This window comes from Pseudomonas sp. RGB, from assembly GCF_007713445.1.
Classification (GTDB): Bacteria; Pseudomonadota; Gammaproteobacteria; order Pseudomonadales; family Pseudomonadaceae; genus Aquipseudomonas.
Genome location: NZ_VMSH01000015.1, coordinates 56420 through 114090, shown reverse-complemented (window position 1 = coordinate 114090; position 57671 = coordinate 56420). Strand labels below are relative to the sequence as shown.

The window sequence follows — 57671 nt, the reverse complement described above, 5'->3', positions numbered from 1 at the left end:
ATCTGGCTGGCCAGTTGTGCGGTTTCACGCGCTTCAATCAGCTTGGGTGCATAGATGAACAGCGGGATCTGGTAGTTGGCGACAGGCAGGTCCTCTTTGCCTGCGCTGCCGGCGGTATGGTCGGCGACAAACACGAAGATTGTGTTATCGAACCAGGGTTTCTGGCGTGCCGCATTGAGGAACTCGCCGATGGCGTGGTCGGTGTATTTCACCGCGCCGTCACGGCCATTGCCGGACTTGATATCAATGCGCCCTTCCGGATAGGTGTAGGGGCGATGATTGGAGGTGGTCATCAGTTGCAGCAAAAAGGGTTGCTGTTTGGCGTAATCGGCGTCGGCCAGCTTCAGGGTTTGCCGGTAGAGGTCTTCGTCGGCCATGCCCCACGCGTTTTTGAACGAGATTTCTGATTCGGCCACGCTGCTCTGGTCCACCACCCGGTAACCGTTGCCGCTGAAAAACGCGTTCATATTGTCGAAATAGCCGCGCCCGCCGTAGACGAATACGCTGTCGTAGCCGATGGCACTGAGGTGTTGGCCGAGGCTGGCGAAACCGCTTTCACGCCCGATACGTTTGACAATCGAGCGGCCTGGCGTAGGGGGAATCGCCAGCGTGATCGCCTCCAGGCCACGGTCTGTACGGGTGCCGGTGGCATAAAAGTTACCGAAGTACAGGCTTCGTTTGCGCAAGGCGTCCAGATTGGGCGTGAGGTTGCGCCCATCGCCGTTGCTGCCCATGTACTTGGCGCTGAAGCTTTCGATGGTCACCAGCACGATGTTGGGTTTGCGCAATGTGCCGGGGTTGGTGATTGCCCTGCGTATGTCCAGCGGGTCAGTGCCGACGAAGCGCGCATTGGGCTCACTGAGTTCAGCGCGCAATTGCCTGGCGACGACGTCGTCAGGCAGGCTTTTGTAGAACTGTGTGTAATCGAGCTCGTTGTTTCGGAACGCGGCGAAAAACTGATACGGGCCATTGCTGGCCAATTCATTGTTGTAAGCGTTACCGCCCTGGGCGCGTGGGCTGTCCTGGCTGATCAATTGCAGGCTGAGCCCGGCGGCGATCAATAAGCCCAAGGCATTCAGCAGCCGCCCACGCATGGGCGGCAGAGGCGCGCGCATCGCCGCGTTGAAGGGTTTGCGCAGGGCCAGGCTCAACACAATCGCCAACATCGCCAGCAAACTGAGCAGCTTGCCGATCGGGTAGGACTCCAACAGGTTGTTCAATACCTCATTGGAGTACACCAGGTAATCGACGGCGATAAAGTTGAAACGCACGCCAAACTCATCCCAGAACAGCCACTCCGCAACCGAGGTGAACAGCATCGCGAACAGGCTGACTGTCAGCACGGCCTGCAGGAACCAGCGATGGCCGCGGCGACGCCACAGCGCGGGCGGGCACAGCAGCAAGTACAGGCCCAGCGGCAGGGCGGCGTAGGTGAGAAAGCCCAGGTCGTACAGCAAGCCGACGCCAAACACCGGCAGCAGGTTGCCACCGACTTCGTCCAGGTGCGTGAAGAGCAGCACACCGCGGGTGATCAGGAAAATAACCAGCCAGGTGCCGGTGACGAGCAGCAGAAAGCGCATAGGCGCTGTTTTGAGAAACCCCATGTCTATGTTCCTTATATCGATGGGCGGTGATCTTCGGCCTGACACTGTAGTCAGTTTGTGAAGCTATAGTGAAAAACTTGTTGGTTTATCTTATTGGTTGAAAACCTTTATCGACACGGCTCTGAGGTCTATCCCTGAGCCACACTTGGCCTTAAGCTGCGCGAGCCAACACGGCCGTTACCGCGTACGGAGACACTGCCCATGCGAATTTTATTGGTTGAAGACAACCGCGATATTCTGGCCAACCTGGCCGATTACCTGGGGCTAAAGGGCTACACCGTGGACTGTGCGCAGGACGGTTTGTCGGGCCTGCACCTGGCCGCTACCGAGCATTACGACTTGATCGTGCTCGACATCATGCTGCCTGGCATCGATGGCTACACCTTGTGCAAACGCCTGCGTGAAGACGCCCGTCGCGACACGCCGGTGATCATGCTCACCGCCCGCGACCAGTTGGATGACCGGCTGCAGGGCTTCAAGTCCGGCGCCGATGATTACTTGCTCAAGCCGTTCGCCCTGTCGGAGTTGGCCGCCCGCATTGAAGCCGTGCTGCGCCGTGCCCAGGGTGGCGGCCGCCGCGCCCTGCAAGTTGGCGACTTGAACTACGACCTCGATACCCTGGAAGTCACCCGCGAGGGGCGCCTGCTCAAACTCAACCCCGTGGGCCTGAAGTTGCTCGCGGTGTTGATGCAAAAAAGCCCGCATGTGCTGCGTCGCGAAATTCTCGAGGAAGCCTTGTGGGGCGATGACTGCCCGGACAGCGACAGCCTGCGCAGCCACGTCCACCAATTGCGCCAAGTGATCGATAAACCCTTCGCCAAACCGCTGCTGCAAACCGTGCACGGTGTGGGTTATCGCCTGGCCGAGGGTCGTGATGGAGTTTAAGCAAAGCCTTGCCCAGCGGATCATCATCGCCTTTGCCTTGATGAGTGCGTTGGTGGCAGGGGCGTTCGCCATGGGCATCGTTGCGACCGTGCACCTGGTAGAAGAAAAACTGATTTCGGCGGGCTTGGGCGGCGACCTGCAACGGCTGTTGTTGATGGACAGCGTCGAGGACTGGAGCCACCGTCCGGAGCCCGATCAGCTGTTCTATTTCAGTGGCGGGCGCGGGGATTTCGAGCTGCCCAAGGATTTGCGGCACCTGGAACCCGGCTTTCATGAGGTGTTCCGCGAGGCGCTGTCTTACCACGCCATGGTCGAAGTGGTGGATGGCCGTCGGTATGTCCTGCTGCAGGACCAGAGCGACTTCGAGGAGCGCGAGCGGGTTTTATTTGCCGTGGTGCTGGTGGGCTTCGTGCTCAGCCTGGCGCTGGCGGTGTTCCTTGGTTGGGTGTTGGCGCGCAAAGTGATGGCGCCGGTGGTTCGGCTCGCTCGCCAGGTGCGTCATCGCGACCAGTTGCTGGGCCTGGCGCCACCGCTGGCACCCGATTATGCGGCGGATGAAGTCGGCGAACTGGCCGTGGCCTTCGATGCCACGCTGGGGCGTCTGCGTCAGGCGTTATCACGCGAGCAATTGTTCACCAGTGACGTCAGCCATGAATTGCGCACGCCTTTGATGGTGCTGGCCAGCTCCTGCGAACTGTTGCTGGAAAACCCGGCGATCGATCAGCGCGGCCGCAATCAGGTTGAGCGCATCGCGCGCGCCTGCGAAGAAATGCGCGAGCTGGTGCAGACCTTCCTGATGCTGGCCCGTGCCGAACACGATGAAGCGGCCATGTCGCCGCAGGTCACGCTGGCGCAGGTGGCGGACGATTTGCTCGGCATCTGGCGCGAGCCGATCGAGCGCAAAGGCCTGGCGTTGATCTACCAGCCAGGTAACCCTTCGGACGCGCGCTACAACACCACTTTTCTCCACGCCGTTATGGGCAACCTGTTGCGCAATGCCCTGCATTACACCGAGCAGGGCTTCATCCGCCTGACCCTCGAACCCAGCGGTTTTGTGGTAGAGGACACTGGCGTGGGGATTCCAGAAGACAAGCGTGAGGCGATGTTCGAGCCGTTCGTGCGTGGCAGCGAAAAGCGTGGCGAAGGGCTTGGCCTGGGTTTGTCGCTGGTGCAGCGTATCTGTGAGAACCAGGGGTGGACGGTCAGCCTCAGCACGATGGAACCCAACGGCTGTCGTTTTCACGTGCAGTTGAGTCAGGTCAAGCCCTGACACTTGCCCCTGCCGTTATCCTGCCAGACATCCCCGTAAATCGGCGAAGATGGCCCCATGCTATTGCTTGTATCTGTAAAGTCTTGAAATGTATGAGATTGGACAGGACAAGTTTTTCACAACGGGTTGACCTGTTGATCACAGTTCGCTGCATAAGGTTGTAGGCATCAGTTACCGGAGATCCGTTGATGTCTACCCCGATCAAGCTCGATTTTTCTGAAAAGTACGACGATCAGCACGCGCAAAATTATTTGCTCAAGCATCAGGACAATCTGGCTCGCCGGTTGTCCCACAAGCGCGACGAGCAATTGGCGCGGGGTGCGCTGGCCATGGCCGGCGAACCTGGCCTGGTGCTGGACCTGCCGTGCGGCGCCGGGCGCTTCTGGCCGCTGTTGGCTGAGAAACCCAACCGTGTGATTATCGGGGCCGATAATTCAGCGTCGATGCTCAAGGTCGCGACCGTTGCTCAGCCAGCGGACGTGGTGAAACGGGTACGACCCTTGCAGACGTCTGCCTTTGATATCGATTTACCGGATAACTCGGTCGACAGTATTTTCTGCATGCGCTTGCTGCACCACATTGGTGATCCGGCGCACAGGATGACAATACTGCGAGAATTTCAGCGGGTTACCCGCGACAGCGTGATTATTTCGCTGTGGGTGGATGGCAATTTCAAGGCCTGGAAACGCAAACGCGCCGAAGTGAAACGTCGCAACAAAGGTGAGCAAGAAGGTTACCAAAACCGGTTTGTGTTACCGGCTGCTACTGTCGAGGCAGAGTTTGAGCAGGCCGGTTTCCGTGTTCAGGAATCCCTGGACTTCATACCGCTCTACGCCATGTGGCGAGTATATGTATTGCGTAAGAGGTAACAGGATGGCAGTTGAGTGCGTAGTAGGCAGTCATGTAGCTCCCGAGGAACGATTCGATTTTTTCTGGCGCCTGCAGGGCGAGTGGGTTGAAGAACCCAATCGCCGACGTGGCGGTGAAAGTGGTGTGCAACGCGTGATGAGCCCCAACGGCCGCTTGCTTTACAGCAAACGCCAGACCGGTCACATCTATCGCAGCTGGCTTCACCCGTTTGGGCGCCCGACCGTACTGCGTGAGCGTGATGCCCTCAGGGGTTTGCGTTCATTGAATGTACGCGTGCCGGAGCTGGTGTTCTGCGAGGCACGTCGCGACCCTGAGCATCAATGGAAAGCGTTGTTGGTGACTGCGTCGCTCGACGGTTTCGACGAAATCGAAAACTGGTACGCCGCCGGTGGTCGTGAGCAATACGGTGAGGCGGTGCATGAGCGCTTGCTCAAGGAATTGGCGGGCACCCTGGCACGTATGCACAAAGGCCGCTGGCAGCATGGCTGCCTGTACATCAAGCATGTGTTCGTACGCGTAACCGGCGAAGGCGACTCGGCCAAAGTAGAAGTGGCGTTGCTGGATTTTGAAAAATGCCGGCAGCGTTTGACCGCTTATCGGGCGGCGTCCCATGACATGCTGCAACTGCGGCGCCATTCGTCGTGGAACGATACCGACTGGAAAAAACTCAGCTACTTTTACGAGACGGCGTTTGGCAGCGCTATCAAGGGTTTAACCAGATGAAGCTAGAAATAGCACGAGGTTTGTTCCTGGTCGGCGCGTTGGGCATTTCAGCCCTGGCGCTGGCTGCGTGGGAGCTGCCTCGGACACAAGTGCTCAGTGCTGTGCAAGGGGGCGGGCAGTGTCCGTTACCGCGCATCGCCAAGGCGAATGTGGCGGTCAAGCCTGATCATGAGTTGTTGTTGTTCATGTTCGGGATGTCTCAGGGCATGAGGCCGCAGAGCTGAATACAGCGTTGAATAGATTCAACCCCCCAAAAAAGGCCTTGCGATGCGAGGCCTTTTTTTTGGCTGTTGATTTGGGGCCCGGCACCTGTCCGTTACGCAGTCACGGACAGATGCCGATTTCAAATCACGTGCAGATGGTTATCCCAAAACCCGGACGGCAGCTCCAACGGCTTAGCCACCAACTGCTTTTGGCGGCAGTCGTAGAAGCGGCAGCGTCCCTGGCCTGAAGTCACCACAAACCCGTCCGCTACCGCACCCACGCCGGCGCAGTCGGGCAAAGGCCCATCCAGGCGCAGTTCGCCGCTGTCCATGTCCCAGATAAAAAAGCGATTGCCCCGTGGCGCCGTCAGCGCGACCAGGCGTAACTCACTGTGCACTGCGACGCTGGCGGTGTAATGCCCCATTGCCTGCAGCTGCTCATCCGCCACCGGGAACGTCACAAACGGCTGCCCCGGTCGCTTGATCGCCAGCAACTCGGACCTTTCCTGAGACGGCCCCATGAACTGCTGCCCCGTGAGAATTGTGCCGTCGCCGGCAATCCCCATATGACGCACGCTGTTCATCTGCTGGGCCAGGGTTTCCTTGCTGATCAACCGGCCATCGCGGTGCATCAATACCAGGCTCGGCTCCATTGCATTGAGGTTCATCTCAACCCGGCTTTCCGCCTCGGTGCGAATCCCGCCGTTGGCCACCACCAGGGTTTCTCCGTCGGGCATCCACGAGACCTGGTGCGGCCCGATACCGTGGGTGGACATCTCGCCGCTGTGCACCAGCCGTTCGCCTTCGAACTTATACACACCCAGCAACCCACGGCCCGGGTCGGACGTGTCGTTCTCGGTGGCATACAACCAGTCGCCGCTCTTGTGGATCACCGCATGCCCATAGAAATGGCGATTGGCATTCGACGTGATGGTCTGCAGCAACGCGCCATCACGCAGGTTGATCAAGTAACTCTCAGTGCCCGGGCGACGGGCCACAAACAGTGCAATTGGCAGCGTCGGGTGGTTGATGATGTCGTGGCAACGCTGGCCAACCTGGGTGGCAAACACCTGCTTGCCGTCCAGGTGATAACCCACGGCGTAGTGCTTGCCGTCCGCATCATCCCGTGCGGACAGCAGCAGTGGGCTGTTCGAGCCCTTCTGCTTGAACAGCGTCCAACCGCCCAACGTGAGTGCGCTGAGCAGCACGCTGCCCACCGCCAAAGCCTGTCGCCTGAGCATCATCAGTCACCGTCGTTGGCGTTAAAGCCCAGTTGGATGCCCAGCGCTTTGGCCAGCTCACCTTCGTGCAGGCGGTGGACCACGTTGAGGCTGTCGTAAATGTCGTTGAGCTGCTGGCGGCCGGCGTCGTCGGCCAACATTTCATTGAGCGTGCGCTGATTGCTGGCGAACAGCTTCAAAGACGCGGCGTAGGCGGCGTCGATCTTGTCGGCCAACGGCTTCTGCTCCGACGGCAACAAGCCACGCAGGCCTTTGTTGTCGACGCCGGCCCACACGGTCTGGGCCGCAGCCAGGCTGGCTTCCAGGCTTTGCAGGGAAGACTGGCTGCGCCATGCATCGGCCTGGAACGGTTGCGGGATGCCCTTGGTCTGGCGACCCATCGGCGTGCCGAGTTTTTTCTTCAGCGTGTCCAGCGCAGTGACTTGCACGCGCAGCAGGTCAGCGATGGCTTCGTGGGAATCGGCGTAGCGCTGGTTGGGGAACTTGGTCATCTGCGCGAGCATGCCGTCGGTGCTGTTCCAGCTCGCCAGGATCTCTTCAGCCAAGGCTTTCTGGCGCTCGCCGATGGCGACCAGCAGCGGGCAATAACGAGCTTTCTGGGCTTCGTCGGCGACGTCGGTCTTGGCGTCGTAGAGGATGTATTCGTAGGCCGAAAGGCCTTGTACCACCACGCTGGACTTGGCAAGGGCCGCGCCGTCGATCTGCGGCTGGGCGGTGACCAGTTGTTCGACTTGGCGGCCGACCAGGTTTTTCTTGTCCGGCCAGAACTGCACTTGCCACGAACGGTTGCCCTCGGCCAGCGGGCCGATCAGCAGCGGTTGCAGCTCGGCCCAGGCTTTTTGCGCGTGGAGGAAGTCGGCGCGGGCGGTCTCCAGGCTTTCTTTGCCCTGGCAGTAGGCGAGGGCGCTGACGGCCAGTTGGCGGTCGGCTTCAACCCAACGGCTGTAGGTCGGCAGGATCACTTGCTTGGCGATGGCCGCCGAGGTCACCGCTTGCGGGTCCTGCGGCGAGCAGGCGCCGAGGGCGAGGGCGGCCAGGCTTGTGAACAACAACTTGGGACGAAACATGTCGAGCTCCCTTCTGTAAGTGCGGCAAAGCTTATAAAGAATTCAGGAACGCCAGCAACGCGGCACGCTGCTCGGCATTAAAGGACAGCACATGCTGCTGCGCCGCGTGTGCTTCACCGCCATGCCACAGCACGGCTTCGAGCAGGTTGCGGGCGCGGCCATCATGTAAAAACTGGGTGTGGCCACTGACGGTCTGTGTCAGGCCAATGCCCCACAACGGCGGCGTGCGCCAGTCGCGGCCACCGGCCTTGAATTCGCTGCGGTTGTCGGCAAGGCCTTCGCCCATGTCGTGCAATAGCAGGTCGCTGTAGGGGCGAATCACTTGGTTGGCCAGTTCGGGTTCGGCGGCGCCTGCGGCCGTGGTGAACGTGGGTTTGTGGCAGCCCTGGCAACCGGCCTGGTAGAACAGGTTTTTCCCGGCCAGCACCTGCGGCGTGTTGACGCCACGGCGCACCGGCACGGCGAGGTTGCGGGTGTAGAACAGCACCAGGCGCAGGATGTTATCGCTGACTTCCGGCTCGCCATCGGGGCCATTGCCGTTGGGGGCCTGTTTGCAGGCGACCTGGGCGTCGGTGCAGTCATCAAAGGGTCTCAGGGACGTGGTGAGGCCCATATCACCAGAAAACGCGTGAACATTTTGTTGATTGAGGTTGGGTTGCCCGGCTTTCCAGCCAAAGCGCCCGAGCACGGTTTTCTGCCGGGCGTCATCCCAGACCCAATTGGCGCGGCCGACGAGGGCTTCTTTGTCGGCCGTTTTCGGGTCGGTGTTGCGCAACACATCGGCGTCGCTGATGGCTTCGAGCAAGCCCAGACCGATCATGGGCGGGGCGACGCGCGCCGAGAAAAGTGTATCCGGATGCATCGGGCCGTAGCCGAGCTGGGTGATGTGCAGGTCGGGCTTGCGCAGCTCGACCACGGTGCCGTCCTTGAACGTCACGTTGACCGGTGTGTAATCCACGCGCACCTTGCCTTCCGGCGCCACGCCCGGCACGGCCATGTCCTGCAATTGCCCGCCGTAGACCGGCTCGGGCACTACGCCGAGCTGCTCGATGATTTTGGCGTAGGGCGCAGGCTCTGTCATCGGCACGGGAATCGACAGGCGCACCAGCATCGACACCGCATTGGGCGCGTCGGGCAGTGGTGGGTGACCCCGGCCGTCCTTGATGTGGCAGTTCTGGCAGGCGTTGGTATTGAACAGCGGGCCCAGGCCGTCGCGCGCGGTGGTGGTGGACGGCGCGATCACCCACGGGCTGCGAAAGAAGCTGTTGCCGACGCTGAAGTCCAGGCGGCGGGTCGGCGCCAGGTTGGCCGAGGGCAGGGAAAAGGCGTTCTGGTCGCGCTTGTTCACCGTCGTCGCGCCGCCGGCTCGCGCTTCACCAGGTTCGGCCTTGGTGAAACGTGGGGCGTCATCGCAGGCGGTCAGGCTCAAGGCCATCAACGCTGCGGACAGGCGAAAAAGCGAACCGAACATCAAGTTTCCTGAAGCAATGGCCAAAATTAGGCCGCAAAGTCTAACAGGGCGGGGCTCAATGAATAAGAGCAATTATCGTTTGGTCGAATCCGATTCATTCCCGCTAGAATGGCCGCACATTTTTCTCTGGAGGTGGCCAATGCAGGCTCTCGACGCTTTGCTCAACCGTGTTTCCGTGCCGCGTTTGCTGGAACCGGCACCGACCCAGGAGCAGCGCGATGTGCTGTTCGCCGCCGCCATGCGTGCGCCGGACCACGGCCAGTTGCGCCCATGGCGTTTTCTCACCGTCGAAGGCGCGGCCCGCGAGCAGATGGGCACGCTGTTGGCCGAAGCGGCGCGCCTGCAGGACGCCGACGCGCCGCAAGCCGCCATCGACAAAGCCCAGAACGGCCCACTGCGCGCGCCGTTGGTGGTGGTGGTGATTGCCCGCCTGCAAGAACACTTCAAGGTGCCAAAATCCGAGCAACTGCTGGCGGCTGCGTGTGCGGCCCACGGTATTCTGCTGGCGGCTTATGCACAGGGCATTGGTGCCGTGTGGCGCACCGGTGAGTTGTCTTACTCGCCTCACGTCGCCAAAGGCCTGGGGCTGACGGCGGATGAGGAAGTGATTGGCTTCCTTTATCTGGGCACGCCGCAGAACCCGCCGCGTGTTGCGCCCAAGGAAGATGTGGCGGCGTTTGTTCAGGCGTGGACTGGCCTTTAAACCTCTGCAGTTCTGCTCTTTGTGGGAGCTGGCTTGCCTGCGATAGCGGTGTGTCAGCCATAAAGGTATGGACTGACCCACCGCCATCGCGGGCAAGCCCGGCTCCCACAGAGACCTCTATCGGTTTCAGCAGTGGTGTTACACCTTGAACTGATCCATCAACTTCATCTGCTGGCTGGCCAAGGCATTCAGTTGACTGCTGATGGCCGCCGACTCGGTGGCCTGGCCAGTGAGGGTTTCGGTCACGGTGCGAATTGCCGAGACATTGCGATTGACCTCTTCGGCCACGGCGCTCTGCTGCTCGGCGGCGCTGGCGATTTGCAGGTTCATGTCGCTGATGACTGTGACCGCGTCGCTGATCTTGCCTAACGCTTGCACGGCCTGATGGATCTGCCCGGCATTGCTCTGGGCCTGATGCTGGCTGGAATGCATGGTTGCCACCACGCCACGGGTGCCGCTCTGGATGCGCTCGATCACCAGGCGAATTTCTTCCACCGAATCCTGTGTGCGTTTGGCCAGATTGCGCACTTCGTCGGCCACCACCGCAAACCCACGCCCGCTTTCCCCGGCGCGCGCCGCTTCGATGGCGGCGTTGAGGGCCAGCAGGTTGGTCTGCTCGGCAATGCTGCGGATCACTTCCAGCACCGAACCGATCTGCTCGCTGTTCACCGCCAAGGCCTCGACCTCGCTCACCGCCTTGCTGACTTCTTCGGCGAGGGTGGTGATGTCGCGGGTGCTTTGCTCAATGATCGACATGCCCTCGCGTGCTGACTGGTCCGCGCCGCGTGCCGCGCTGGCAGCGTTGGACGCGCTGTTGGCCACGTCGTGGGCGGTGGCGCTCATTTCATTGGACGCCGTGGCAACCTGGTCGATTTCGCGGAACTGCACCTGCATGCCTTCGCTGGTCTGGCGCGCGATGGCTGACGACTGATCAGCCGTGCCGCGTGCTTCGGTGATGCTTTGTTTGATCTGCGCGATGGTTGGTTGCAGCTTGTCGAGAAAGCGGTTGAACCAGTTCGCCAACTCGCCCAGTTCATCTTTTTTAGCGTAAGTCAGGCGCTGGGTAAGATCGCCTTCGCCGCTGGCGATGTTCTTGAGCATTGCGGCCACGGTGTTGATCGGGCGGGTCACGCCGGTGGCGGTCAGCCAGATCAGCACCAGGCCCAGCAATGCGGCGGCGGCGCCGACCAGCAAGGCCTTGAGCGTGCCGGCTTCCTGGGCGTTGTCGAGGACGCCTTGCAGTTTCAAGGTGTCAGCCAGCATCACGTTCTTGGGCAGTTTGATCACGATGCCCCAGGACTTGGCGTCGGCAATCGGCTTGACCGGGTACACGGCGCGGATCGTGTCGTCTTGCTCGCGGATCGTGCGCGTGTCGTTGGCCAGCAATTGCACAATCTCTTTGCCCTCGGCGCCCAGGATGTCGATCAGGTTTTTGCCGACCCGCGCCGGCTCGCCGCTGTAGGCCGCGATCAAGCCGGTGCTGGAGAGAATCTCCAGGTGCGCGGCGCCGTCGAAGAGTTCTTTTTGTGCTGCGTCGGTCACCGCCTGCAGGGTGTTGAGGGCCAGGTCCACGCCCACTACGCCGATGACCTTGCCGTCGACGATCAACGGCAGCGAGAGGGTGGTCATCAGCACTTGCTTGCCGGCCACGTCGTCGGAGTACGGGTCAAGCAGGCAAACAGTGCGCGTGTCCCGTGGGCAGGTGTACCAAATGTTGTAGGGCGTGCCGCTGAGATTGAGGGTGGTTTTGGTCAGGTCTTCCTCGACCATCACCGTGTTCAGGCCTTCACCGGCGGCGCGGCTCCAGTAGCTGGAAAAGCGGCCTTTTTCATTCGAGACGCGGGCCTTGTCGTTGACAAATTCGCTGTCCTTGCCATCCAGGCCATTGGGTTCGAACGACAGCCAGATTCCCAGCACCTTGGTGTTGCGCTCAAAGGCGGTCTTGAGGCTCTGGTTGAGTTCTTCACGCAGTGCACCCGCTTCCAGCCCGCGCTTGGCGGCGGTGGTGCGCAGGCCCTTGATCTGGTCGGCCAGTGCGGTGACCACCACCAGGCTTTCGCCAAAGGTTTTCTGCAGCTGTACCGCCTGTTCGCCGGCCTTGGCTTGCAACAGGTTCTGCACACTGTTGGTGAGCATTCGCGAGCTTGAATCGCTGACCAGTCGGTTGTTCTGATCGGCTTCGTAGAGGTTGACGCCGACGACCAGTGCAATCACCCCCAACAGGCAGAGGCCGGACAGCAGCACGATTTTCAAGCGGATAGAGAGGGTGTCGAACATGGGTTCACTCGCGATTGGACTTGTTGACCTGCAAGCAGGGCGAGCCAAGTCCATTCGGCGCTATGTCCGGAACATCGGCGTAACGAGATGTTTCATGAGGGAAAGGCGATGAGCGGTAGGAAAAAGACTACACGCTGCGCTATACGGGGGCTGCAAGCCGTTCCGGGCGTGACCATATCCACAGGTTGCCCAGGCTCATGCCGGCGATTGCCAGGTAGATCGGCCAGCCGTGATCGAGCATCACCAGCATCAAACCCGCGCACAGCAGCATGCTGACGGTGGCGCTGACTTTGGCACGGCGCGCGATGATCTTGCCGTTGCGCCAATTGAACAGGATCGGCCCGAACAACCGGTGGTTTTCCAGCCAGGCACTCAGGCGCGGCGAACTTTTGGTCGCGGCCCAGGCGGCAAGCAGGATGAATTCAGTGGTGGGCAAACCCGGTATGACAATCGCCACCAACCCAATGCCCAGGCTGACGTAGGCCAGCAGGCCGAAGAGGATCTGCGCGATTTTTGAGGTGGATTGGGTTTTGCCGGTCATGCTGAAGCTTATCTGCTGAGGAGGTTACAAATTATTTGAATTGGAATGCGCTCAAATGTGGGAGCTGGCTTGCCTGCGATAGCGGTGGGCCAGGCACCGATGTGTAGACAGGCAGTCCGCCATCGCAGGCAAGCCAGCTCCCACATTGAGCCAGTGTTTATCGGAACATTTACGCCAATTCAGGGGCGCTAGCGTACGCCTGTTCCAGCAGCACGGTGAAGCGCACAAACGCGTCGATTGCACCTTTTTCTACTGCGGCTTCTTCTTCGGCGCTGAACTCAAGGCCGTCGAGGGTACGGGTAAAGCTTTTCCAGCCTTCAGCACGGCCACCGGCCGGCTCGCCGAGGTGGCGGGCGCCGAAGGTTTCGCTCAGGCCCAGGCCCACGGCGCGTTTGATCAGGAACGCAGCGCCCAGCTTGGAGCCTTCGGAGACGAACAGCCAGCCCAGGGCTTCGGCCTTGCTCGGGTTCTTGACAGCGCCGGCGACCGGTGCAGGCACTTCGGTGTCCAGGTCGCCGAGGTCCAGCTTGGCGGCTTCGGCGCGGCAGCGTTCAGCCAGATCGGGGACGATCTTGATCAACTCAGGGTCGTTGTACAGGGCCACCAGTTCCGATTGGAACAGGTACTGCGCGACCACGAAGCGGGCGAAGTTGGCTTGGGTTTCGAACGGGGCGTGGGCTTTGACCAGCGCATCGAGCTTGGTGTGGGGCGCGTTGGTGATCTGGTTCAGGCGCTGGGAGCGCAGGCTTGGGCGTTCTGCGGTAGGGGAAGCGGTCATCGAAAAAAGTCCTTGAGAAGAGTAGCGCCTGGGTGCCCTAAAGAGAGCTGTTATCAACTAGACGAACAAGAAGACGCGGCACAGTAAAAAATCCTCACCTCGCCGGTGAAATTCCGGCGAGGTGAGGAGACGGCATTTGGGTGAAGTGCTGTCAGATGTCCCAGATCAGGTTGATCGCGAAGTTGCGGCCGGGCTGGGTCAGGCGGTCGAGGTTGGCGGGCGCTGTCACGCCGGCTTCGCCGACGCCGTCGTAGCTGCGCACGTCATCCCAGTTCCAGTACTTTTTGTCGGTGAGGTTGTAGAGGCCGCCGTTGATGGTTACATCGTCGGTGACTTTGTAATAACCGGTTAGGTCGACGATGCCGAAGCCTGGCGTTTTGAACGGCGCACTGGTGCTGCCATCCGGTGCGTGGAAGGTGGTGCTGTCGACGCGGTTCTGTTTCTTGACCAGCGTCCAGCTGACCAACGCGCCATATTGCTCTTGCTCGTAGCCCAGGCCGAACACGCCTTTAAGCGGGTTGACGCTGTTGAGCGGCTCGCCGTTGTCGTCGTTGCGGCCGTAGGTGTAACCGACCGAGCCTTGGGTGTAGAGGCCTTGCGGTGCGCCGAACGCGTCGAGGTTCAGGCGGCCCTTGGCTTCAACCCCTTTGATGGTGGCGTGCTTGATGTTATTGGCTTCGAAGGTTTGTATGTCACCGCCGGCGACCGAGGCGTCTTCGTCGATAAAGTTGCGGTACTTGTTGTAGAACACCGCGATGTCGAAAGAGCCCTCGTCGAAATTGCCGCGAATCCCGGTTTCGATGCCCTTGCTGGTTTCCGGCTTGAGGTTCGGGTTCGGCTCGACGGTGTAGCCCAGGTTAAGGTTTTCAAAGCGACCATAGAGCGCCTTGGCCGATGGCGTGCGGAAACCCTCGGCGTATTGACCGAACCAGGTGTATTGCTCGGTCAGCGCATAGGTCAGGCCGAATTTGGGCGTTACACGGTGCCAGGTTTTTTCTTTGTCGCTGACCGGGTAGGCGCCGGTCGGGTTTACGGTGTTGAGGAATTCCTGGGTCAGCTTGGGTTTGAGCTGGGTGTAGTCATAGCGCACTGCCGGCAGGAAGGTCCATTTGTTCCAGGTGATCTGGTCCTGGGCGAACAGCGAGTAGGTGTTGATGGTCGGGTCCGGGAAGTCGCTGGATTTTTTCACGCTGTCGCTGGCTTGTGGGCTGGGTGCGCCGATGGCTGTGCAACCCGAGCCGACGGCGAGGCAGGAGGCCGAGCCTTCGCGCGAGCCGGTGACCTTCTGCTGTTTGAGTGTGGTGCCATAGGTCACTTGGTGATCGGTTTCACCAATGTTGAAGGCCTTGTCCAGTTGGGCGTCAAAGACCCACTGTTTTTCTTCGTAAAGCGTGTCACGGGTGCGTAATACGCGACGGCCCGCCTGGTAGATTTCGGCGGTGGTCTGGTCGGTCTTGGCGATCTGGTAGTTCAGGCTGGTCTTGATGCGATCGGCAATCGGCGACTCGAGGGCAAAGGTGTTTTCCAGGCCGAAGCGCTCGCGAGTGATGGTGTCGTTGCCGGAGCGGGCGCGGTACAAATTCATCCCGCGACCGCCGATGAACGGGCCGCCCACGGCGTTTTTCAGGTTAACGTCGCGGTCATCCTTGAACTTCTCATAAGTCAGGCCCAGTCGGTTGTCATCGCCATAGTTCCAGCCCAATTTGGCCAGGATATTGGTGGTGCGCGCATCTTCCGGGTTGGCGCCGGTGCGGGCCAGGCCGGTGGCGTTGTTGCCGTCGTAGGATTCCATTTCATGGCCATTGCGCTGGCTCAAGTGCAGCAAACCGTCGAAGTCCTGCACGCGGCCGGCAACGGTGCCGGAGGTCAGCCAGCTGTCGTCGGCGGAGCTGTAGCCGGTTTTCAGGCGGGCGCCGACGTCCTGGCCGGGCTTGATGATGTCGTCCGGGTCGAGGGTGAAGTAGCTGACCGCGCCGCCGATGGCGCTGCTGCCGTACAAGGCCGAGGCCGGGCCACGCAGGATTTCCACGCGCTTGACGATTTCCGGGTCGACGTAGTTGCGGCGCGTCTTGGCGTAGGGGCCGTTGAAGAAATTGTCCGGCACTTCGACGCCGTCGACTTGGGTGAGGATGCGGTCGCCGTCGATGCCGCGAATGTTGTAGCCCGCGTTGCTGGCGCGGGTGCCTGCGCCGCCGACTGACACGTTGGGCTCGTAGCGCACCAGTTCACGGATGGTGTTGACGTTCTGGCGGTCCAGTTCCTGGCGATCATGCACAGTGACCGTGCTGGGCACGCTGTTGACGTCCTGTTCGTTACGCGTGGCGCTGATGGTCACCTGTTGCAGGTTGAGCACGCTGCCGGCTGCGCGTTTTTCCAGCACGATATTGTTAGTGCCCAGTTTGCGATAACTCAGGTTGGTCCCCACCAACAACCGGTCCAGGGCTTTTTCGGGTGACAGCGGGCCGCGTGCGCCAGGGGACGAGACACCTTGGCCCAGCTCTGCCGGCAGGCCGACTTGCCAGCCGGTCACGGCGGTAAACGCGTTCAGCGCCGAGACCAACGGCTGCTGCTCGATGCTGAAATTGTAGTTGCCGTGGCTGCGGGCAACCGGCTCGGCGGCAGTGGCGGCCATGACTGGCGCGCTGGCCAGCAGCATGGCAGCGGTCAGCAATGACAGGACGGGCGAGGAAGACCGGCGATTGAAACGAGAGGACATCGAGAGCGCTCCGGAGTACGAATCTTATAGTTGCGAACCGAATCAAATAGGAATCAGTTGCATTGGCTATAACGAGACGTACCGCCGGTTAACATCGAGTAAAAATAATTCTCATTTAGTTCAAAATGACCAGCGCCGGGTATTCCGAAAGCGTGGCCGAGGTGATGTGCGCCAGCGAGCGCACCACGTCCAGCGGCTGGTCGAGGCGGTAGTTGCCGGTGACGGCTGTGCTGGCGAGCTTGTCGTTGGTGTTGATGATCCAGCCCGGGTAATAGCGGCGCAGCTCGGCCAGCACGTCGCTCATCGGGCAGTTTTCGAACACCAGCCGACCTTGAACCCAGGCCAGGTCCTTGCTCACATCCAGCTTGGCGGGTTGGCCAAAGCCTTTGGGGCCGATGCGGATGCTCTCACCGGCACGCAGGCGCACACGGGCATCGTCGAAGGTATTGCTCAGGTCGACGTCACCGCGCTGCACCTGCACCTGGGCCTCGCCGTTGAGGTAGCGCACGGCGAAGTCGGTGTCGCTTACGCTGGCGCGCACCGGCCCGGCGTCAATCTCCAGGGGCAGGCCGCGGTTGGGCGCAACTTCAAAAAACGCCTCGCCCTGGTACAGGCGGGCGATGCGCTGGTGGTCTTTGATGCTGCTGGAAAACGCCGAGTTGGTGTTCAGCAGTACTTTGGAGCCGTCGTCCAATTGCACGCGCTGGCGTTCACCGACGACGGTGAGGTGGTCGGCTTGCAGGCGCACGGGCAGGTTGCTGAAGCTGAACAGGCCGATCAACAGCACGGCGGCGGTGGCCAAGGGTTTCCAATGCGGTTTTATCCGGCGCCAGACGCTCGGTTTGCGCGGCGCTGCCAGGGCCACGGCGGCGCTGTGTACCGGCGCGCCGCCCCAGGCGGTTTGGGCTTTGTTGAACGCGTGTACGTGTGCCGGGTCACTGGCCAGCCAGGCATCGAACTGCGCTTGCTGCCCGGGTTGCGGGCACTGCAAGACGATCAGCCAATCAAGGGCCTGGTCCATAGCAGTGTCTTGCAACACCTCATGAGCCAGCTCATGGGGGCGCAGTTTATTCGGGTCTGTCACGGTGTTCCTCGGGTCTTCGCCACGTTCTATTCATCTTTCCTACAGACTGGATCGCCACATCTGTCGGCTGAAGCTTAAGGCTGATCCAGCCGTTCAGCCACTCCTACACAGATGGCCATGATCAATTTCAGTTCCTTTTGCACGGTGCTCAAGGACACTTGCAACTGGTCGGCAATCTCTTGGTAACTGCAACCGTGCAGGCGGCTGAGGATGAATATCTGCTGTTGGCGAGCGCTCAGCTGGCCGAGGCTGATGCTCAGGTGTTCGAGCAATTGCTCGGTCTGGGTGGCGTCTTCGGGCGTGCTGATGGGCGCGGCGACACTTTGCAGCACGTCCAGCGGGACATCTTCCTGCAGCGTGCGGGCTTGAATGCGCCGCGAACGCAGGTGGTCCAGCGCCAGGTTGCGGGCAGTCTGGTAGACGAAGGGTTCGAGGTGGTCGATCGGCCGCTCACTGAGGGCCCGGGTGACGCGCAGGTAGGTTTCCTGCAGCAGGTCCTCGGCGGTGCTGTGGTTATTCACCATCCGCTGCAAGGTGCGAAGCAGAATCACCCGTTGGGTGATAAAGACTTGGTTGAAGCGAGATTGGCTCACAGTGCTACCAGATCGATTTGCAGTTAATGATAATGCTTATCATCAACGGAAATGGCAAGTGGCTATTGCTGTGAGCCTGCACCGATCAAATGTGGGCGAGTGCTTTTGTGGGAGCCGGGCTTGCCCGCGATGCAGGCACATCGGTATTTGAGTCAAACCGAGGTGATGGTATCGCAGGCAAGCCAGCTCCCACACAAACCGGGCTTACTCGGCGTTGCACAGCGCCAGGCAGTTATCCAGCATCCGGTTGGAGAAACCCCACTCGTTGTCGTACCAGGCCAGCACTTTGAGCAACTTGCCGCTGACCTTGGTGTGATTAGCATCGAAAATCGACGACAGCGGGTTATGGTTGAAGTCACTGGAAACCAGCGGCAGGGTGTTGTAGCCGAGGATTTTCGAGTGCTGACTGGCTTCTTTGAGCAGCGCGTTGACTTGTTCGGCGGTGGCTTCTTTCTTCAGCTCCACGGTGAGGTCGACCAGCGACACGTTGATCACCGGTACACGCACCGCCATGCCGGTCAGCTTGCCCGCCAGTTCCGGCAGCACCAGGCCTACCGCTTCAGCGGCGCCAGTCTTGCTTGGGATCATGTTCTGGGTGGCCGAGCGCGCGCGGTACGGGTCGGTGTGGTAGACGTCGGTCAGGTTCTGGTCGTTGGTGTAGGCGTGAATGGTGGTCATCAAGCCGTTCTCGATGCCCAGCTCGCGGTGCAGCACCTGAGCCACAGGCGCCAGGCAGTTGGTGGTGCAGGAAGCGTTGGAGATGATCTGGTGCGATTGGCGCAAAATGTCATGGTTCACCCCGTACACCACCGTGGCGTCTGCGCCTTTGGCGGGGGCCGAGATGATTACCTTGCGCGCGCCGGCGGTAATATGAGCGGCCGCCTTGTCACGGTCGGTGAACAGACCGGTGCATTCAAACACCACGTCGATCTTGTGCGCAGCCCACGGCAGGTCAGCGGGGTTGCGAATGGCACTGACGGCAATCCGGTCACCATTGACGGTCAGGCTTTCCTGATCGTGGGCAACCTCTGCTTCGAAAGTACCGTGTACGGTGTCGTATTTGAGCAGGTGGGCATTGATCGAACTGTCGCCCAAATCATTGATGGCGACGATCTGCAAATCCTGGCGGTAGCCTTGGGTATACAGTGCGCGCAGGACATTACGGCCGATACGGCCAAAACCATTGATTGCGATACGAAGAGTCATTGGAAAGTGCCTGTCGTCGATTTGTTGTAAGAATTACAAGATTATTCGCATAAAAATAGAAAACAAGCCTTTTTAGTGGCAATATTTTGTTCAATCTACAACGAGTGACCTGAATCAACTGGTCCGATGATACAAACGACACCCTGCCATCCCATGAGCTGCGGGCGTTTGATCAGCATAGGAACGAGGGTCGCCACATCCGTTAGCCTGGAGTTCTACACATGCATCCCCGCGTAATTGAGGTCACCGAACGGCTTATCGCCCGCAGTCGTGCAACCCGCGAGGCTTACCTTGCGCTCATTCGCGGCGCCGCCAGCGACGGCCCGATGCGCGGTAAGCTGCAATGCGCCAACTTCGCCCACGGCGTGGCGGGCTGCGGCACTGAAGATAAAAATAGTCTGCGCATGATGAACGCCGCCAACGTGGCGATTGTTTCCTCATATAACGACATGCTCTCAGCGCACCAGCCGTACGAACATTTCCCTGAACAGATCAAAAAGGCCCTGCGCGAAGTCGGCTCGGTCGGCCAGTTTGCCGGCGGCACGCCTGCCATGTGCGATGGCGTGACCCAAGGCGAACCCGGCATGGAGCTGAGCCTGCTCAGCCGTGAAGTCATTGCCATGTCGACGGCGGTAGCGCTGTCCCACAACATGTTCGACGCCGCGCTGATGCTGGGCATCTGCGACAAGATCGTCCCCGGCCTGATGATGGGCGCGCTGCGCTACGGCCACCTGCCGATGATCTTTGTGCCAGGCGGCCCGATGCCCTCGGGCATCTCCAACAAGCAAAAGGCTGACGTGCGCCAGCGCTACGCCGAAGGCAAGGCCACCCGCGAAGAGCTGCTGGAATCGGAGATGAAGTCCTACCACAGCCCCGGCACCTGCACCTTCTACGGCACCGCCAACACCAACCAGCTGCTGATGGAAGTGATGGGCCTGCACTTGCCAGGCGCCTCGTTCGTCAACCCGTACACGCCGCTGCGTGACGCGCTGACCCGCGAAGCCGCGCACCAGGTCACGCGCCTGACCAAAGCCAATGGCAACTTCACGCCGATCGGCGAGATCGTCGACGAAAAATCCATCGTCAACTCCATCGTCGCGCTCAACGCCACCGGCGGTTCCACCAACCACACCCTGCACATGCCGGCCATCGCCATGTCGGCGGGCATCATCCTCACCTGGCAGGACATGGCCGACCTCTCCGAGGTGGTGCCGACCCTGTCCCACGTGTATCCAAACGGCAAGGCCGACATCAACCACTTCCAGGCGGCGGGCGGCATGTCGTTCCTGATCCGCGAACTGCTCGAAGCCGGCCTGCTCCACGAAGACGTCAACACCGTGGCCGGCAAGGGCCTGAGCCGTTACACCCAGGAGCCGTTCCTGGTCGACGGCGAGCTGATCTGGCGCGACGGCCCGATCGAAAGCCTCGACGAAACCATCCTGCGCCCCGTGGCCCGTGCGTTCTCGCCGGAAGGCGGCTTGCGCGTGATGGAAGGCAACCTCGGCCGTGGTGTGATGAAAGTCTCCGCCGTTGCCCCGGAGCACCAGATCGTCGAAGCGCCGGCCGTGGTCTTCCAGGATCAACAGGATCTGGCCGACGCCTTCAAGGCCGGTGAGTTGGAAAAAGACTTTGTCGCGGTGATGCGCTTCCAGGGCCCGCGCTCCAACGGCATGCCGGAATTGCACAAGATGACGCCGTTCCTGGGTGTATTGCAGGACCGTGGCTTCAAAGTGGCATTGGTAACAGACGGGCGTATGTCCGGCGCGTCGGGTAAGATCCCTGCCGCGATTCACGTCAACCCCGAAGCTCAAAGCGGCGGGCCGCTGGCGCGGGTCAAAGATGGCGATATCATTCGCGTGGATGGCGTGAACGGCACCTTGGAGCTTAAGGTGGACGCCGAAGAATTCGCAGCGCGCACGCCTGCCACGGGCCTGTTGGGCAACAACGTGGGGGCGGGGCGTGAGCTGTTTGCATTTATGCGCTTGGCCGCAAGCTCCGCAGAGCAGGGCGCCAGCGCCTTTACCTCTGCCTTGGAGACGCTTAAGTGAAGCTTGCGCTGGTCGGTGACATCGGTGGTACCAACGCCCGTTTTGCGTTGTGGCGGGATCAGGAGCTGCACTCGATCCGCGTGCATGCCACCGCGGATCACCACAGCCCTGAGGAGGCCATCAAGGTCTACCTCAAGGAAGAAGGCCTGGAAATCGGGGACATCGGCGCGGTATGCCTGTCGGTGGCCGGGCCAGTGAGTGGCGATGAATTTAAATTCACCAACAATCACTGGCGCCTGAGCAAAACTGCATTCTGTAAAACCTTGCAGGTGGATGAGCTGCTGTTGGTCAATGATTTCACGGCCATGGCCCTGGGCATGACTCGCCTCAAGCCCGACGAATTTCGCGTGGTCTGCGAAGGCACGCCGGAACCGCTGCGCCCGGCGGTGGTGATCGGGCCGGGCACCGGCCTTGGCGTCGGCACCTTGCTGGACCTGGGCGAAGGCCGATATACGGCGCTGCCGGGCGAGGGCGGCCACGTCGACCTGCCGCTGAGCAGCCCGCGTGAAACCCAGCTGTGGCAGCACATCTACACCGAGATCGGGCACGTCAGTGCCGAAACCGCCTTGAGCGGCGGCGGCCTGCCACGGGTGTACCGCGCGATTTGCGCGGTCGACGGGCACACGCCGGTGCTGGACACGCCCGAAGCCATTACGGCAGCCGGCCTGGCCGGGGACCCGGTGGCGATCGAAGTGTTGAACCAGTTCAGCATCTGGCTGGGCCGCGTGGCCGGCAACAACGTGCTGACCACCGGTGGACGCGGTGGCGTGTATATCGTGGGCGGGGTCATCCCACGCTTTGCCGACTTCTTTATCAACAGCGGTTTCGCCAAGAGCTTCAGCGACAAAGGCTGCATGAGCGATTATTTCAAAGGCATTCCGGTGTGGTTGGTGACCGCGCCGTATTCCGGGTTGACTGGGGCGGGTGTGGCGCTGGAGCAGGCTTTTGCATAGGCAGTGATGGCCTCTTCGCGAGCAAGCCCGCTCCCACATTCAACCGCATTCATCCAGTTGGAATGAGTTTAAAGTGGGAGCGGGCTTGCCCGCGATAGGGCCTCAAGAGCAACAGATGACTCAAGCTTGGCCATAACAACAAGGAGGACCCCGTGAGCGCAATCAGTAAATCGATTCTCCTCGTCGACGATGACCAGGAAATCCGCGAATTGCTGCAAACCTACCTCAGTCGCGCCGGCTTCCAGGTGCGTGGCGTGCCGGATGGTGCAGGGTTTCGCCAGGCGATGAACGAGGCGCCGTGCGATTTGGTCATCCTCGATGTGATGCTGCCCGACGAAGACGGTTTCAGCCTTTGCCGCTGGATTCGCCAGCACCCGCGCCAGGCGCAGGTGCCGATCATCATGCTCACTGCCAGTTCCGATGAAACCGACCGCGTGATCGGTCTGGAGCTGGGCGCCGACGACTACATCGGCAAGCCCTTCAGCCCGCGCGAGCTGCAAGCGCGAATCAAAGCCCTGTTGCGCCGCGCCCAGTTCGGCCAGGAGCGCAGCAGCGGCGGCGATGTGTGGGTGTTTGATGAATGGCGACTGGACATGATCAGCCATCGCCTGTTTCACGTGGACGGCGAAGAGGTGATTCTTTCCGGCGCCGATTTTGCCCTGCTCAAACTGTTTCTCGATCACCCGCAACAAATTCTCGACCGCGACACCATCGGCAACGCCACCCGTGGCCGCGACCTGATGCCGCTGGACCGTATCGTCGACATGGCCGTGAGCCGCCTGCGCCAACGCCTGCGCGATACCGAAAAACCCCCACGGCTGATCCGCACCGTGCGCGGCAGCGGTTACCAACTGGCAGCCAGCGTGGTTGCCGGCAATGCCCACTGAGCATTTAAGCGAGCGCCGCCGCCGTTTTCCGGTGCCGCGCTCGCTGCTGGGGCGGATGTTGCTGCTGACCTTGCTCGCGGTACTGTTCGCCCAGGCGCTGTCCAGCGTGATCTGGGTCTCGCAATTGCGCGCCACCCAGCTCGAAGGCCTGGTCACGAGCGCCCGCAGCCTGGCGCACTCGATGACGGCCAGCGTGAGTTATTTCCGCTCGTTGCCAGTGGCCTACCGCCCGCTGGTGCTGGACCAGTTGCGCAGCATGGGCGGCACACGTTTTGTGGTGACCCTCAACGACCGACCTCTGGATATGCAGATATTGCCGCAGACCCCGCGCAAACAGGCGGTGCTGCAAGCGGTAGACGAAGTCTTGCGCCAGACCCTGGGCGGCGACGTGCATATCTCGGTGGAGTTCGTCAGTGCCGAAGACCTGCGCATTTTCAACGCTGGCCTGAAGCTCGATGAACTGCCGCGGTCCTGGGCGCATTACGCGTTGACCCTGGAACCGGTGAATCCGCCGGTGCTGGTCACGCAGATCCAGCTGGCGCCGGGCGAATGGCTGTACATCGCCTCGTTGTTGCCTGAGCCCTACACCAGCCTTGAGGAACAAGGCCTGCCGTCGCAGCAGGTGTGGTTTATCGTGCTGACCAGCGGTTTTCTATTGTTGTTTATCGGCCTGCTGGTGCACTGGCAAAGCCGACCGCTCAAGCGTCTGGCGCGGGCGGCGCGTGATATGTCCCTGGGCGCGGATGTCGAGCCGGTGGCCGAAGGCGGCGGCAGCGAAGTGGTGGAAGTGGGCCGTGCGTTCAACGCCATGCGCGAACGCATCAGCCGTTACCTGACCGAGCGCAGCCAATTGTTCAGCGCGATTTCCCACGATTTGCGCACGCCGATCACCCGCTTGCGCCTGCGCGTGGAACTGCTCGAAGACGAGAACCTGCAAGCCAAGTTCGGTCGCGACCTGGATGAATTGGAGTTGCTGGTGAAGGGCGCGCTGCAATGCGTGAAAGACACTGACATCCACGAAAACATCGAGCCGGTCGACCTCAATCACGTCCTTGATTGCCTGGTGGAGCCGTACCTGGCGCCCAACGGCAATGGCCGCATCACCCAGAATGGCCGCGCCCTGGCGCCGTATGCAGGCAAACCGCTGGCGCTCAAGCGCTGCATCGGTAACCTGATTGACAACGCGTTGAAGTACGGGCAGAACGCGCATTTGCACATCGAAGACGATGGCGCGGAATTTATCCTGCACGTCGACGACGAAGGCCCGGGCGTGCCGGAGCAGCGGCTGGAGCAAGTGTTTGAACCGCACTTTCGGTTGGCCGGGCAGCAGCAGGGTTATGGCTTGGGGTTGGGCATTGCGCGCAACATCGCCCACAGCCATGGCGGTGAGGTGAGTTTGCAGAATTTGCGCGAGGGTGGTTTGCGCGTCACATTGCAGTTGCCCCGGACCTTGGACTAAAGCACTCCGAGGATCAAATGTGGGAGCTGGCTTGCCTGCGATAGCGGTGGGCCAGCCAGCTAATGTTTGACTGATACACCGCCATCGCAGGCAAGCCAGCTCCCCCAATGAGACTTGTGGTGGGTCAGATACTTTGGCGCATTCTGGCCAAGTCTCTCAGCGGCGGCGCCCCAAACAACCGGCTGTACTCGCGGCTGAACTGCGACGGGCTTTCATACCCCACCCGATACCCCGCCGCCGAAGCTTCCAGCCCTTCGGCAATCATCAAGCGCCGGGCTTCCTGCAGGCGCAACTGCTTCTGGTATTGCAGCGGGCTCATCGCGGTGATCGCCTTGAAGCGGTGGTGCAACGTCGAGACGCTGAGGTTCACTTCGCGGGCCAGGTCATCAATACGCAGCGGCTGTTCATAGTTGCCGTTCAGCCACTTGATGGCCTGGCTCACACGATGGCTCTGACTGTTGGCCACGGCGATTTCATACAGCCGGTAACCCTGCGGCCCACGCAGCAAGCGGTAAAGAATCTCGCGGTTGATCAACGGCGCCAGCATCGCGATGTCTTTGGGCGTATCCAGCAGGCGCGCCAGGCGCAGCACGGCGTCGAGCAATTGGGTGTCGATGCGGTCGACGTACATGCCGCGTGAAGTCGGGCGCGAGGGCACGCCCATCGGGCCGGCCTCGGCGATCAGCGCCGTGAGTTGCGCCGGGTCGATATTGATGCGCACCGACAGGTTGGGATCTTCAGGCGTGGCATCGATGATCCGCCCGGCCACCGGCATCGCCACGGAGAACACCAGGTAGTTGAGCGGGTCGTAGGCGAAGATCTCGTCAGCCAGGCGTACTTCCTTGCTGCCGCTGGCGAGAATGCACAGCGCAGGTTCCACCAGCACCGGCATGAAGTCGCGCGGCGTGTTGTGGCGGTTGAGGTACAACGAGGTGATCGCCGTGCCGTAGGAGCCATCTTCCCAGGTATGCCGGTGCACGATGCTGGCGAGTTCGGCGCGCTGTTTTTCCGTCTCGGCATCGAGAGGAATGGACTTATGTTCCGACGACGACATGACGTGTCCTCTACAAGCTTTTTGATGGGATCAGCTTAGCGGCGGCTTTTGAGAAAGTGTTACGTCGATCCTGCACAATCCTTGCCTGATCCTGCGATAAGTCGCGAATCAGGCAAGTGCAGTGCCTGTCATCTGCCTGAAACACTGAACATGGCCATGGAATAAACCCCCGGGGCCAAACGTCTTATCTACGCCTCTGGCAGGATTGTGCAATAAGCCGGCAGGAATTGACTAACCGCGCCTGCACCCGCGTCGTTATCTTTGATCCTGTGGCAGCACGCCCTCACAGTGCTTGCCGAGCATCACTTCTCAACGGGAGAGTCGAACATGTCCACCCCCATTCCCGCGAGCCATATGGCCTTTATCCGTGCCCGTACCGGGTGCAGCACCGAACTCGGTGCACGCTTGAGCAGTTTGATCGAACCGGGCCGTCAGGCTCAGGGTTGCCTGCAATTCTCGTTGCAGCATTCCCAAGTGGATCCCGATGTGTGGCTGGTCTGCGGCTTCTGGAGCAGCGAGCAGGCGATGAGCGCCTACTTCAACTCGCCTGCCTTGATGGTCTTCACCGAGCTGTTGAACGACATGGTGGTGCGCAGCATGGACTTCCAGACCTTTACTGATGCATCCGCGGCGCATGCCTACGGCGAGTACCTGCAACTGGCCGGTTGAGAAGGTTAGAATGGCCGACTTTCCCATTGGCCAGGACCTGCAACATGGCACGTAAAGAGTTTGCCCACCACGAAGCCGTTTCCGCCTTGGTGCGTGAAGAAGAGGGTGGCTACAGCGCTGCCATTGCCGTCAAGGCACTGGATGGCATGGGCGCCCCCAGGTTTCACAAGATCCTTGAAGGACACACGTTCAAGACCGCTGACGACGCCGACGATGCGGCTGCCGCGCAATTGGAGCGGTTGGTCGACGTGGACGAAGAAGGGCAATTGACCTGGTCACCTGCCGCTAACTAATCAACACCACCAATCCAATGTGGGAGCGGGCTTGCTCGCGAATGCGCAGTGTCAGTCACCTAAAATATTGACTGATCCACCGCCTTCGCGAGCAAGCCCGCTCCCACATTTTTTTGCCTTTCACTCAGCGCTGAGTGGCGCCTGGGCGATACATCTTGAACAGTGCCTGCGGCTCTATTTGGAAGTAGTCCGCCGGGCCACCGCCGCGCAAGATCGGCTCCGCGGCGGCCGTGTCATAGATCCCATCCGTGAGCAGCCACTTGGCAATGTGCACCGCGACCACCTCGCCCAACACCAGCCAGCTCGGCACCACTTCCTTGTCGGCACGCTGCAACTGAATGATCTGCGTCACCTTGCATTCGAACGACACCGGGCTTTCGCCCACGCGCGGCACGCTGACGATTTTCGAAGCGACCGGCGTCAGGCCGGACAGCTCGAACTCGTTGACCTCTGGCGATACCGCCGCGCAACTCTGGTTCATCTGCTCGGCCAACGGGCGAGTGGCCAGGTTCCACACAAACTCACCGGTCTGTTCGATGTTGTTCAGGCTGTCTTTGCGCCCGACGCTGGAAAACCCAATGATCGGCGGAATGTAGTTAAACGCATTGAAAAAGCTGTAGGGCGCCAGGTTCAGACGGCCTTCGCGGTCGTGGGAAGAAATCCAGCCAATCGGCCGTGGACCGACGATGGCATTGAACGGGTCATGAGGCAGGCCGTGGCCATTGGCGGGTTCGTAGAAATGGATATCGTCAGACATGGGCCGGGGTTCCTGCTGCGGGGGGCTGTGAGGTAGCCATAGTGCAATCCATGACGGCGAATTTCCATTGGCCGGATGGAATTTTCATTGATTGCCCACCTATTTTTCACAGCGTCCCGTTCAGTCTGCGCGCCAGGTCGACACCCCCTATACGTCGGCCCAATGCACGACTGAGCTTCGGAGCCTTGCGCACAATGAACAAACTTCCTCAGATCACCCTGGCGTTCTGGGTCATGAAAATCTGTGCAACCACCCTGGGCGAAACCGCCGGGGATTTGTTGTCGATGACCCTGAATGTCGGCTACGCCATCAGTTCGATGATCTTGATCAGCGTGTTTCTCGTCACCCTGATGACACAGCTCTGGTCGAAAACCTACAACCCGGTGTTGTACTGGATCGTGATTCTGTCCACGAGTACCGCCGGCACCACGATGTCGGATTTCATGGACCGCACCTTGGGCCTCGGGTACGCCACCGGCTCGATGATCCTGATCGTGATCCTGATGATCATCTTCGCGTTGTGGCACCTCAGCGGTGATTCGCTGAACGTGAACAAGGTCCAGACGTTGCGCGGCGAGCTGTTTTACTGGATGGCGATTCTGTTCTCCAACACCTTGGGCACCGCGTTGGGTGACTTCCTGGCGGACGACTCCGGGTTGGGTTTTGCCGGTGGCGCCTTGCTGATCGGCTCGGCCATTGCGGTGGTGGTAGCACTCAAATACGTCACCCAGATTTCTTCGGTGCTGTTGTTCTGGGTGGCGTTTGTGCTGACTCGGCCGTTCGGTGCGACCCTGGGCGATTTCCTCACTAAGCCCCATGAAAAGGGCGGGCTGGATTTCGGCGCCATCGGTTCATCGGCGGTGTTGGCGGGCGTGTTGGTGGTAATGATTGCCGGGGCGTCGTATGCGCAGCGCCGGTACGGGCGCCGGCAGCCCCTAGAGCTGACCTGACGCTGTTTATGAAACGCTGAAGACCAAAATGTGGGAGCGGGCTTGCTCGCGAATGCGGTGGATCAGTCAGAGCAACATCGACTGACACTGCGCTTCCGCGAGCAAGCCCGCTCCCACATTGTTTAGTCCGTGGTAATGCGCGAATGCTTGCGGGTGTCTTTCATGGTCACGTAGACCACCAGCGACACCGCAATACAGGCCGTCACATACCAGTAGTAGCCGGTTTCCATGCCAATGCTCTTGAACCACAGCGCGATGTATTCAGCGGTACCGCCGAAGATCGACACGGTCAGCGCATACGGCAGGCCCACGCCCAAGGCACGGATTTCCGTAGGGAACAGCTCGGCCTTCACCACCGCGTTGATCGAGGTGTAGCCGCTGACGATGATCAGTGCCGCCATGATCAGGAAAAACGCGCCCCACCAGGTCTGGATGGTGTGCAGGGTGGTAAGGATCGGGACGGTAAACAAGGTGCCGAGGATACCGAAGGCGATCAGGATCGGCCGGCGGCCAACCTTGTCCGACAGCCCGCCGACAATAGGTTGCAGGCACATGAACAGAAACAGCGTGGCCGCCGAAATGGTGGTGGAGTCGGAAATGCTCATGCCCACCGTGTTCACCAGGTATTTCTGCATGTAGGTGGTGTAGGTGTAGAACGCCAGGGTGCCGCCCATGGTCAGGCCGACCACGGTCATCAGTTCCTTGGGGTGGCGCATCAAGGTGCGCATGGCGCTTTCCTTGGCCTTTTCCTTTTTGGTGAACGACTCGGTTTCTTCCATGCCACGACGCAGGTACAGCGCGACCACTGCGCACAGGGCGCCGATGGCGAACGGGATGCGCCAGCCCCAGTCGTACAGTTGTTCGGTGGTGAGCACCTGTTGCAGCACGATCAATACTGCCAGCGCGATGAGTTGGCCGGAGATCAGCGTCACGTATTGGAAGCTGGAGAAGAAGCCGCGACGTTCCTTGGTCGCCATTTCGCTCAAGTAAGTGGCCGAGGTACCGTACTCGCCACCCACCGACAGACCTTGCAGCAGGCGGGCGAACACCAGCAGGATCGGTGCGCCGACGCCGATGGTTTCATAACCCGGGCTCAGGGCGATGATCAGTGAGCCGAAGCACATCAACAGCACCGACGCCATCAAGGCCGCTTTGCGACCGGCACGGTCGGCATACAGCCCCATCAGCCAGCCACCGATCGGGCGCATCAGGAAGCCCACGGCGAAGATCGCGGCGGTGTTCAGCAGTTGGGCGGTGGTGTCGCCTTTCGGAAAGAAGGCCTTGGCGAAGTACAGCGAGAAGGCGGCGTAGACGTACCAGTCGTACCACTCGACCATGTTGCCGACCGAACCGCTGAAAATCGATTTGATCCGGCTGGAAGTACTGCGTTCTTTTGCCGGCGCAGCCGCCGACCCCAGAGGCAGGGAGTTGGAGTTATCCATTGAAGGATCCTTCATCTAGTTGTTTTTATGGAGCGTGCTTGAGCACTGCCTGGCTGGGGCTATAGCAGGAGCTGTGCCAGGTGGGTGAAGGCTCGGAATAGAAGGGTTACAAGATTTTATTGAGCGGAAATTTGCTGATGATTTTCAGGTGATGAGCGGAAATCCGCTTATGGCTGCTGTCCTTATCGGGGGCAAGCCCCCTCCCACATTTTGATTTGTGAACACGCTCAAGTGTGGGAGGGGGCTTGCCCCCGATAGCGGCCTGCCAGTCAACACAACGATTGGCCTAGAGAAACATCTCCCGCACCAACCCATGCCGCTGCATTTTTTCATTCAAGGTTCTGCGCGGCAGTTGCAGCTCCGCCAACACCGCCTTGATATCGCCCTTGTGGCGCACCAGCGCCGCTTTCAGGCAATGCGCTTCGAAGGCTTCCTGCTGCGCCGCCAGGGATTGCCCGGCCTCGATACCTTCCGGCTCCGGTTCACCCAGGCCCAGCACTTGGCGCTCGGCGACGTTGGCCAGTTCACGCACATTACCCGGCCAATCATGGCTGAGCAGCCGCCCCAGTTGCGCGCCGCTTAAGGGCTCGGCGCTGCGGCCCAGGCGCTCGGCGGCGCTGTGGGCAAAGTGGTCGAACAGTAGCGGAATATCTTCACGGCGCTCGCGCAATGGCGGCAGGCGCAGTTGTGCGACGTTCAGTCGGTAGGCCAAGTCTTCGCGAAAACGCCCGGCGCGCGCCTCTTCCAGCAGGTCCGGCTTGGTGGCGGCAATGATGCGCAAGTCCACGTGAATGCTTTGGTTGGAGCCCAGTCGCTCGAGCTTTTGTTCCTGCAATACGCGCAGCAACTTCACCTGCTGAGCCAGCGGCATGCTTTCGATTTCATCCAGGAACAGCGTGCCGCCATGGGCATATTCCAGCTTGCCAATACGCTTGCCTTGGGCTCCGGTGAACGCGCCACTTTCGTGGCCGAACAATTCGGCCTCAAACAACTGCTCGGGGATGGCGGCGCAGTTGAGCGCTACAAACGGCTTTTTTGCGCGCGGGCCAAAATCGTGCAGGCAGCGCGCGACCAGCTCTTTACCGCTGCCGGTCTCGCCACGGATCAACACATTGACCGGCAGGTTCGCCAGGTCGAGCACCTGACGTCGCAGGTTCTGCAAGCCTCGGGACACGCCCAGCAGGCTCGATTCGAGCTGCGCGCGATGGTCGGCCTGTTGATGCAGACGACGGTTTTCCAGGATCAGCCCGCGTTTGTCCAGGGCGCGGCGCAGGCTGTTGAGCAAGGCGTCGGGGCTGAAGGGCTTTTCCAGAAAGTCATAGGCCCCGTCGCGCATCGCTTCCACCGCCATCGGCACATCGCCGTGGCCGGTGAGCAGAATCACCGGCAAATCGGCATCCCGGCGTTGCACTTCGGCCAGCAGTTCCAGGCCGCTGAGCCCGGGCATGCGCACATCGCTCAAGATCACCCCGGCAAAGTCCCTGGGCAGGTGCGCCAGGCACTCCTCGGCGCGGCTGAACAACTGCACGTCAAACCCTGACAGGCTCAACCATTGTTCGACGGCCGTGCGAATGCTGGCTTCGTCATCGACCACAATCACGGCGTTCAACATAGGTCGGGCGTCTCCAGCGCAATCGGTAAGGTCAAGGTGAATATTGCGCCGTCGCCACGGTTGCCGGCGAGCAGGCGCCCGCCCAGTTCATGCACGATAGCGTAGGACACCGCCAGCCCGAGGCCGAGGCCGTCTCCGACGGGTTTGGTGGTAAAGAACGGGTCGAACACGCTGCTCAAGTGTTCTTCTGCAATGCCGCCGCCGCTGTCGCTGACGGTCAGTCGCCACATCTGCTGGTCGGCGTGCAGGCGGATCTCCAGGCGTTTGCGTGGCTTGTCGGCCATCGCATCCAAGGCGTTGCGCAGCAGGTTGATCAACACCTGCTCCAGGCGGATGGCATCACCGCGAACCCAGGCGGGGCGGGCCAGGTCCAGCACCACGCCGATGGCTTCGTCGCGCAGGCGCGCGTCGAGCAAGTGCAGGGATTGGTCGACGACGGTGGCCAGGTCGAGCTTTTCGCGCAAGCCGCTGGGGCTTTTGCGCGCGAAGGTCTTGAGGTGGCCGGTGAGTGCGGCCATGCGCGTGAGCATGTCGTCCAGCGGTGTGAGCGCTTGGTAGGCATCGTCCACGCGGCCGTGGTCCAGCAGCAGGCGCAGAGTCGCCAACTGCATGCGTTGGGCGGTCAGCGGCTGGTTGATTTCATGGGCGAGTGCGGCGGACATCTGGCCCAGTGCCGCCAGTTTGGCCGATTGCACCAAGCCATCCTGGGCCGTGCGCAGCGCCTGGGTGCGCTCCTCCACAAGCTGCTCCAACTCCTCGCGGCTGCGCTGGCGCAGGCGGGCCAGGCGCCAGCGCTGGGTCAGGAACAGCACCAGAAACACCAGCGCCAGCCACGAACCTGCAGCGGCGAGGCCGGCGTTGCGCTGATCCTCAAAGGCGAACTGCGGTTTGCGCAGCAGGTGCAGGGTCCAGCCTTCGGCCTTCAGTGGCAGGGATTCCCAGATGTAGTTGGCATTGCCGTCAGGGCCATTGACGCCCATCAGGTGGCTGTTTTCGTCGAAGCGCTGCAGCGTCTGGGTTTGCAGCGGCTGTAATTGCTTTTTATCGTATTGGCGCGTGGCCTTGAGTTCGGCAAGGTCGCTGGCCGACAGCGGCCGCAGGTTGCGATAACGCCAGCCCGGCTGGTTGGCGATAAACACGATGCCGCGCGCGTCGCTGACCAGCAGCAGGTCATTGCCCTGGGCCCACTCACGTTCAAGTTCGGAGAGTTCGAGCTTCACGACCATGGCACCGAGAAACTGCTCGTGTTCATCGACCACCGCGCTGGAGAGGAAGTAACCCGGAATGCCGGTGGTTACCCCAACCGCATAAAAACGCCCGGTGCCTTGGCTCAAGGTCTGGCTGAAATAGGGGCGAAACGCGTAGTTGTGGCCGACATAACTGCTCGGCAAGTTCCAGTTACTGGCGGCCACGGCCAGGCCGTTGCGGTCCATCAGTTCCAGGGTTGAGGACTGTGCTGCGCCGTTGATGCGCTCCAGTTTGCGGTTGAGCAGGTCTTGGGTGGTGGCGTCGAGCGGGCCTTTCAAGGCGCTGATCATTTCCGAATCCAGCGCCAGTACGGCGGGCAGGGCGCGGTAGCGTTCGATCAGGGTGTGCAGGGAATTGCCATAGAGCGTGAGCTGTTGATTGGCGCGGGCGGCGTCATCCACCAAGGCTTGGCGTTCGGCATGTCGAGTGGCCAACGCAGCGGCCAGCACCGCTCCGGCGATGATCAACAGGGAATAGAAGGTCAGGCGCAGGGGGCGTGGGATTGCGATCATACAGTGATGAACAGGCACGGTAAGGGGTGAGCACCATAGCATGCACGCCGTTCAGTTTGTGGCGAGCGGGCTTGTTGTGGCGAGCGGGCTTGCCCCGCGTAGGGGGGGCGAAGCCGCCCTAAAAACTGCCCCCGCGATATGCCTGGCACACTGCGGTGGCCTTATTGGGGCGGCTTCGCCCCCCCTACGCGGGGCAAGCCCGCTCGCCACAACCAATCCCTCTGGCCACAACATGCCCTCCAGCCGTAACAGACCCCACTGGCCTAGAGGAATGAGCAGGCCATAAAAAAGGCGACTGGGCCATGAGCCGCAGTCGCCTTTATCCTCGCAGTGAAGTGCTTACTGCACTTCTACCGCCAGGCTTTCACTGATCTTTTTCTGCCAGATGGCAGGACCGGTGATGTGTACGGATTCGCCCTTGCTGTCCACCGCAACGGTGACCGGCATGTCCTTGACGTCGAACTCGTAGATCGCTTCCATGCCCAGTTCGGCGAACGCGACTACGCGCGACTTCTTGATGGCTTGCGCCACCAGGTATGCCGCACCGCCCACAGCCATCAAGTACACGGCTTTGTGGTCCTTGATCGCTTCGATGGCGGTCGGGCCGCGCTCGGATTTGCCGATCATGCCCAACAGGCCTGTCTGCTCGAGGATCTGACGGGTGAACTTGTCCATCCGCGTGGCGGTGGTCGGGCCAGCCGGGCCAACCACTTCTTCGCGCACCGGATCAACCGGGCCGACGTAGTAGATGAAGCGACCCTTGAGGTCTACCGGCAGGGTTTCGCCCTTGTTCAGCATCTCGACCATGCGCTTGTGCGCCGCGTCGCGGCCAGTGAGCATCTTGCCGTTGAGCAACACAGTTTCGCCTGGCTTCCAGCTTTGCACTTCTTCCGGGGTCAGCGTGTCGAGGTTGACGCGGCGGGCCGATGGGCCGGCTTCCCAGACGATTTCCGGGTAGGCGTCCAGCGATGGCGCTTCCAGCGACGCCGGGCCCGAACCGTCGAGCACGAAGTGTGCGTGACGGGTGGCGGCGCAGTTGGGGATCATGCACACCGGCAGCGAGGCGGCGTGGGTCGGGTAGTCCATGATTTTCACGTCGAGCACGGTGGTCAGGCCACCCAGGCCCTGGGCGCCGATGCCCAGTTGGTTGACCTTCTCGAACAGCTCCAGACGCATCTCTTCGATACGGTTCTGCGGGCCGCGCTTTTTCAGCTCGTGGATGTCGATGGACTCCATCAACACTTCCTTGGCCATCACTGCGGCTTTCTCGGCGGTGCCGCCGATGCCGATGCCCAGCATGCCCGGTGGGCACCAACCGGCGCCCATGGTCGGAACGGTCTTGAGCACCCAGTCGACGATCGAGTCGGACGGGTTGAGCATGGCCATTTTCGACTTGTTCTCGGAACCGCCGCCCTTGGCTGCCACGTCCACTTCCACGGTGTTACCCGGGACGATGGAGTAGTGGATCACGGCCGGGGTGTTGTCCTTTGTGTTTTTACGCGCACCTGCCGGGTCGGCGAGGATCGATGCACGCAGGACGTTTTCCGGCAGGTTGTAGGCGCGACGCACGCCCTCGTTGATCATGTCGTCCAGGCCCATGGTGGCGCCATCCCAACGTACGTCCATGCCCACGCGCACGAACACGGTAACAATACCGGTGTCCTGGCAGATCGGGCGATGGCCGGTGGCGCACATGCGCGAGTTGATCAGGATCTGCGCAATGGAGTCACGGGCTGCCGGCGATTCTTCGCGCAGGTAGGCTTCGTGCATCGCCTGGATGAAGTCAACGGGGTGGTAGTAGGAAATGAATTGCAGGGCGTCGGCAACGCTCTGAATCAGGTCGTCTTGCTTGATCACGGTCATGAGTCGCGCTCCTCTATAAGGGAACATTCAATAAAGGTGGCTCAGTGGGGTACATCGGTCGGCTGAGTCCACCTTTCCAAGGCACGCCGTAGGTGCAGGCGCGACGCTAAAAAGGCGCGGCAGTATAACCCGGCGCGGTGGCCGATACACCCGACTATGGTCAAACTGTCGCAGGCATGATTCCCTGTGCGCGCCTCTTCTGATTGAGACCTTATATGCCTGAACTGCACGTCGGCGAACGCCACTGGTCGGTAGCCACCGGCAGCAACTTGCTGGATGCCCTGAATCTGGCGGGTGTGGCCGTGCCTTACAGTTGTCGGGCGGGCAGTTGCCATGCGTGCCTGGTGCGCTGCCAGGGTGCGGTCGAGGACACACAACCCGACGCCTTGAGCCCGGCGCAACGTCAGCAGGGGTGGCGTTTGGCGTGCCAATGCCAGGTTGTCGGGGACGTGCAAGTCGAAACGTTCGACCCGCTGCGTGACGGTTTGCCCGCCAAGGTGGTGGGCGTCGACTGGTTGAATGCGAGTGTGTTGCGCCTGCGCTTGCAACCGGAGCGTGGCCTGCGTTATCGCGCCGGGCAGCATCTGGTGGTGTGGGCTGGACAGGTGGCGCGGCCCTATTCCCTGGCGAGCTTGCCTCAGGAAGATCCGTTCCTGGAGTTTCACCTCGATTGCCGACAGCCCGGTGAATTCATAAATACTGCCCGCCAGTTGCAAGTGGGAGACGACCTGCGCCTGGGCGAGTTGAGGGGCGGGGCGCTGCAATACGATCCCGACTGGCATTCGCGGCCGCTATGGCTACTGGCCGCCGGCACCGGGCTTGGGCCGTTATGGGGCGTGCTGCGCGAGGCGTTGCGCCAGGATCATCAGGGCGCCATCCGTGTGATTCACCTGGCTCATGATGCCGACGCGCATTACCTGGCCGAGCCCCTGGCGCAGTTGGCTTTGCAGCATCCAAACGTCACCGTGGAGCTGTGGACTGCGGCTGAGTTGACCCAGGCATTGGCGCAACTGCGGCTTGTTTCGCGGCAAACTCTGGCCTTACTCTGCGGGCACCCTGTCAGCGTCGAGGCGTTTTCCAAGCGCTTGTTCCTGGCCGGTCTGCCGCGCAATCAACTGCTGGCCGATGTGTTTGTGCCCCGTGGTTGAGCGCTGATTTCTACAGCCGCGAGATCCACCATGACCGACGCCATCCTGCTGCAACGCGAACGCGGGCTGCTGACCTTGCAGCTCAACCGCCCGGACAAGAAAAACGCCCTGACCCGCGCCATGTACACGCAATTGGCCCACGCGTTGGAGCAGGCCGATGCGGACCCAGACATCCGTGCCGTGCTGATTCAGGGCAGCCGTGAGTGTTTTACCGCCGGTAATGACATCGGCGATTTCCTCGAACAGCCGCCCAGCGACCTCGACAGCCCGCCGTTTCACTTTATGAAAAGCCTGCTCAATTGCCGCAAGCCAGTGATCGCTGCTGTGGCCGGCGCGGCGGTGGGCATCGGCACGACCCTGCTGCTGCACTGCGACCTGGTCTATATCAGCCGCGACGCGCGCTTGCGCATGCCATTCGTCAACCTTGGGCTGTGTCCGGAGTTTGGCTCAAGCCTGATCCTGCCGCGATTGCTGGGGCATGCCAAAGCAGCTGAGCTGTTGCTGCTGGGCGAGGGATTCACCGGTGAGCAGGCGGCCGCGTGGGGCATTGCCACGCAGGCGTTGAGCAGCGGTGAAGCGGCGCTGGCCAAGGCGCGGGAAGTGGCTGAACGCTTTGAAACCCTGGCGCCGGGGGCGGTGCAAGTCAGCAAACACTTGATGAAAAGTGTGGATCGCGAGCAGTTGCGCCAAGTGATTGAAGAGGAGGGGGCGTTGTTTACGCAGCGGTTGAAATCGCCAGAGGCGATTGCGGCGTTGTCGGCTTTTGTCACCAGGCGCTAGATTTTGTCGATTGTTCTGAGGTCTTCGCGAGCAAGCTCGTTCCCACATTCGAGCGTGTTTCTTCAGCGTGTACGCGGTCAAATGTGGGAGCGGGCTTGCTCGCGAAGAGGCCAGTGACGCCAACACAACCGCCAGCCGGACATGCAAAAAGCCCCGCCATTCTCATGGCGGGGCTTTTGTTTTTCAGCCTGTCACTCAGACCATTGGGTCGCCAACGTGCAGGATCTTCATGCCGTTGGTGCCACCGATGGTGTGGTAGCTGTCGCCCTTGGTCAGGATGACCCAGTCGCCTTTCTCCACAACGCCGCGCTTGATCAGTTCGTCGATGGCAGCCTGGCTGACTTCATGCGGCGGCAACGAGGCCGGGTCGAACGGCACGGTGTACACGCCACGGAACATGGCCGCACGGGCCTGGGTTTCACGGTGCGGGGAGAACGCGTAGATCGGCACCGAGGAACGGATGCGCGACATGATCAACGGCGTGTAGCCACTTTCGGTCAAGGCGATGATCGCTTTAACGCCCGGGAAGTGGTTGGCAGTGTACATGGCTGCCAGGGCGATGCTCTGGTCGCAGCTTTCGAACACTTTGCCGATGCGGTGGCTGGAGGTCTTGCTGGTCGGGTGCTTTTCGGCACCGACGCAGATCCGCGCCATGGCTTGTACGGCTTCCAACGGGTACGGGCCGGCAGCACTTTCAGCCGAGAGCATCACGGCGTCGGTGTAGTCGAGCACGGCGTTGGCTACGTCGGACACTTCGGCGCGGGTTGGCATCGGGTTCTGGATCATCGACTCCATCATCTGGGTCGCCACGATCACCGCTTTGTTATGGCGGCGGGCGTGCAGGATGATCTTTTTCTGGATGCCGATCAGCTCGGCGTCACCGATTTCCACGCCCAGGTCGCCACGCGCAACCATTACAGCGTCGGAAGCCTTGATCAGGCCGTCGAGGGTTTCGTCATCGGCAACGGCTTCGGCGCGTTCGATCTTCGCTACCAGCCAGGCAGTACCGCCGGCTTCGTCGCGCAGTTTACGGGCGTACTCCATGTCGGCAGCGTCGCGCGGGAAGGACACGGCGAGGTAGTCCACTTCCATTTCGGCGGCGAGCTTGATGTCGGCCTTGTCTTTTTCAGTCAGCGCCGGGGCCGTCAGGCCACCGCCGCGACGGTTGATGCCTTTGTGGTCGGACAGCGGGCCACCGATGATCACGGTGCAGTGCAGTTCGGTCGGGGTGGCGGTGTCGACGCGCATGACCACGCGGCCATCGTCCAGCAGCAGTTCGTCGCCGACGCCGCAGTCCTTGACCAGATCCGGGTAGTCGATACCCACGACTTGCTGGTTGCCTTCGGTCAGCGGATGGCTTGTGGAGAAGGTGAACTTGTCACCGATCTTCAGCTCGATACGCTTGTTGGCGAATTTGGCGATACGGATTTTCGGGCCTTGCAGGTCACCCAGCAGCGCCACGAAGCGGCCGTGCTTGGCGGCCAGGTCACGCACCAGCTTGGCGCGAGCCTTGTGCTCGTCCGGGGTGCCGTGGGAGAAGTTCAGACGGGCAACGTCCAAACCAGCCAGAATCAGCTGTTCGAGGACTTCCGGCGAGTTACTGGCCGGGCCAAGGGTGGCGACGATTTTGGTACGACGGACGGACATGCACAGACTCCTGAGTTCAAGCGCTGGAGAAGGCTACTATGCTCTTTCGTTGTAGTCATTGTTCGTTTGCACTACTTATCGACGATTGGCTTGTTTTTGCAGCGGTTGAATAGACGAACATCCTTGAAGATTTTCGACGAGGGGTCGATACACTGCTCAAGACAGGAGAACCCCCATGCGAATTTTGCTCGTTGCTGCCCTGGCCGTCAGTGTTGTCGGCTGTACCCGCTGGTCGATGGACCATCATTTAAACAACGCTTACCGTGCCTATGGGGTGGGTGATTGCGAGCGCGTCACGCTGGAATTGTCCCAGGTTGACCGCGAGAGCCGCACTCGTCGCTACGTGCAACCGGAGGTCTCGATGTTGCGCGGCCAATGCCTGGAGCGACAGAAATTGTTCGTGGATGCCGTCCAGACCTACCAATTCATCATCAGCCAGTACCCGACAAGTGAGTACGCCTACCGTGCGCGAGCCAGGCTCGACACCCTGCAGCAGTTGGGGCATTACCCCGGCGCCAGTGCTGCACAGACACGGCCGGCGTCGTTGTAATGATATTTGTCATGCTATAGCTGGCCCGTCGCCAGTCTTGAGCTATCCTTTGGATGTTCGTTTGTACAAGTTTCTATTCGAACGAATGCGAGGCCCGGATTCGGCAGTTGTTTAGTGACCATAGCGACGTCTGTTGGCACACCGAGATCCAGGGAGAGCGAGCCATTGGCTCGTTCCGAATCACTGGACCGGCCAGGGCATGGCCATTGGATGGCGATCTCACATGTTTACCCACCGACGGATCGAGCGGCACCAGCTACCTTGCTTCCTGCAGGTATTCAACCGTGTTACCGATAAACCTATCGGTTTTCTGGGCAACGCGTCCGAAAGTGGGCTGATGTTGATCAGCCAGTTGCCCATGATGGTCGACGTGGATTTCGAGTTGCGTCTGAAAATTCCTGGCCCGACCGGCGAGTGCCAGGCAATTGACCTGACCGCGACCTGCTTGTGGAGCCATGAAGACATCAACCCGCAGCACTACGACTCGGGGTTCAGCGTGATCGAGGCGGGCGAAGAGTACAGCCAGCTGATCAGCGCCTTGTTGAATTACTTCAGCTTCGATCCGTTACAGGCATCCGCTTAGGCATTGAACGTGTTGGCCCGGGTTGGATCGTTAGCCCGGCCTTGGCAAGGTGTTTGTGTCAGCACGCTTTTAGAACACTCCGGCTTTTTTCCAACCCAGATAACGCGTGACGAGCGCGGCCCCCAACGCTGATGGGGGCGTGTCCAGTACGGATAACCCATGGGCGCTCAACCGGTCATGGAGTTCGTTGCGTGCATTGAGGTAGTCGACCGTCCCGCAATAAGCCAATGCTTCGGGCAGGGTTTGCACGGGGGCTTGGCGCAAATCATCGAGTACTTCCTCCCGCAGGCTGGCCACCAGTACCCGATGCTGTCGGCTGATGCGCTTGACCGCTGTCAGCAGTGCTTCATCGTCCTCATCGCGCAGATTGGTGACCACGATCACCAGCGCCCGGCGTTTTTGCCGGGCCAGCAGTTGGCTGGCCGCAGCTTGATAGTCGGCCGTGCGGCGGGTGGTATCCAGGTCGTACACCGCCTTGAGCAGCAGGTTCAGCTGGCCGCTGCCCTTGACCGGCGCCAGGTAACGCGGCTGGTCACTGGCAAAGGTGCTCAGCCCCACGGCATCGCCCTGACGCAGCGCGACATAACTGAGCAACAGGCAGGCGTTGAGTGCATGGTCGAAATGTGACAAATCGCCGTCCTGACTGCGCATGCGTCGACCGCAATCGAGCATGAACACAATCTGCTGGTCGCGCTCGTCCTGGTATTCACGGGCGATGGGTGTGCGTTGTCGTGCGGTGGCCTTCCAATCGATCTGGCGCAGGCTGTCACCCTCGCGAAATTCGCGCAGTTGGTGGAACTCCAGCCCCAGGCCCCTTCGCTGGCGTTGGCGCACGCCGAGTTGGCTGAGCCAGTTATCCACACCGAGCAACTGTGCGCCGTATAAGTGAGCGAAATCCGGGTAGACGCGAGTCGTATCGCTGACCTCGACAAATTGCCGTGCCGACCATAGCCCAATGGGGCTGGGCAGATGAATTTCACAGCGGCTGAAGCTGAAGTGTCCACGGCGCAAAGGCCGCAGGCGGTAGCCAAGTTCGCTGTGTTCACCGGGGCGCAGTTCAATGCTTTGGGGCAGGTTTTCCATGCTCAAGCCGTCAGGAACATGATCGAACACCTTCACTGTCATTGGTTGCGAGTGATCGTGCGTCAGGGTCAGGCGCACTTCTCCCCAGCGTCCGAGTGCCAGGCTGCCCGGCATTTGCCGTTGTACTTGCACACCGGGGCGACGCCGCAGGCGCACGGCATCCAGCAGCGCCAGCAGCAACAGCGCCAGTAACAAGCCCCAGGCTATCGAGTGCAGTGTGTCGGGCACTTTAAGCTGCAGCGCCGTTGCGGCGCCGAGCAGGATGTTCAGGCCCAGCAGCACGCTCAGCCAGCTGAGCAACAGGCGGGTCGGCTTCATGGACGAGTCACTGCCGGGGCGCCGCGATCTGGTCCAGCAGTTGCTGGAGCACTTGTTCTACCTCGAGCCCGTCGATGTCCAGTTCCGGCGCAATGCGCACCCGGTGACGCAGCACAGCCAGCGCGCACCCCTTGATATCGTCAGGGGTGACGAATTCACCGCCACGCAACAAAGCGCGTGCCCGGGCCCCGCGAACCAGGGCGATGGAGGCCCGAGGGCCGGCGCCGATGGCCAGCCCAGGCCACGTGCGGGTGGCTCGCGCCAGGCGCACGGCGTAGTCGAGGACTTGCTCATCCAGCGCCAGTTCGCTCGCAACCTGCTGCAGGTGCAACACGTCCTGGGCCTGCAGCACTGTACGTAGCGGGTGCACATCGAGCATGTCTGCCCGGGACGAGCGAGTCACTTCGCGCACCATCTCCAGTTCTTGCCGAGCATCGGGGTAGTCCATGCGCACCTTGAGCATGAAACGGTCGAGTTCGGCTTCGGGCAGGGGGTAAGTACCTTCCTGTTCGATAGGGTTCTGGGTCGCCAGCACCATGAAGGGCTGACCGATAGGCAGCGCCTCGCCTTCGAGAGTGACTTGGCGCTCCTGCATGGCTTCAAGCAAGGCGGCTTGAGTCTTGGCCGGAGCGCGGTTGATTTCATCGGCCAGCAGCAAGTGAGTGAACAGCGGCCCCTTGCGCAGCTTGAACTGCTCGGTGTGCAGGTCATACACGGCGTGGCCGGTGACATCGCTGGGCATCAGGTCCGGTGTGAACTGGATACGCGCGAAATCACCACCAAAGCAACGTGCCAGGGCACGCACCAGCAACGTCTTGCCCAGGCCGGGTACGCCTTCGAGCAGGACATGCCCGCCAGCGATCAGCGCGGTCAGTACGTCGTCGATCACCTGATCCTGGCCAATCACCGCCTTGCGCAGTTCAACGCGCAGGGCCTGTGCCTGCTGGCTGGCGTGTTGAAGGCTTTCGGCGGTAGGGGCAGTGGCTGCAGGGAGTTCGCTCATAGGGCATTCCTGAGGGTTTGCAGGCATGCCACCTGACGGCTGAAATCGGCGCTGGTGAGCCGTTTTGCCGGGAGTGGGCCTAGGGCCTGACTGATGATGTGGGAGGGTTGGCGCGTCAGGCGTTCAAGTACCTGCCACTGTTGAGCGGTGTCGAGGTGTTCAAAGCCAGGGTGACGTCGGCGGGCAGCGCGCTGAATGTCACGCTGCAGGGCGTGCAAGAGCGTGCCCTGGCCGGTGCGGCGCAGCAGGAAATCGGCGCTGGCCTTCAAATGCTCCTGCAACTGCCGACGTGCCCTGGGCGCAGGCGCCTGGATCGGGCCCTGGCGCAGGCCGGTCTGCCAGAGTGCCAGGGCAATCAGCGCCAGGAGTGCCACCAAGGCTTGGGGGAAATAGCGCATCAATAGGGTCAACAGGCTGTCTACGTCGCTGTTGAACAACAAGGTCACGCCAGTACCTTGGTTGAGGTACCACAGCAGCCAGGCGTTATCGTGTTGGCCGATGCCCGGGGTTTTCCACAGCTCGTTGTCGGTTACCACGGTTACGGTGCCGTGCCCGAGGTTGCGTTGCATGAGATGGCTGGATTTGGCGCTGTTGGCTGAAAACTGTGCCAGGTGTTTGGGATCGGTGAGGTTGAAGTCGGTATCGAAACTGAAGTACGCCGGGGCGGTTTCATTGTCGACGTAGAGTTTGGTCAGGCCCGGCGTTTTCTTTTTGCGCGCCGAGGCTGGTTCATCGAAGGTTTCGCTCAATGTCTGGTGGATGTTCAACCGATCAAGCAGCAGGTCGCCGCTTTTACCTGTCTCTTCATCCCACAGCGCTTCGGCGACCACCAGCAAATGGCCACCGGACTTCGCCCACTCCAGCAGTTGATCCACCTGGCGTGGGGTCATGTTGGCGCGATCACCCAACAGCAGAAGGCTGTGGCCTTTTGGCGGGAGGTGAGCGAGGCGTTCAAGGCTATTGGCATGCTCGACGCTCAGGCCTTGCTGGCGCAGAAAGTACTCTGCCGCCAAATAGGGATTCTCCCGCGCTTGGGGCGATGGGCCGCGATCAACCACTTCGTCATAAGGGATCGCTTTGTGCCAGGCATAAAATGCACCGGCCCCCAGCAGGCACGCCAGCAGTACACCTGCCCACAGTAACAGGCGGTTCATTGCGCGGCGTCCGACTTGAATAACGCGCGCCAGTCGCTGCAGAGCTTTTGCTGGGCGGCGAGCGGGGGCAGCCGGTGGCCGTAGGCCAGGTTCTGCCAGTGGCGTGTCAGCTCATCACTAAACACCAGCAGCTGCGGTTGTTGTAATTGGTGAACACGCTCCAGGACCTGGCCTTCGGTGTCGGCGGTTTTCAGTGGCATGTTGTAGTCATGCAACAGGTGGCTGAGCAGGCCTCGGTACAGAAGGCTGAGGGCTTGCCGTGGTTGTGTGGGCCATAAGTGTTCGGCAGTGCTGGCGATGTCGTCGGGCAAAGTGTCTATGCCCAGTTCCAGGCCGAATAACTGCGTTGGAGCGGGCTTGGTAACCCTGGGTTGACTGATTGCACGCCGACTGACAAAAGCCTGCAACCCGTCGCGGTAGTGCCAACCGAGCAACGCGAGGCCTCCAATCAACAGGCTCCACAGGAGTATTTCCAATCCCTGGCCTAGGTGTTTGAAGGTGTTGCTGTTGAGGTGATCGAGCAGTGCCTGTAGCCATCCGGGTAATTTGCCATCACCGTGCGCGGTGCCTTTGGCCGCAGGCTGGTCTTCGCCGAAGCGATAGCGGGTGACGGTTTCCGGGTTTTTAAACGGGGGGAGGGCCAGCAGGGTCTTGATGGATTGACTCGCAGCCGGGGTGCTCAGTTGCTTTGGGCTACCGGACTCATCCGCCATGACCTGTGGGCTGGCCTGCAGCATCAGTCCGACCGCCAACAGCAGTAGCGTCGCCACGCTGCCCAGGCGCTGGCGTAAACGCCGGAATACCAGTTCCAGGTCCCAGGCCTCCAGCACGGTACGGCGGTTGAGGTATAGGCTGAAACCGCAGGCGACGTAGATAGGCTCCCAGAACACCAATATCAGCGCATAGAACGCGTTGCCCAGATGCTCCAGCCACAGCCCTTGCGAACGGGTGGCGAGCACTAGTCGTTGCCAGTCCCAATCCCGTTCAAGTTGTTCAGGAATGAAGAGGTAGAACAGCGCCATGCAACCAAACCACAGGCCGATTTCCAGGTGCATGCCAATGATTGTCAGCCAGCGCGCAGCCCCTGCGTTGCGTTGTAACAGCACGCCAAGGCGGTGTTGACGCGCCTGGCCACCCAGGCCTTCGAGTTGGCTCACTGGCAGCACGAAACTGCGGCTCAGGCTCAGACGCCGCCAGGTCAGGCTGACCAGCAGCTGGCTTTTCAGCAGTCGTGGCCAATGGCGCACAGCTTGTTTGACGCTGGGTGTTTCACCAAACAGTGCCTTGGACAGGATGTACAACGGCAGCCGATCGAACGCCGGTTTGAGCCACCAGAACAGAAAAACAGCGGCAGAGGGAGACTCCCATAACAACACGGTGAGCAAGGCGAATACCGGCAAGCTCACCAGCGCCCAACTGCTCATCAACAGCCAGCGATGCTCCCTGGCCATCAACACGCCAAGGTCCATGGCCTCCCAGGCAGTGCGGGGGCGAATTACCACGCTGGCGTCACTCAGGCGCATGGTGAGCCCGCCCTGCAAGAATCAGGTAAGCGGCCACCAGCAGCCAAAGCGCGGCGCCCACCAGGTATTTGATCCAAGGTGTGATAGCGGTGGTGGAAGACCAATACGCCTCTATCAACGCAGCGATCAGCAGGAACACCATCACACCGCAGAGCATCTGCACGCTTTTGCGCGCCGCCAACCGCAGGGATTCGCTGCGAGCGAGCGGTCCCGGAGCGATCAGCGACCACCCCAGTTGCAAACCCGCAGCGCCGGCCAGGGCGATGGCGGTCAGCTCGAATGCACCGTGGCCGATGACAAACGACCAGAAGGTCTGGCCATAGCCAATTTCGGTGAGATGGCCGCAGATTGCGCCGATGATCAAGCCGTTGAAGATCAGAAAAAACACGCTGCCAAGACCAAACAGTAGCCCGGCTGCAAAGGTCTGGAAGGCGATGCCGATGTTGTGCATCACGTAGTAGCCGAACATCATCCAGTTTTCGCTGGAGGCTCGCTCGGCGGCGCGCCCAAGGCGGCTGGCAGCGGGGTCGTACATGCTTTGCATCTCGGCGACCTGCTGGGCGCTGACGATGCTGTAGATCAGGTCGGGAAACAGGTAAACCAGCAGGGCTATTCCCAGCAGGCTGCCGAAAAACAACAGGCCGGCGATTAACACGAAGCGCCATTGCTCTCGTACCAGGCGCGGGAAGTCGGCCAGGACGAAACTCAGAACCTTTGCTCCCAATTGACTGCGATGGCGATAGAGCTGCTGGTGGCCGCGCAGGGCCAATTGCTGCAGCGGATCTACCAGATAACTGCTGTAGCCACGCTCCTGTGCCAGCGCGAGGTGCTGGCACAGGCGTCGATAGTTATGGGGGAAGTCCGTCACGTCGCTGGCTTTAGCCTTGCCTTGCTCCAACTGTGTCAGTTGCGCCGCAAAGGCCTGCCACTGGGACTGGTGACGGCTTTCGAACAGGCTCTGCTTCATGTCGGCCCCAACAAGCCACGGGCCACACCATTGAGTTGCTCTACGGCGCGTGCAGGGGACACTTGCAGAGGGGTCGCGAGGATGGACGCCAGTTCATGCACCCGTTCGGTAGAGAGTTCGCCCTGGCGTTCGGCGAAGCCGAGAATGGCGCGCTGTTCGCTCAGGTCAAGGGCGAAGGGCAGGCGCAACGCAGCCGCTTGGGGTATCCGGGGGCGGGCCAGTGATTGTTCGCGGTAGATCACCAGGGTGCCGGCGGCGAGGTCGCCGAGCCGTTTGAAATGAGGGTGTTGCAGGCAACTGATGGCGCCGAGGAAGTAGCCGAAGGGCAGCATGTCGACAAAGCGCAGCAGGTTGCGGATCAGCGAGGCGGACCAGCCGACAGGCGTGCCATCGTCCTGTACGACCCGCAGGCCCATGACCTGCTTGCCTGGAGAGCAGCCTTGATTGAGCACTTCGAACAAGACCATGTACCACCAGCTGACCAGAAACAGCAGCAATGAACCCAGGCCAATACCAATATTGCCCAACAGGGCCAGCGGCACGAGCAGGATGCCCATGACCAAGCCACGCAAGCCCAGGTCGAAAGCAAAGGCCAGTACCCGCGGCGGCAGGCCTGCCGGGCGCAAGGGCAGATCTATGCCTTCAGGGGTCTCGATCTGGTAGCGGGTATCCAAAGGGTTTTTCGGCATTGCGATCCCTGGCAGTGCGAAGCGGCTAAGAGACACGGATGCTAGCAGTGTCGCCGGTGGAAGCAACCATTCAAGGTTTTGCTGGATATTTGTACAGCCAAGGTATCGCTGGCCCCGGACGGCCAACAGCGCCTAGACTTTGCCGGTCTTCAGCACAGGAATAGCCCGTGACCTCCATTTTCTGGTACGACTATGAAACCACCGGCATCAATCCGCGCAGCGATCGCCCGCTTCAGGTTGCCGGTATTCGTACCGACCTCGAACTCAACGAGATCGGCCCGCCGGTCAACCTTTATTGCCAGCTCAGCGACGATATCCTGCCTCATCCGGCCGCCTGCGCGATCACCGGCATCACCCCTGACGTTCTGGCGGACAAAGGCCTGGCCGAAGCCGACTTCATGACCCGAGTGCATGCCGAACTGGCCGCACCGGGTACTTGCGGTGCCGGTTACAACACGTTGCGTTTTGACGATGAAATGACGCGCTACAGTTTGTATCGCAATTTTTTCGACCCTTACGCCCGTGAATGGCAGGGCGGCAACAGTCGCTGGGATTTGATCGATGTGGTGCGCACGGCCTACGCACTTCGCCCGGAAGGGATCGTCTGGCCAGAGCAGGATGGGCGCGTCACCCTCAAGCTTGAGCGTTTGACCGCCGCCAACGGAATCGATCATGGCCAGGCCCACGACGCCTTGTCGGACGTGCGAGCCACGATCGCCCTGGCGCGTCTGGTCCGCGAGAAACAGCCCAAGTTGTATGAGTGGCTGTTTCAACTGCGCAGCAAGCAGCGGGTGATGGATCAGGTACGCCTGTTGCAACCGATGGTCCATATATCCGGGCGCTTTTCCGCCGAGCGTCACTACTTGGGCGTGGTGCTGCCGCTGGCCTGGCACCCGCGCAATCGCAATGCATTGATCGTCTGTGACCTTGGGCTGGACCCGCAGGGGTTGCTGGATCTGGACGCCGATACCTTGCGCCAGCGCCTCTACACGCGCCGTGGCGACCTGGCGGAAGGCGAACTGCCAGTGCCGCTCAAGTTAGTGCATATCAACCGCTGCCCGGTCGTTGCCCCATTGAACGTGCTGCGGGCGCAGGACCGCGAGCGACTTCAATTGGATATGGACACGTGCCAGGCACGTGCACTGCGACTAACTGACGCACACGAAGTTTGGCGCGATAAGTTGGCGGCTATTTATGCCGAGGAAGATTTTGCGCCGAGTGCGGATCCCGAGCAGCAGCTCTATGACGGTTTTATTGGTGATCGCGATCGTCGTTTATGCGAACAAGTCCGGGCAGCCGAGCCTTTACATCTGGCGCATCAGCAGTGGCCATTTGATGATCATCGTTTGCCGGAATTATTATTCCGCTACCGCGCGCGTAACTTTCCTGACACCTTGAACAACGAGGAGCAACAGCGCTGGAAACTTTTCTGTCAGCAACGGTTGTCGAGTTCGGAGTGGGGCGCGCCGACTACCCTGTTGGCATTTAAACAGGCGCGCGAGGAGTTGGCTGTTAGTGCTACATCGTTTCAGTGTCAGGTGCTGGATCAATGGCAGGAGTATGCCGACTCTTTAGCCGCCCGGCTGAACCTGTAGTCAGGCATTGGAGAATATTCGGACAATAAAAAACGCCAGCAAGCTGGCGTTTTTTATTGTGTCGCTTATCAGGCGAGAGCCCGACCAGGCTTAGCCCAGCAGGGTAGCCCAGCCTTCAACCACGTCGCCGCCCCACTTGGCTTTCCACTCTTTCAGCGTCTTGTGGTTGCCACCTTTGGTTTCAATCACTTCACCATTGTGTGGGTTCTTGTATTGCTTGACCTTGCGAGCGCGCTTGGTGCCGGTAGTTTTCACAGCGCCGCGGGGTGCTTTAACTTTCGACTCTGGATCCAGCAGCGCGATGATGTCACGCAGGGATTTGGAGTATTCACCCATCAGGGTGCGCAGTTTGCCTTCGAATTCCAGCTCGGTTTGCAGCTTGTCGTCTTGGGACAGGTTCTTCAAACGGGCTTGCAGCTCTTTGATAGCTTCTTCGGTGGCACGGTATTCGTTGATCAGAGACATGTGGACTACCTTATGTAGAGCGCGGATTGGCAGGAGAGTGGCCTAATAATAGTCAGGCACTAACCCCAAGTAAACATTTAAGGATGCATTTATGTGAATTACTTTGAATGTTTGTAGCGCTGCTACGCAATCGAGTTAATTAGTAGGTGGTAGACGTAAAGATAATCTCGTTTATTTTCCGACAATTGCCCGTGCATCACGTTGGACACGCATATAGCGTTGGTAAAACCTTACGCTATTAAGGGCTGTAGCCTGAGGGTGGGGGCAGAATAAGCCGTAAGGAATACTGCAGTTTTTCTGCGCAATCGCTAGAATGGCCGCCTTTGCGAAGTTCTGGAGTTTCCCCCTAATGCGCACTTTTCGGCTGGTGATTGCTTGCCCGGACCGGGTTGGCATCGTTGCCAAAGTCAGTAACTTTCTGGCCTCCCACAACGGCTGGATCACCGAGGCGAGCCATCACTCGGACGATCTCAGCGGTTGGTTTTTCATGCGTCACGAAATTCGTGCCGACACGCTGCCCTTTGGTCTTGAAGCTTTTCGTGAGGCGTTTGCGCCGATCGCTGAAGAGTTTTCGATGACCTGGCACATCACCGACACCGAGCAGAAAAAACGTGTCGTGCTGATGGCCAGCCGCGAGTCCCATTGCCTGGCCGACCTGCTGCACCGCTGGCACAGTGATGAGCTGGACTGCGAGATCGCTTGCGTAATCTCCAACCATGACGACCTGCGCAGCATGGTCGAATGGCATGGCATCCCGTACTACCACGTGCCGGTCAACCCGCAGGACAAGGAGCCGGCCTTTGCCGAAGTCTCCCGCCTGGTCAAGCAGCACGAAGCGGATGTGGTGGTGCTGGCGCGCTACATGCAGATTCTGCCGCCGGAACTGTGCCGTGAATACGCTGGCAAGGTGATCAACATTCACCACAGCTTCCTGCCGTCGTTTGTGGGTGCCAAGCCGTACCACCAGGCCTCCCTGCGTGGCGTGAAGCTGATTGGCGCAACGTGCCATTACGTCACCGAAGAACTGGACGCCGGCCCGATCATCGAGCAGGACGTGGTACGCGTCAGCCACAGCGACAGCATTGAAGACATGGTGCGTTTCGGCCGTGACGTCGAGAAGATGGTGCTGGCCCGTGGCCTGCGTTATCACTTGGAAGATCGCGTGCTCGTGCACGGCAACAAGACCGTAGTGTTCTGATACAGGTCTTGAAGAAGCACAGGCCTGGGCGTTAAATCGTCCCAGGCCTTTTTTTTTGCTGCTATTGGGGATTGATCAATGAGCGATCCACTCGACAAAGCCACCTCCCAAGCCCCGGCGATGCTGGGGGAGGGGTGTTTAAGTCGATATGACCCGGATGACCTGGATGCTGAGGACGGCACCGAGTTTCCGGGTGCCGCTGAGTTGTGGGAGCGCGAACAGGCCAAATCCGAGCCTCCGGAAAAATAACGGCCCGCCGCTCTAAAAAAACGGCGGGCACTGGGCTCAGATTCGGAAACTGCCCACCAACTGTTTCAAGCGTGCGGCCTGTTGTTCCAGGTCGGTGCAGGCGCGCAGGGTGGATTGCAGGTTTTCCACGCCTTCCTGGTTGAGGGTATTGATCTCGGTAATGTCCATGTTGATCGACTCCACCACCGAGGTTTGCTCCTCGGTAGCGGTGGCCACTGACTGGTTCATGCCGTCGATCTCACCAATGCGCTGGGTCACGCTGTTCAAGCGCTCGCCGGCCAGGTTGGCGATTTCCACGCTGTCCTGGCTGTGGCGCTGGCTTTCACTCATGGTGCTGACCGAGTCGCGCGCGCCGACTTGCAGTTCCTCAATCATCTTCTGCACTTGCTGCGCCGACTCCTGAGTGCGATGGGCCAGGTTGCGCACCTCATCGGCCACGACCGCAAACCCGCGCCCGGCTTCCCCGGCACGCGCCGCTTCGATGGCGGCGTTCAGTGCCAGCAGGTTGGTTTGCTGGGAGATGCTGGTGATCACCTCCAGAATTTGCCCGATGTTCACAGTCTTGCTGTTCAGCGCTTCTATATTGCTGCTCGAAGCACTGATCATCGCTGACAGTTGGGTCATTGCCTTGATATTGCGATCCACCACCTGTTGGCCGTCTTCGGCCAAGTGCCGCGCATCGCTGGCCTGGCTGGAGGCTTGTGCGGCGTTGCGCGCGATTTCCTGGGCGGCGGCGCCCAGTTCGTTGATGGCGGCGGCGACGCTGTTGGTGCGGTTGGCCTGCTCGTCGGAGTTGAGCATCGAGGAATTGGAGGCACTGACCACGCGCAAAGCGACTTCGTTGACCTGTTCGGTGGCCGAAGACACTTCGCGGATCGAGGTATGAATCCGCTCCACGAAGCGGTTGAAGGCAATGCCCAGCGTGCCGAACTCATCGTTGTTCTGGATGGTCAGGCGGCGAGTCAAGTCGCCCTCGCCATCGGCGATGTCCTGCATTGCGCGGGTCATTACGTGCAGCGGTTGCAACAGCACGCGGATGAGCATGCCCAGCAGCGCAATGATGATCACCACCGCGATGATCGTGGCGATGATCGCCGAATTGCGGAACTCGCTGAGCATGGCGAACGACTTGTCTTTATCCACCGAAATGCCCAGGTACCAGTTCACCGAGGGCAGGCCCTTGATCGGTGTAAAGGTCACGATGTTGTCTTTACCGTTGGCTTGAACTTCACTGAAGTCAGTACTGATCTTCGGCGTGTGATTGGGGTACATGTCGGCCAGGGTCTTCATCACCAGGTTTTTGTCCGGGTGCACGAGCACTTTGCCATCGGCACTGACCAGGAACGCATAACCCATGCCGCCGAAGTTCAGCGCGCCAATGTTATCCACCAGCGTTTGCAGACTCAGGTCGCCGCCAACCACGCCGATGCTCTGGCCAGTTGTGGTGGTGCTGGGGGTGGCGACCGAAATGATCAGTTTCCCGGTGGCGGCATCAATGTACGGTTCAGTCAGGGTTGAGCCATTGCTGGACTGGGCGCCCTTGTACCAGGGGCGCACCCTTGGGTCGAAGCCATCGGGCATCTTGGTGTCGGGGCGGATGGTGAAGGCGCCTTTGCTGTCGCCCACGTAGGTGGCCATGAACGAGGACGTCAGGGCTTTCTGTTCCAGCAGGCCGGCGACCACGGCGGGCTCGGGGTTGATGGCGATGTTCTGTGCTGCGTTTTCCACCAGCGCTATGCGTCCGGTGAGCCAGGTTTGAATATTGCTGGCGGTGACGTCGCCCATTTCATGCAGGTAATTATTGAGGTCGTCGCGAATCGCGTTGCGTTGCAGGTAGTCGTTGTAGAGGGTAAACAATGCGAAGGCGGCGATGACGATAAGGGCGGCTGCAAGCAGGATTTTGTGGCTGAAGCGCAGGTTTTTATTCATGGCTTGAAGGGTCCGCTAAGGTCTTGGTATCCGAAGCGCGTCCTCATGGGATGCGCAAAATGGCAGCGTCAAAAAAGGTGTGGTACTTCTGGTGATAGCTCTGTGAGTCCCTGTAGGAGCCATCCGACCTGTTTTTAGACTTTGTGGGTCTTACAATTATCTGTATCGACCTTGCGGCACTAAAGATTAACCAAAGGTGACGAAATGCCTGACTCCTCGCAACTCCTTATTGGCGCCGGCCCCGACGGCCAGCCCATCGCCCAGGCCATGCGCCTGGCCAACCGTCACGGCCTGATTGCCGGCGCCACGGGCACCGGCAAGACCGTGACCTTGCAGCGCCTGGCGGAAGCGTTCAGTGATGCGGGTGTGGCCGTGTTCGCCGCTGATATCAAAGGCGATCTGTGTGGTCTGGGGGCTGCCGCGAACCCTCAAGGTAAAGTGGCTGAGCGCATCGCGGGCATGCCCTTCCTTAATTACACGGCGAAGGCTTATCCGGTAACGCTGTGGGATATCCACGGGCAGTCGGGTCATCCGCTTCGCACGACCATCAGCGAAATGGGACCTTTATTGCTCGGCAGCCTGTTGGAACTCACCGACAGCCAGCAGTCGGCACTCTATGCGACCTTCAAAGTGGCGGACCGCGAAGGCCTGCTGCTGCTCGACCTCAAAGACCTCAAGGCGTTGCTCAACCATCTGCGCTATCACCCGCAGCTGCTGGGTGACGATGCCGCGCTGATGACCACCGGCTCCAGCCAGGCGCTGTTGCGGCGCCTGGCGGTGCTTGAACAACAGGGCGCTGAAGCCTTGTTTGGTGAGCCGGCCCTGCAGCTTGAAGATATTTTGCAGCCGGCCAGCGACGGCCGCGGGCGAATCCATCTGCTCGACGCCAGCCGGCTGGTGCACGAGGCGCCCAAGGTGTATGCGACTTTCCTGCTGTGGCTGCTGGCCGAACTGTTCGAGCAATTGCCGGAGCGCGGGGATGCCGACAAACCGTTGCTCGCGCTGTTTTTCGATGAGGCGCATTTATTGTTTGCCGACACGCCCAAGGCTCTGCAGGATCGACTGGAGCAAGTGGTGCGCCTGATCCGCTCCAAGGGTGTCGGCGTGTACTTTGTCACGCAATCCCCCGCTGATTTGCCTGACACGGTCTTGGCGCAACTTGGTCTGCGTATTCAGCACGGCTTGCGGGCGTTCACCACGAAAGAGCAGAAATCCCTGCGCGCGGTAGCGGATGGCTTTCGGGCCAACCCGGCATTCGACACCTTGTCGGTGCTCACAGAGCTGGGCACCGGTGAGGCACTGGTGGGCACCTTGCAGGAAAAGGGCACGCCGGAAGTAGTCCAACGCGTGCTGGTAGCGCCGCCGCAATCGCGCATCGGGCCGCTCAGCGAAACCGAACGCGCCGCGCTGATTGCCAGCTCGCCGTTGCTGGGGCGCTATGACAAGCCGATTGATCGAGAGTCGGCCTATGAAGTGTTGATGGCGCGCAAGGAGCTCGGGCCGACTGAGGCAGCCACGCCTGCTGCCGAAGAACCGAGCTTTACCGACAAGGCCGGGGCGTTTTTGGGCACTGCGGCCGGCAAGGCACTCAAGTCAGCCATGCAACAGGCCGCCAATCAGATGGGCCGGCAGTTGGTGCGGGGTTTGTTGGGCTCGTTGCTGGGCGGCAGCAAGCGTAAGTAGCTATTCAGATTTGGGCTTGGCGTGCGCGGCCAATCGCTCCAGTGCTGCGCGCAAGCCCGGATCGCTGATCCCGTCGGCCGTTGCCTGAATGGTTTCGGCCGCATTTATCGACAGGTTGATGGTGTGCCCCACCGCGCCTTGCTGCACGGTCGGCGGCTGCACCTTGAACTGGATACGGGTCAAACTGGCAAATTCATCAAAGGCCATCAATTGTCGCTGCAGGCGTTTTTGCTGATAGCGCAAACGGGTCGCCCAATGACCGTCGGTGACAATTAACAGCAAATTTCCTTCGCGCCAGGACGCCACATGGCAATGTTCACGTGCGGCAGGTTGTAGCTGGCTTTCGACCAGGCGTTGCAAATGGCCCAAGCGTTGCGCATGGCCGAAGATGGCTTTCAACGGCTTGGCTTCGCGGAGCAACACGCTGGGCGCGCGGGCTGTAAGAGGGCGAAATGCCATGTTTAGACACCTTAAGTAACAGAGCCGCCATCTTAGCAGAAAGCGCCTGTGTGCCCCCCAGCCAATGCGTCACGCAGCGCTTTGCTCGTAAAATCAATAGGTAACTTCTGCGCTTGATGGGTTGAAGTTCCAGCAAAAGCCCTTATTTTAAACAGGCCCTCTCACAGCGCCATGCCAGCATCGGGGAATAACGCCACTTTCCTCACCCACGATTCCGGGTAGAATGCGCGTTCGCATGCGGCCGTGAGGGCTGCTCGGGCCACTCACGGTGCGCCCTCCATCCCTATGTGTGGAAGAACCTGCCGATATGTTTGCGCCTTTGTTAAAGAAACTTTTTGGAAGCAAGAATGAGCGCGAAGTTAAACGCATGCTCAAGACGGTGCAGCTGGTCAATGCCTTCGAAGAGCAGATGGTTGCCCTTTCGGACGAGCAATTGCGCGCCAAGACCCAAGAGTTCAAGGCCCGCATAGCCAAAGGTGAAACCCTCGACAAGCTGCTTCCCGAAGCCTTTGCGGTCGCCCGTGAAGCCGGTAAGCGTGTCATGGGCATGCGCCACTTCGACGTGCAGTTGATCGGCGGCATGACCTTGCATGAAGGCATGATTGCCGAAATGCGCACCGGTGAAGGCAAGACCCTGGTGGCAACCCTGGGTGTTTACCTCAACGCACTGTCCGGCAAGGGCGTGCACGTTGTGACAGTGAACGACTACCTGGCTCGCCGGGACGCCAACTGGATGCGCCCGCTGTATGAATTCCTCGGCCTGACCGTCGGCGTGGTAACGCCGTTCCAGCCGCCGGAAGAGAAGCGCGCCGCGTACGCGGCCGACATCACCTACGGCACCAACAACGAATTCGGTTTCGACTACCTGCGCGACAACATGGCGTTCAGCATGGAAGAAAAATTCCAGCGCGAACTCAATTTTGCCGTGATCGACGAAGTCGACTCCATCCTCATCGACGAAGCCCGTACCCCGCTGATCATCTCCGGCCAGGCCGAAGACAGCTCGCGCCTGTACACCGAGATCAACAAGTTGATCCCGCGTCTGGAGCAGCACATCGAAGAAGTGGAAGGCGTGGTGACCAAAGAAGGTCACTTCTCCATTGACGAGAAGACCCGTCAGGTCGAACTCAACGAAGCCGGTCACCAGTTCGTCGAAGAGATGCTGACCCAGATCGGCGAGCTGGCCGAAGGCGAAAGCCTGTACTCGGCCCACAACCTGGGCCTGTTGACCCACGTGTATGCCGGCCTGCGCGCCCACAAGCTGTTCCATCGCAACGTCGAATACATTGTCCAGGACGGCCAGGTCGTGCTGGTTGACGAACACACCGGCCGTACCATGCCGGGTCGTCGTCTGTCCGAAGGCCTGCACCAGGCCATCGAAGCCAAGGAAGGGCTTAACATCCAGGCTGAAAGCCAGACGTTGGCCTCCACGACCTTCCAGAACTACTTCCGTCTGTACAACAAACTGTCCGGCATGACCGGTACGGCCGACACCGAAGCGTTCGAGTTCCACCAGATCTACAACCTGGCCGTGATGGTGATTCCACCGAACAAGCCGCTGGCGCGTAAAGACTACAACGACCTGGTGTTCCTGACGGCCGAAGAGAAATACGCGGCAATCATCAACGACATCAAGGACGGCATGGCCCAGGGACGTCCGATCCTGGTGGGTACTGCCACCATCGAGACTTCCGAGCACGTGTCCAACCTGCTCAACAAGGAAGGCATCGAGCACAAGGTTCTCAACGCCAAGTTCCACGAAAAAGAAGCCGAGATCATCGCCCAGGCCGGTCGCCCAGGCGCACTGACCATTGCCACCAACATGGCCGGTCGTGGTACCGACATCCTGTTGGGCGGTAACTGGGAAGTGGAAGTCGCGGCGCTCGAAAACCCGAGCCCTGAGCAGATCGCTCAGATCAAGGCCGACTGGCAAAAACGCCACCAGGCCGTGCTGGAATCCGGCGGCCTGCAGGTGATCGCCTCCGAGCGTCACGAATCGCGCCGTATCGACAACCAGCTGCGTGGTCGTGCCGGTCGTCAGGGTGACGCCGGTTCCAGCCGTTTCTACCTGTCGCTGGAAGACAGCCTGATGCGCATCTTCGCCTCCGATCGGGTGAAGAACTTCATGAAGGCTCTGGGCATGCAGTCCGGTGAAGCGATCGAGCACCGCATGGTGACCAACGCCATCGAGAAGGCCCAGCGCAAGGTAGAAGGCCGTAACTTCGACATTCGTAAGCAACTGCTCGAGTTCGATGACGTCAACAACGAACAGCGTAAAGTGATTTATCACATGCGTAACACGTTGCTGGCCGCCGACAACATTGGCGAGACCATTGCCGATTTCCGTCAGGACGTGCTCAACGCCACCGTCAGCGCGCATATCCCGCCGCAGTCGCTGCCTGAGCAGTGGGATGTTGCTGGTCTGGAAGCCGCGTTGAAGAGCGATTTCGGTGTCGACTTGCCGGTTCAGCAGTGGCTGGACGAAGACGATCACCTGTACGAAGAAACCCTGCGCGAAAAGCTGATGACCGAGCTGCTGGCCGCGTACAACGAGAAAGAAGAGCAGGCGAGTGCGGAAGCGCTGCGCACCTTCGAGAAACAAATCGTACTGCGTGTGCTGGACGACCTGTGGAAAGACCACCTGTCGACCATGGACCACTTGCGTCACGGTATCCACTTGCGTGGTTACGCCCAGAAGAACCCGAAGCAAGAGTACAAGCGCGAGTCGTTCACGCTGTTCTCCGAGCTGCTGGATTCGATCAAGCGCGATTCGATTCGCGTGCTGTCCCACGTTCAGGTGCGTCGCGAAGACCCGATCGAGGAAGAAGCTCGCCTGCGCCAGGAAGCCGAAGCATTGGCTGCGCGCATGCAATTCCAGCACGACGAAGCACCGGGCCTGGAAGCGCCTGAGGTGTTGGGCGAAGAGGTCGATGTGGCTTTGGCGCAAACCCCGGTTCGCAATGATCAGAAGCTGGGCCGCAACGAACTGTGCTGGTGTGGTTCGGGCAAGAAGTTCAAACACTGCCACGGCGAAATCAACTAAGATTTTTGCCTGACGCTGCAACACCCCGCGCCGCGACCGGCATCAGCCGTCGCGGCGTTTTGCCATTAATTCCCACCGTCGATAGCGACGGCACAGACATCACCTATTTTTAAGGAGCGCATTCATGGCTGTTGGTCTTGGTCCTTTGCCCACATTGCACCCGGTTGCCGGTTTTGAACTCGGTATCGCTTCGGCCGGCATCAAGCGCCCCGGGCGCAAGGATGTGGTGGTGATGCGCTGTGCCGAAGGTTCGACTGTCGCCGGTGTATTCACCCTCAATGCGTTCTGCGCCGCGCCGGTAATCCTGGCCAAACAACGCGTGGCCGGTTCGATTCGCTACCTGCTGACCAACACCGGTAACGCCAACGCCGGCACCGGCGAGCCTGGCCTGGTGGCCGCTGCCCGCACCTGCGCCAAGCTGGCCCAGTTGGCTGGCGTAGACGCCAGCCAAGTGCTGCCTTACTCCACCGGTGTAATCGGTGAGCCACTGCCGGTGGAAAAAATCGAAGGCGCCCTGCAAGCCGCGCTGGATGACTTGTCTGTGGATAACTGGGCTGCCGCTGCCACGGGCATCATGACCACCGACACACTGCCAAAAGGCGCGAGCCGTCAGTTCGTGCACGACG

50 protein-coding genes and 2 pseudogenes (2 of these 52 running past the window's edge) are annotated in these 57671 nt (G+C 60.5%); 23 read left to right on the top strand and 29 right to left on the bottom strand.

Annotated features, from left to right (window positions below; translation table 11 throughout):
- On the bottom strand, nt 1-1604 hold the 5' portion of the coding sequence (locus FPT15_RS24835; RefSeq protein WP_145165444.1) for an LTA synthase family protein. The gene continues 346 nt to the left of window position 1, outside the view; 1604 of the gene's 1950 nt are visible here — the first part of the coding sequence; the start codon lies at nt 1602-1604; its stop codon lies off the left edge, out of view.
- A 201-nt stretch (nt 1605-1805) separates the two neighbouring features.
- Here FPT15_RS24835 and colR point away from each other — a divergent pair, with 201 nt between their 5' ends.
- The 5 genes from colR (at nt 1806) to FPT15_RS24810 (ending at nt 5576) form a co-directional block, all read left to right on the top strand.
- Entirely contained in the window at nt 1806-2489 is a 684-nt protein-coding gene (colR, locus tag FPT15_RS24830) for a two-component system response regulator ColR (protein WP_003208587.1), read from the top strand.
- Entirely contained in the window at nt 2479-3759 is a 1281-nt protein-coding gene (locus FPT15_RS24825; protein ID WP_145165442.1) for a HAMP domain-containing sensor histidine kinase, read from the top strand. Before colR ends, FPT15_RS24825 begins: the two co-directional genes overlap by 11 nt.
- A gap of 188 nt (nt 3760-3947) precedes the next feature.
- The gene (locus FPT15_RS24820; protein ID WP_145165440.1) at nt 3948-4628 is read left to right on the top strand and encodes a class I SAM-dependent methyltransferase; all 681 of its coding nucleotides are present in this window, start codon (nt 3948-3950) and stop codon (nt 4626-4628) included.
- A gap of 4 nt (nt 4629-4632) precedes the next feature.
- Nucleotides 4633-5352, top strand: coding sequence for a lipopolysaccharide kinase InaA family protein (locus tag FPT15_RS24815; protein ID WP_119736897.1), 720 nt, complete (start codon nt 4633-4635; stop codon nt 5350-5352).
- Complete coding sequence (locus tag FPT15_RS24810; RefSeq protein WP_145165438.1) at nt 5349-5576, top strand: hypothetical protein; 228 nt, start codon at nt 5349-5351, stop codon at nt 5574-5576. The genes FPT15_RS24815 and FPT15_RS24810 overlap by 4 nt, the downstream gene beginning before the upstream one ends.
- A 119-nt stretch (nt 5577-5695) precedes the next feature.
- Here the strand turns inward: FPT15_RS24810 and FPT15_RS24805 are convergent, their stop codons facing one another.
- The 3 genes from FPT15_RS24805 to FPT15_RS24795 are packed head-to-tail and all read right to left on the bottom strand — an operon-like array spanning nt 5696 to nt 9334.
- A complete protein-coding gene (locus tag FPT15_RS24805; protein ID WP_145165464.1) occupies nt 5696-6796 on the bottom strand; it encodes a DUF1513 domain-containing protein in 1101 nt (366 codons plus the stop codon).
- Between the two features lie 2 nt (nt 6797-6798).
- A complete protein-coding gene (locus tag FPT15_RS24800) occupies nt 6799-7863 on the bottom strand; it encodes an imelysin family protein (RefSeq protein ID WP_145165436.1) in 1065 nt (354 codons plus the stop codon).
- 31 nt (nt 7864-7894) lie between these two features.
- Nucleotides 7895-9334 (bottom strand): di-heme oxidoredictase family protein, encoded by a 1440-nt coding sequence (locus FPT15_RS24795; protein WP_145165434.1) that lies wholly within the window; start codon nt 9332-9334, stop codon nt 7895-7897.
- Between the two features lie 139 nt (nt 9335-9473).
- Here FPT15_RS24795 and FPT15_RS24790 point away from each other — a divergent pair, with 139 nt between their 5' ends.
- Entirely contained in the window at nt 9474-10037 is a 564-nt protein-coding gene (locus tag FPT15_RS24790; RefSeq protein ID WP_145165432.1) for an NAD(P)H nitroreductase, read from the top strand.
- 138 nt (nt 10038-10175) lie between these two features.
- Here FPT15_RS24790 and FPT15_RS30480 read toward each other — a convergent pair whose 3' ends face one another.
- The 8 genes and pseudogenes from FPT15_RS30480 to gap form a co-directional block, all read right to left on the bottom strand.
- Nucleotides 10176-10931, bottom strand: coding sequence for a methyl-accepting chemotaxis protein (locus tag FPT15_RS30480; RefSeq protein WP_370004810.1), 756 nt, complete (start codon nt 10929-10931; stop codon nt 10176-10178).
- Nucleotides 10932-11033: 102 nt separating this feature from the next.
- Nucleotides 11034-12173, bottom strand: a pseudogene (locus FPT15_RS30475) (HAMP domain-containing protein); the annotation flags it as partial.
- Between the two features lie 280 nt (nt 12174-12453).
- The gene (locus FPT15_RS24780; protein ID WP_145165428.1) at nt 12454-12855 is read right to left on the bottom strand and encodes a YbaN family protein; all 402 of its coding nucleotides are present in this window, start codon (nt 12853-12855) and stop codon (nt 12454-12456) included.
- A 169-nt stretch (nt 12856-13024) separates the two neighbouring features.
- Nucleotides 13025-13633 carry a biliverdin-producing heme oxygenase gene (locus tag FPT15_RS24775; RefSeq protein ID WP_145165426.1) on the bottom strand — a complete coding sequence of 203 codons (609 nt, stop codon included), beginning with the start codon at nt 13631-13633 and terminating at the stop codon, nt 13025-13027.
- A 151-nt stretch (nt 13634-13784) separates the two neighbouring features.
- Nucleotides 13785-16349 (bottom strand): TonB-dependent receptor, encoded by a 2565-nt coding sequence (locus FPT15_RS24770; protein WP_145165424.1) that lies wholly within the window; start codon nt 16347-16349, stop codon nt 13785-13787.
- Nucleotides 16350-16464: 115 nt separating this feature from the next.
- Nucleotides 16465-17433, bottom strand: a complete 969-nt coding sequence (locus FPT15_RS24765; protein WP_145165422.1) for a FecR domain-containing protein — start codon at nt 17431-17433, stop codon at nt 16465-16467.
- Between the two features lie 74 nt (nt 17434-17507).
- A complete protein-coding gene (locus tag FPT15_RS24760; RefSeq protein WP_145165420.1) occupies nt 17508-18026 on the bottom strand; it encodes an RNA polymerase sigma factor in 519 nt (172 codons plus the stop codon).
- Nucleotides 18027-18230: 204 nt separating this feature from the next.
- A complete protein-coding gene (gene gap, locus FPT15_RS24755; RefSeq protein ID WP_083356951.1) occupies nt 18231-19232 on the bottom strand; it encodes a type I glyceraldehyde-3-phosphate dehydrogenase in 1002 nt (333 codons plus the stop codon).
- Nucleotides 19233-19453: 221 nt separating this feature from the next.
- On the opposite strand from gap, the gene edd reads away from it, so the two are divergent.
- The 4 genes from edd (at nt 19454) to FPT15_RS24735 (ending at nt 24579) form a co-directional block, all read left to right on the top strand.
- A complete protein-coding gene (edd, locus tag FPT15_RS24750; RefSeq protein WP_145165418.1) occupies nt 19454-21280 on the top strand; it encodes a phosphogluconate dehydratase in 1827 nt (608 codons plus the stop codon).
- Nucleotides 21277-22233, top strand: coding sequence for a glucokinase (locus tag FPT15_RS24745; protein WP_145165416.1), 957 nt, complete (start codon nt 21277-21279; stop codon nt 22231-22233). The genes edd and FPT15_RS24745 overlap by 4 nt, the downstream gene beginning before the upstream one ends.
- A gap of 152 nt (nt 22234-22385) precedes the next feature.
- Entirely contained in the window at nt 22386-23120 is a 735-nt protein-coding gene (locus FPT15_RS24740) for a response regulator (RefSeq protein ID WP_106578348.1), read from the top strand.
- Nucleotides 23121-23151: 31 nt separating this feature from the next.
- Nucleotides 23152-24579, top strand: coding sequence for an ATP-binding protein (locus FPT15_RS24735; protein ID WP_372241495.1), 1428 nt, complete (start codon nt 23152-23154; stop codon nt 24577-24579).
- 124 nt (nt 24580-24703) lie between these two features.
- Here FPT15_RS24735 and FPT15_RS24730 read toward each other — a convergent pair whose 3' ends face one another.
- On the bottom strand, nt 24704-25633 hold the full coding sequence (locus FPT15_RS24730) for an AraC family transcriptional regulator (protein ID WP_145165413.1): 930 nt from the start codon (nt 25631-25633) through the stop codon (nt 24704-24706).
- 327 nt (nt 25634-25960) lie between these two features.
- Here FPT15_RS24730 and FPT15_RS24725 point away from each other — a divergent pair, with 327 nt between their 5' ends.
- On the top strand, nt 25961-26302 hold the full coding sequence (locus FPT15_RS24725; protein WP_145165411.1) for an antibiotic biosynthesis monooxygenase family protein: 342 nt from the start codon (nt 25961-25963) through the stop codon (nt 26300-26302).
- A gap of 44 nt (nt 26303-26346) precedes the next feature.
- Nucleotides 26347-26595: a hypothetical protein gene (locus tag FPT15_RS24720; RefSeq protein WP_145165409.1), complete on the top strand. Its 249-nt coding sequence runs from the start codon at nt 26347-26349 to the stop codon at nt 26593-26595.
- 124 nt (nt 26596-26719) lie between these two features.
- Here FPT15_RS24720 and FPT15_RS24715 read toward each other — a convergent pair whose 3' ends face one another.
- Nucleotides 26720-27352 (bottom strand): flavin reductase family protein, encoded by a 633-nt coding sequence (locus FPT15_RS24715; RefSeq protein ID WP_145165407.1) that lies wholly within the window; start codon nt 27350-27352, stop codon nt 26720-26722.
- A gap of 194 nt (nt 27353-27546) precedes the next feature.
- Between FPT15_RS24715 and FPT15_RS24710 the strand changes: the two genes are divergently transcribed.
- Complete coding sequence (locus FPT15_RS24710) at nt 27547-28302, top strand: hypothetical protein (protein WP_145165405.1); 756 nt, start codon at nt 27547-27549, stop codon at nt 28300-28302.
- 122 nt (nt 28303-28424) lie between these two features.
- On the opposite strand, the gene FPT15_RS24705 is transcribed toward FPT15_RS24710, so the two are convergent.
- The 4 genes from FPT15_RS24705 to FPT15_RS24690 form a co-directional block, all read right to left on the bottom strand.
- Nucleotides 28425-29744, bottom strand: a complete 1320-nt coding sequence (locus FPT15_RS24705; RefSeq protein WP_145165403.1) for an MFS transporter — start codon at nt 29742-29744, stop codon at nt 28425-28427.
- Nucleotides 29745-30030: 286 nt separating this feature from the next.
- Nucleotides 30031-31356, bottom strand: coding sequence for a sigma-54 dependent transcriptional regulator (locus FPT15_RS24700; protein ID WP_145165401.1), 1326 nt, complete (start codon nt 31354-31356; stop codon nt 30031-30033).
- The gene (locus FPT15_RS24695; protein WP_145165400.1) at nt 31350-33116 is read right to left on the bottom strand and encodes an ATP-binding protein; all 1767 of its coding nucleotides are present in this window, start codon (nt 33114-33116) and stop codon (nt 31350-31352) included. The genes FPT15_RS24700 and FPT15_RS24695 overlap by 7 nt, the downstream gene beginning before the upstream one ends.
- A gap of 339 nt (nt 33117-33455) precedes the next feature.
- Nucleotides 33456-34979: a fumarate hydratase gene (locus FPT15_RS24690; RefSeq protein WP_005790979.1), complete on the bottom strand. Its 1524-nt coding sequence runs from the start codon at nt 34977-34979 to the stop codon at nt 33456-33458.
- 215 nt (nt 34980-35194) lie between these two features.
- Between FPT15_RS24690 and FPT15_RS24685 the strand changes: the two genes are divergently transcribed.
- Entirely contained in the window at nt 35195-36127 is a 933-nt protein-coding gene (locus FPT15_RS24685) for an iron-sulfur-binding ferredoxin reductase (protein WP_145165398.1), read from the top strand.
- A 30-nt stretch (nt 36128-36157) separates the two neighbouring features.
- Complete coding sequence (locus FPT15_RS24680) at nt 36158-36907, top strand: enoyl-CoA hydratase-related protein (protein WP_145165396.1); 750 nt, start codon at nt 36158-36160, stop codon at nt 36905-36907.
- A 195-nt stretch (nt 36908-37102) separates the two neighbouring features.
- Here FPT15_RS24680 and pyk read toward each other — a convergent pair whose 3' ends face one another.
- A complete protein-coding gene (gene pyk, locus FPT15_RS24675; protein WP_106578361.1) occupies nt 37103-38554 on the bottom strand; it encodes a pyruvate kinase in 1452 nt (483 codons plus the stop codon).
- A gap of 175 nt (nt 38555-38729) precedes the next feature.
- Between pyk and FPT15_RS24670 the strand changes: the two genes are divergently transcribed.
- Nucleotides 38730-39104 (top strand): tol-pal system YbgF family protein, encoded by a 375-nt coding sequence (locus FPT15_RS24670; protein WP_106578362.1) that lies wholly within the window; start codon nt 38730-38732, stop codon nt 39102-39104.
- A 223-nt stretch (nt 39105-39327) separates the two neighbouring features.
- Nucleotides 39328-39687: a PilZ domain-containing protein gene (locus FPT15_RS24665; RefSeq protein ID WP_145165394.1), complete on the top strand. Its 360-nt coding sequence runs from the start codon at nt 39328-39330 to the stop codon at nt 39685-39687.
- 69 nt (nt 39688-39756) lie between these two features.
- On the opposite strand, the gene FPT15_RS24660 is transcribed toward FPT15_RS24665, so the two are convergent.
- Genes FPT15_RS24660 through FPT15_RS24635 form a run of 6 tightly spaced genes read right to left on the bottom strand, consistent with a single transcriptional unit; the run spans nt 39757 to nt 46424 of the window.
- Nucleotides 39757-41088 carry a DUF58 domain-containing protein gene (locus FPT15_RS24660; protein ID WP_145165392.1) on the bottom strand — a complete coding sequence of 444 codons (1332 nt, stop codon included), beginning with the start codon at nt 41086-41088 and terminating at the stop codon, nt 39757-39759.
- 7 nt (nt 41089-41095) lie between these two features.
- Nucleotides 41096-42091, bottom strand: a complete 996-nt coding sequence (locus FPT15_RS24655; protein WP_145165390.1) for a MoxR family ATPase — start codon at nt 42089-42091, stop codon at nt 41096-41098.
- Nucleotides 42088-43245, bottom strand: a complete 1158-nt coding sequence (locus FPT15_RS24650; protein ID WP_145165388.1) for a DUF4350 domain-containing protein — start codon at nt 43243-43245, stop codon at nt 42088-42090. The genes FPT15_RS24655 and FPT15_RS24650 overlap by 4 nt, the downstream gene beginning before the upstream one ends.
- Nucleotides 43242-44768, bottom strand: a complete 1527-nt coding sequence (locus FPT15_RS24645; RefSeq protein WP_145165386.1) for a DUF4129 domain-containing protein — start codon at nt 44766-44768, stop codon at nt 43242-43244. The genes FPT15_RS24650 and FPT15_RS24645 overlap by 4 nt, the downstream gene beginning before the upstream one ends.
- Entirely contained in the window at nt 44755-45735 is a 981-nt protein-coding gene (locus FPT15_RS24640; protein ID WP_145165384.1) for a stage II sporulation protein M, read from the bottom strand. Before FPT15_RS24640 ends, FPT15_RS24645 begins: the two co-directional genes overlap by 14 nt.
- Nucleotides 45732-46424 carry an RDD family protein gene (locus FPT15_RS24635; RefSeq protein ID WP_145165382.1) on the bottom strand — a complete coding sequence of 231 codons (693 nt, stop codon included), beginning with the start codon at nt 46422-46424 and terminating at the stop codon, nt 45732-45734. Before FPT15_RS24635 ends, FPT15_RS24640 begins: the two co-directional genes overlap by 4 nt.
- Nucleotides 46425-46591: 167 nt before the next feature.
- Between FPT15_RS24635 and sbcB the strand changes: the two genes are divergently transcribed.
- Nucleotides 46592-48019: an exodeoxyribonuclease I gene (gene sbcB, locus FPT15_RS24630; protein ID WP_145165380.1), complete on the top strand. Its 1428-nt coding sequence runs from the start codon at nt 46592-46594 to the stop codon at nt 48017-48019.
- A gap of 90 nt (nt 48020-48109) precedes the next feature.
- Here sbcB and mvaT read toward each other — a convergent pair whose 3' ends face one another.
- Nucleotides 48110-48484 (bottom strand): histone-like nucleoid-structuring protein MvaT, encoded by a 375-nt coding sequence (mvaT, locus tag FPT15_RS24625; RefSeq protein ID WP_005790963.1) that lies wholly within the window; start codon nt 48482-48484, stop codon nt 48110-48112.
- 349 nt (nt 48485-48833) lie between these two features.
- Between mvaT and purU the strand changes: the two genes are divergently transcribed.
- Nucleotides 48834-49682, top strand: coding sequence for a formyltetrahydrofolate deformylase (gene purU / locus FPT15_RS24615; protein ID WP_005790961.1), 849 nt, complete (start codon nt 48834-48836; stop codon nt 49680-49682).
- A gap of 78 nt (nt 49683-49760) precedes the next feature.
- The gene (locus tag FPT15_RS29860) at nt 49761-49931 is read left to right on the top strand and encodes a hypothetical protein (RefSeq protein ID WP_178119744.1); all 171 of its coding nucleotides are present in this window, start codon (nt 49761-49763) and stop codon (nt 49929-49931) included.
- A 36-nt stretch (nt 49932-49967) separates the two neighbouring features.
- Here the strand turns inward: FPT15_RS29860 and FPT15_RS30470 are convergent, their stop codons facing one another.
- Both FPT15_RS30470 and FPT15_RS30465 read right to left on the bottom strand, forming a co-directional pair.
- A complete protein-coding gene (locus FPT15_RS30470) occupies nt 49968-50732 on the bottom strand; it encodes a methyl-accepting chemotaxis protein (RefSeq protein WP_372241494.1) in 765 nt (254 codons plus the stop codon).
- Between the two features lie 93 nt (nt 50733-50825).
- Nucleotides 50826-51860, bottom strand: a pseudogene (locus FPT15_RS30465) (cache domain-containing protein); the annotation flags it as partial.
- 204 nt (nt 51861-52064) lie between these two features.
- On the opposite strand from FPT15_RS30465, the gene FPT15_RS24605 reads away from it, so the two are divergent.
- The gene (locus tag FPT15_RS24605) at nt 52065-53543 is read left to right on the top strand and encodes a helicase HerA-like domain-containing protein (protein ID WP_145165375.1); all 1479 of its coding nucleotides are present in this window, start codon (nt 52065-52067) and stop codon (nt 53541-53543) included.
- Here FPT15_RS24605 and FPT15_RS24600 read toward each other — a convergent pair whose 3' ends face one another.
- Complete coding sequence (locus FPT15_RS24600; RefSeq protein WP_145165373.1) at nt 53544-54002, bottom strand: DUF721 domain-containing protein; 459 nt, start codon at nt 54000-54002, stop codon at nt 53544-53546.
- A gap of 307 nt (nt 54003-54309) precedes the next feature.
- Here FPT15_RS24600 and secA point away from each other — a divergent pair, with 307 nt between their 5' ends.
- A complete protein-coding gene (gene secA, locus FPT15_RS24595) occupies nt 54310-57045 on the top strand; it encodes a preprotein translocase subunit SecA (RefSeq protein ID WP_106578375.1) in 2736 nt (911 codons plus the stop codon).
- Nucleotides 57046-57169: 124 nt separating this feature from the next.
- Nucleotides 57170-57671, top strand: the start of a protein-coding gene (gene argJ, locus FPT15_RS24590; RefSeq protein WP_145165371.1) for a bifunctional glutamate N-acetyltransferase/amino-acid acetyltransferase ArgJ. It continues 716 nt past the right edge of the window; the window shows 502 of its 1218 coding nt (coding positions 1-502); it begins with the start codon at nt 57170-57172; its stop codon lies off the right edge, out of view.

Coding starts and splice junctions, on each gene's coding strand:
- FPT15_RS24800 (WP_145165436.1), bottom strand. CDS start 7,863: ATGTTTCGTCCCAAGTTGTTGTTCACAAGCCTGGCCGCCCTCGCCCTC.
- FPT15_RS24655 (WP_145165390.1), bottom strand. CDS start 42,091: ATGAGCGAACTCCCTGCAGCCACTGCCCCTACCGCCGAAAGCCTTCAA.
- FPT15_RS24730 (WP_145165413.1), bottom strand. CDS start 25,633: ATGTCGTCGTCGGAACATAAGTCCATTCCTCTCGATGCCGAGACGGAA.
- FPT15_RS24695 (WP_145165400.1), bottom strand. CDS start 33,116: ATGATCGCAATCCCACGCCCCCTGCGCCTGACCTTCTATTCCCTGTTG.
- pyk (WP_106578361.1), bottom strand. CDS start 38,554: ATGTCCGTCCGTCGTACCAAAATCGTCGCCACCCTTGGCCCGGCCAGT.
- FPT15_RS24635 (WP_145165382.1), bottom strand. CDS start 46,424: ATGCCGAAAAACCCTTTGGATACCCGCTACCAGATCGAGACCCCTGAA.
- FPT15_RS30470 (WP_372241494.1), bottom strand. CDS start 50,732: ATGCTCAACTCCGACGAGCAGGCCAACCGCACCAACAGCGTCGCCGCC.
- FPT15_RS24790 (WP_145165432.1), top strand. CDS start 9,474: ATGCAGGCTCTCGACGCTTTGCTCAACCGTGTTTCCGTGCCGCGTTTG.
- FPT15_RS24705 (WP_145165403.1), bottom strand. CDS start 29,744: ATGGATAACTCCAACTCCCTGCCTCTGGGGTCGGCGGCTGCGCCGGCA.
- gap (WP_083356951.1), bottom strand. CDS start 19,232: ATGACTCTTCGTATCGCAATCAATGGTTTTGGCCGTATCGGCCGTAAT.
- FPT15_RS29860 (WP_178119744.1), top strand. CDS start 49,761: ATGAGCGATCCACTCGACAAAGCCACCTCCCAAGCCCCGGCGATGCTG.
- FPT15_RS24650 (WP_145165388.1), bottom strand. CDS start 43,245: ATGAACCGCCTGTTACTGTGGGCAGGTGTACTGCTGGCGTGCCTGCTG.
- edd (WP_145165418.1), top strand. CDS start 19,454: ATGCATCCCCGCGTAATTGAGGTCACCGAACGGCTTATCGCCCGCAGT.
- FPT15_RS24680 (WP_145165396.1), top strand. CDS start 36,158: ATGACCGACGCCATCCTGCTGCAACGCGAACGCGGGCTGCTGACCTTG.
- FPT15_RS24690 (WP_005790979.1), bottom strand. CDS start 34,979: ATGACCGTGATCAAGCAAGACGACCTGATTCAGAGCGTTGCCGACGCC.
- FPT15_RS24700 (WP_145165401.1), bottom strand. CDS start 31,356: ATGTTGAACGCCGTGATTGTGGTCGATGACGAAGCCAGCATTCGCACG.
- FPT15_RS24600 (WP_145165373.1), bottom strand. CDS start 54,002: ATGGCATTTCGCCCTCTTACAGCCCGCGCGCCCAGCGTGTTGCTCCGC.
- FPT15_RS24670 (WP_106578362.1), top strand. CDS start 38,730: ATGCGAATTTTGCTCGTTGCTGCCCTGGCCGTCAGTGTTGTCGGCTGT.
- FPT15_RS24770 (WP_145165424.1), bottom strand. CDS start 16,349: ATGTCCTCTCGTTTCAATCGCCGGTCTTCCTCGCCCGTCCTGTCATTG.
- FPT15_RS24775 (WP_145165426.1), bottom strand. CDS start 13,633: ATGACCGCTTCCCCTACCGCAGAACGCCCAAGCCTGCGCTCCCAGCGC.
- FPT15_RS24645 (WP_145165386.1), bottom strand. CDS start 44,768: ATGCGCCTGAGTGACGCCAGCGTGGTAATTCGCCCCCGCACTGCCTGG.
- FPT15_RS30480 (WP_370004810.1), bottom strand. CDS start 10,931: ATGCAGGTGCAGTTCCGCGAAATCGACCAGGTTGCCACGGCGTCCAAT.
- FPT15_RS24660 (WP_145165392.1), bottom strand. CDS start 41,088: ATGAAGCCGACCCGCCTGTTGCTCAGCTGGCTGAGCGTGCTGCTGGGC.
- FPT15_RS24815 (WP_119736897.1), top strand. CDS start 4,633: ATGGCAGTTGAGTGCGTAGTAGGCAGTCATGTAGCTCCCGAGGAACGA.
- FPT15_RS24780 (WP_145165428.1), bottom strand. CDS start 12,855: ATGACCGGCAAAACCCAATCCACCTCAAAAATCGCGCAGATCCTCTTC.
- FPT15_RS24715 (WP_145165407.1), bottom strand. CDS start 27,352: ATGTCTGACGATATCCATTTCTACGAACCCGCCAATGGCCACGGCCTG.
- FPT15_RS24710 (WP_145165405.1), top strand. CDS start 27,547: ATGAACAAACTTCCTCAGATCACCCTGGCGTTCTGGGTCATGAAAATC.
- FPT15_RS24605 (WP_145165375.1), top strand. CDS start 52,065: ATGCCTGACTCCTCGCAACTCCTTATTGGCGCCGGCCCCGACGGCCAG.
- FPT15_RS24720 (WP_145165409.1), top strand. CDS start 26,347: ATGGCACGTAAAGAGTTTGCCCACCACGAAGCCGTTTCCGCCTTGGTG.
- FPT15_RS24665 (WP_145165394.1), top strand. CDS start 39,328: ATGTTTACCCACCGACGGATCGAGCGGCACCAGCTACCTTGCTTCCTG.
- mvaT (WP_005790963.1), bottom strand. CDS start 48,484: ATGTCTCTGATCAACGAATACCGTGCCACCGAAGAAGCTATCAAAGAG.
- FPT15_RS24725 (WP_145165411.1), top strand. CDS start 25,961: ATGTCCACCCCCATTCCCGCGAGCCATATGGCCTTTATCCGTGCCCGT.
- purU (WP_005790961.1), top strand. CDS start 48,834: ATGCGCACTTTTCGGCTGGTGATTGCTTGCCCGGACCGGGTTGGCATC.
- FPT15_RS24640 (WP_145165384.1), bottom strand. CDS start 45,735: ATGAAGCAGAGCCTGTTCGAAAGCCGTCACCAGTCCCAGTGGCAGGCC.
- FPT15_RS24820 (WP_145165440.1), top strand. CDS start 3,948: ATGTCTACCCCGATCAAGCTCGATTTTTCTGAAAAGTACGACGATCAG.
- secA (WP_106578375.1), top strand. CDS start 54,310: ATGTTTGCGCCTTTGTTAAAGAAACTTTTTGGAAGCAAGAATGAGCGC.
- FPT15_RS24825 (WP_145165442.1), top strand. CDS start 2,479: ATGGAGTTTAAGCAAAGCCTTGCCCAGCGGATCATCATCGCCTTTGCC.
- FPT15_RS24805 (WP_145165464.1), bottom strand. CDS start 6,796: ATGCTCAGGCGACAGGCTTTGGCGGTGGGCAGCGTGCTGCTCAGCGCA.
- FPT15_RS24810 (WP_145165438.1), top strand. CDS start 5,349: ATGAAGCTAGAAATAGCACGAGGTTTGTTCCTGGTCGGCGCGTTGGGC.
- colR (WP_003208587.1), top strand. CDS start 1,806: ATGCGAATTTTATTGGTTGAAGACAACCGCGATATTCTGGCCAACCTG.
- FPT15_RS24795 (WP_145165434.1), bottom strand. CDS start 9,334: ATGTTCGGTTCGCTTTTTCGCCTGTCCGCAGCGTTGATGGCCTTGAGC.
- FPT15_RS24685 (WP_145165398.1), top strand. CDS start 35,195: ATGCCTGAACTGCACGTCGGCGAACGCCACTGGTCGGTAGCCACCGGC.